Below are 57,671 nucleotides of genomic sequence, written 5' to 3'. Positions count from 1 at the left end.
GAGGAAGGCTCTCTTCTTCGTTATAAACCGGAATTACAACCGATACTTTTTTGATTTTATCAAATGTTGACACTTAGATATGCTCCGAAAGAATTTCATTGATCGCATCTACAACGCGAATAACATCATCATTACTCATATCAGGAAACAATGGCAGCGAGCATAACGTTGCAGAGTTCCACTCTGATTGAGGAAGGGATAAAGCGGGATAGCGCTCACGATAATATTTTTGTGTATGCGCCGCGCGGAAATGAAGCCCTGTGCCAATGTCCTTTTGCTTCAGTTTTTCCATAAAGGTATCTCGATCGATACCACAGATACTCTTATCTACTCTCACCATAAATAGGTGATTTGCATGCAAGTGAGGATATTCAGGAATACTCAACATCTCTAAGGGTGAGTCTTTTAATTTTTCACGATACAGTGTCACTAACTCAGCTCGTTTCGCATTCATTTCCTCTAAACGCCTTAATTGCACCACAGCAATGGCGGCATGAATATCAGATAAATTATATTTATAGCCGGGTTCAACAACTTCTGCTTGAGGTTTTCGTCCTTGAATTTGTCTGTCAAAAGCATCGACACCTAAGCCATGAAATTTTAAGCAACGTACTCGATTGGCTAATTCGTCATTATCAGTAACAACCAACCCACCTTCAGCACACGTGACGTTTTTAATAGCGTGAAAAGAGAAAATAGAGGTTCCTTTTTCACCAATCCATTCATTTTTATAGCGAGTGCCAATCGCATGTGCTGCATCTTCAATAAGAGGAATTCCAGCATCTTGGGCAACTTTTCGTAACGCATCAAGATCGCATGGCGCACCTGCATAATGAACAGGAATGATTGCCTTAGTTCTAGGGGTTATTGCTTTTTTGACGTCTTCTGCATTTACCATCAAGGTATCACGGTCAACATCAATCATTACAGGCTTTGCACCTAGCAACGTAATGATGTTCATGGTTGACACCCATGTTTGTGATGGTGTGATGACTTCATCACCTGCGCCAATTCCCATAGCCATTAAAACAACATGCATACCCGCAGTGGCAGAGCAAATTGCAATCGCATGTTTGCTTCCGAATTTTTCACAAAAATCTTGCTCTAATTGATAGTTCTGAGGGCCTGTTGTGATCCAACCTGAACGCAATACGTCCTCAACGGCTTTGATTTCTTCATCGCCAATCGCAGGGCGAGAGAAAGGAAGGAAATGACTCATAAAAAATGTAGCCTAATTAATGAATGAATAAAAGACAATTATATACAAACTATTGCTCACCGACATCCGTCTTATTAAGAAAATATTAAAAAAACCTTAATAATTACTTTGGGATAAGCTTCACAATAGTCATAATATTAAAAAACCCGCCAATCAATATGATCAACATCATTGATGCATTTGATATTTGTATTAAATGTAGTTGATAATAACTTTTCGTCCAATAAGAGTGCAGATGCTCCAGAATTAACCAAATATCCATTTTTTATGAGCCAAACTCTGTCTGCTTTTTGATAAGAATGATTCAAATTATGTGTGCTCATAATAACGGCACCACCTTGTTGACAAAAAAGATCAAGCCATTTGTCCAAAATCGCCAACTGTACGACATCTAAATTATTCGTAGGTTCATCAAGTAACATTAACTTTCCTTTTAAATCATAACTTGACCATAATTGAATAAATGCGCCAGCGATCCTGATCCGTTGCCATTCTCCTCCGGACAAATGATGAATATTTTTTGACAATAATTTATTAATTTGAAAATCGTTCAACAATACATTTAATTGCCCAACGTCCATTTCCGATACTTTATGATATAAAGCAAGATAATGAAAAACAGGCATAAACGATAAAGCTTCTAATTGTTGTATAACAATGCTTTGCATTCTAGAAAGATCATCATATTTATAATGTCTTATTGAAGTTTCGTTTAGAATAATTCCACCGTTAAACGAAACCGCTCCCGCTATCGCCATTAAAAGTGTGCTTTTTCCAGCACCATTCGCACCAATTAAGTGGATACGTTCACCATAATCCACAAACTCTGTAAATGAGTGAAGTCGATCACCAACACTCAAATTATCAAGCTTCAATAGTGCCATATTACAAACGTCCCATTTCTTTCGTTACTAATAACCAGACAAACAAAGGTGCCCCGAGTGTTGCCGTAATCACACCTATTGGAACTTCAGCACCATTTAGCATTAAGCGAGATAAGAGATCGGCAAACAATAGCAATCCACTCCCCGCAAGTGCACACGCGGGTAACAGTGTTTTATAATGAGTGATGCCACTCAATCTCAATAGATGAGGCACAACTAGCCCTATAAAGCTGATAGCACCTGCTATAGCCACACTTAGTCCAATCAATAATCCAACCGCTAAAATAAACCCATTCCGCCATCGATTAACGGATACACCTAATTGTTTAGCTCTAAACGAACCTAACGATAAATAATTAAGCGTATCTGCGTGTAAAATAAGGATCACAACTATCGGAATAAGAGCACTAAATAGCACTTGGTAACGCCAATCAATACCACTAAAGCTCCCCATCAACCAATACATTAATTGTCGCAAGTCTAAAGCTGAACTGAAATAAACCAACCAAGTCATTACTGCACTCGCCATAACGCCCAATGCCACACCAATTAATAGTAACTGAGCATTAGACAGTTTTTTTATTTGAGCAAAACACATTAATAAAATGGTCATACCTAACGCACCGAATATTGCCGCACAGCTTATTAACCAAGGATTTGAACCGACGTGTAAAACAATCAGCAAGACAATACACACACCAGCCCCACTACTTACACCTAATAATCCTGGCTCTGCCAATGGGTTTTGAAATAAAGCCTGCATAATAGCACCCGCAATCGCTAAGCTTGCACCGACCATCATGACAGCCAGTATTCTTGGTAGTCGAATTTGCCAAACAAATAATTTAGCTTCATCTGTTAACCACTGATGTGGAAATAAGGAAACTTCACCGAGAGAAAGAGAAAAAACAAAAAGGAGACATAATATTGATGCCATCAAAAATAATTTTTTTCTGTCACTAGTACTTTGTTTTTTTTTAAGTTCAATAAGAGGATTATCTTTACTCATTTTATTCCCTATCATCACTACCATTTTTTTCATCGTTTTATTTACAAAATACTTTTAATGCAACATAACATGTTCGTATTCAATGATGAAAAGCTAATTTTAAAACATCTTAATTGGAGGCGAATAATGATTAGAAGATATGTCTGTTATCACAATATTTATATAAATGATAAACAATAAGAAACGAAGGTATCAAAAAATTCTCAATCTAATTACAAACTATCTATTCAGATAATATTGATAAATAAAACACCTTCTAAATTAGAAGTCTCATAATAAAACTACAGATGAAAAACAAAAAAAACGGCCTTCAATAGAAAGCCGTTTTGGGTGTTTTTAATTTTTACTCTTTTGGTGTTGCGCTCTCGACCCGGCTTTTTAACTTTTGTCCAGGACGGAAAGTAACAACACGGCGAGCCGTAATAGGAATGTCTTCCCCTGTTTTCGGATTACGACCTGGACGCTGATTTTTATCACGCAGGTCAAAGTTTCCGAATCCAGACAGCTTCACCTGTTCTCCATTTTCAAGAGAACGACGCACTTCCTCAAAAAAGGCTTCTACAAGGTCTTTTGCATCGCGTTTGCTAACACCAAGTTTTTCAAACAGATTTTCTGCCATTTCAGCTTTTGTAAGCGCCATAGGTCTAGTCCCTCAAGGATGCTTGGAATCGCTGTTTCAATGCTGCGACACAGCTACTCACTGTTGCAGCAATCTCATCTTCTTCCAGTGTATGCTCGATATCCTGCAAGATTATGCTAATAGCGAGGCTTTTATAACCCTCTGCTACTCCCTTACCACAATACACGTCAAATAAGTTTATGCCAACTATTTGATTTCCGCCAACTTTCTTACATTCGGCTAAAACATCTTCTGCAGCAACATCATTCGGAACAACTACAGCGATATCTCTACGATTCGAAGGGTAACGAGAAACTGCTTTTGCTTGTGGTAAACTGCGATTTGCAATTGCATTCCAACGTATTTCGAATACTACCGTACGACCGTTTAAGTCAAGTTTACGTTCAAGCTCTGGATGAACAACGCCAATACAGCCAATGTATTCATTTCTCAGATAAATCCCAGCACTTTGTCCCGGATGAAGTGCTGAATGATTAGCTGCTTTAAATGTAATTTCATCTAGCTGGCCTGTCAATTCCAGAATTGATTCAATATTACCTTTCAAATCAAAGAAATCAACAGTTTGCTTCTCTAAAGTCCAATGTTCTTCATAACGGTTGCCCGCGATCACACCAGCCAACATAAGTTCCTGACGTATTCCGTATTCTGCTTGATTATCAGGAACAAAACGCAGACCTGCTTCAAATAACCTAACTCTAGATTGTTGACGGTTTTGATTGTATACAGTAGTGGTCAATAATCCCGTCAGTAGAGACAGTCTCATTGCTGACATATCAGCTGAAATTGGATTAGGTAGAATTAATGCTTCTTCATCTGGGTGTAATAAAGCCTGGATTTTCGGATCAACAAAGCTATAAGTAATGGCCTCTTGGAAACCGTTGTCTACTAGCATTGTTTTCACACGTTTTAATGACAAGTTAGCTTCACGATGATTCGTCATCACTAAATCAGCACGTAATGGCACATCAGGAATATTATTGTAACCATAAATACGTGCGACTTCTTCAATAAGGTCTTCTTCGATTTGAACATCGAAACGCCATGAAGGAACGCTTGTTAACCAACCATCATTTTCAACAGTAACGGTGAAACCTAAGCGAGTTAATGAATCAAGAACTTGTGCGTCATCAATCACGTGGCCTAATAAACGGTCTAATTTTTTACGTGTTAATTTAACCGGTGCAATATTTGGCAAATGTGCTTTATTGGTTACATCAATCACTTCACCCACTTCACCACCGCAAATTTCTAACAGTAGCTTAGTTGCACGTTCCATTGCCTTGTATTGGAGCTCAGAATCAACACCACGTTCAAAACGATGAGAAGCATCCGTATGTAAACCATAACGGCGTGCACGGCCTGTGATGGATAATGGAGAGAAGAATGCACACTCTAAAAATACATTCTTGGTTTCTTCGTTAACACCTGATGATTCGCCACCAAAAATACCCGCCATACCTAATGCGTGTTTCTCATCAGCAATAACTAAAACATCATCTTTTAATGTAATTTCATTGCCATCAAGTAAAGTTAGTTTTTCACCATCTTTACCCATACGAACAACGACAGCACCCTCAACGCGATCAAGATCGAACGCATGTAACGGTTGTCCCATTTCAAGTAAGATAAAATTTGTAATATCAACAATTGGGTCAATAGAACGAATGCCACCACGGCGCAATTTTTCTTGCATCCATAAAGGTGTTTTTGCCTTCACATTCATATTAGTGAAAACACGACCTAAATATCGAGGACACGCTTCTGGTGCTTCAACACGAACAGGGAATGTCGCTGAAGAAGTTGCCGCAATCGGCGACATATCAGGTACTTGGCACTCCATTTTATTGATAACAGCGATATCACGAGCAACACCTAAAATACCTAAACAATCAGCACGGTTTGGTGTAATACTAATTTCAATCGCATTATCATTTAATTTTAAGTATTCACGAATATCCATGCCAATAGGGGCATCGGCAGGCAATTCAATAATACCTTCATGATTTTCTGAAATAGCTAATTCAGAAAATGAACACAGCATACCTTCTGATGGTTCACCACGCAGTTTAGCTGCTTTGATTTTAAAATCGCCAGGTAATACAGCACCTACAGTCGCTACGGCAACTTTTAAACCTAAGCGACAGTTAGGTGCGCCACAAACGATATCTAATAATCTATCACCACCTACGTTGACTTTTGTCACACGTAATTTGTCAGCGTTTGGATGTTGTCCACATTCAACAACTTCACCAACAAATACACCGTGAAAATCACCGGCAACGGCTTCAACACCATCAACTTCAAGACCAGCCATTGTCAACTGTTCTGAAAGTTCTTCGCTACTAATCGCTGGGTTTACCCACTCACGTAACCAAAGTTCACTGAATTTCATGAGATAATCCCACCTTATTTAAACTGTTTGAGGAAACGAAGATCGTTTTCGAAGAATGAACGTAAATCGGTGACGCCGTAACGTAACATAGTTAGACGTTCCATACCCATACCGAACGCAAAACCGGAATAGACTTCAGGATCGATACCTACATTACGTAATACGTTCGGATGCACCATACCGCAACCCAGTACTTCTAACCATTTACCATTCTTACCCATTACATCCACTTCCGCTGAAGGTTCTGTGAATGGAAAATAGGAAGGTCGGAAACGAATTTCCATATCTTCTTCAAAAAAGTTTTTCAAGAAATCGTGCAATGTTCCTTTTAAATTAGTAAAGCTGATGTCTTTATCAACAATTAAGCCTTCAATCTGATGGAACATTGGTGTGTGAGTCTGGTCGTAGTCATTACGATATACACGGCCTGGCGCAATAATTCGAATAGGAGGCTGTTTATCCTGCATAGTACGGATTTGTACACCCGATGTTTGTGTACGCAGTAAACGTTTCGCATCAAACCAGAAAGTATCGTGATCAGCCCTTGCAGGGTGATGAGCAGGAATATTCAACGCATCAAAATTATGATAATCATCTTCAATTTCAGGGCCTGACTCTACAGAAAACCCTAATTCGCCAAAGAAAGTTTCAATACGTTCAATTGTACGAGTTACTGGGTGTAGACCACCATTTTCAATACGGCGCCCAGGTAAAGAAACATCGATTTTTTCAGCAGATAAACGTTCGTTTAATAATGCTGATTCTAGATATTCTTTACGGGAGTTCAGTGCTTGCTGAACTTCTTGTTTAGCCTGATTAATGACAGCCCCTGCAGCTGGACGATCTTCCGCGGGTAAGTCGCGCAGCGTGGACATCTGAAGCGTTAAATGACCTTTTTTCCCCAAGTATTCAACACGAACCGAATCCAGCGCAGCAACATCCTGTGCCTCTTCGATAGCTGCTTTAGCTTGAGCAACGAGTTCAGCGAGATGTGGCATCGTTTCCTCTTCCTTTGACCTGATGAGGTCTATTAGTTGTTATCAATGATGACGAATAAAATTGCCCTTTTTGGTTTCTAACCCAGTGTTGAGATCTGAAAACAAAAAAGCCTCCATATTGGAGGCTCAGGCGCTACTTTTCGTTTCTTTTCTTACGCGCAAAAGCCCCTTAATTTAGGCGCTAAAGTAAAAAAAGAAACGGAAAAAAGCGATATTTAACATAAGTAATGTCTCTTCAAATATTAACTTATTGAATTTCTATCATTAAGCCACAAATTTAGACAAAATAAAAGAGGGAGAAAACTCCCTCTTCCATTGACTTAATAATTAAGCCAGAGCACCTTTCGCTTTTTCAACTAAAGCAGCAAAAGCTACTTTGTCGAATACAGCGATATCAGCCAGGATCTTACGGTCGATTTCAATGGATGCTTTTTTCAGACCATTGATGAAACGGCTATAAGACATGCCGTTCTGACGAGCTGCTGCGTTGATACGCGCAATCCACAGCTGACGGAACTGACGTTTTTTCTGACGACGGTCACGGTACGCATATTGACCAGCTTTGATAACAGCCTGGAAAGCTACACGATAGACACGTGAACGTGCACCGTAATAACCTTTAGCTTGCTTTAAAATCTTCTTGTGACGAGCACGGGCAACAACGCCGCGTTTAGCACGAGCCATATTAAACTCCTAAATGTCTATATTCTGTTAAAAAAGTAATACTTATGCGTATGGTAAGCAAGCTACGACCAGACCTAAATCTCCTTTAGAGACCATGCCTTTTGGACGTAAATGACGTTTACGCTTAGTTGATTTTTTAGTCAGAATGTGACGGAGGTTAGCATGTTTGCGCTTGAAGCCACCACCAGCAGTTTTTTTAAAGCGCTTAGCTGCGCCGCGTACTGTTTTAATCTTTGGCATTTCTATAATCCACTTCGCATTGTTAATAACATAAAATAATAAGGCGAATAGCAATCAGCCGTTAAGGCTGACGCTATTACTTGAATTGCCTGACTATTTCTTCTTCGGCGCTAACACCATGATCATCTGGCGCCCTTCAATCTTATTAGGGAAAGATTCAACAGCTGCCAGTTCATCCAAATCTTCACGGATACGGTTAAGCATTTCCATACCGATTTGTTGGTGTGCCATTTCACGACCACGGAAACGTAGCGTGACTTTAGCTTTATCGCCATCTTCAAGAAAACGAATCAGGTTGCGTAGTTTGACCTGATAGTCGCCTTCATCTGTACCAGGACGGAATTTAACTTCCTTGACCTGAATAACTTTTTGTTTCTTTTTCTGTTCTTTGAGAGTCTTACTTTTCTCATAGAGGAATTTGCCGTAGTCCATAATACGACAAACTGGCGACTCGGCATTAGGACTAATTTCAACTAAATCAGCACCTGCTTCCTCGGCTTTCTCAAGAGCCTCTTTCAGACTAACAACTCCAATCTGTTCGCCATCCAAACCTGTTAAACGAACTTCATGAGCGCGAATCTCACCATTGATGCGATTCTGACGCGTTGATTGAATTCTTTTTCCGCCTTTAATACCTTATTCCTCCAACTGATGAAGACTTCTGCTTCTAATTTCTTGCAGAAGCTTTTCTTTAAATTCGTTAACGTCAATACTGCCAAGGTCTTTTCCTCGACGAGTACGAACCGCAACTTTGCCTGATTCAACTTCTTTATCACCACAGACAAGCATGTACGGAACACGACGTAGAGTATGTTCACGAATTTTAAAGCCAATCTTCTCATTTCTCAAGTCTGCTTTTGCACGAATTCCGGCATCTTGCAATTCTTTGACGAGTTTTTGTACATAATCAGCCTGTCCATCCGTGATATTCATCACGACAACCTGCTGTGGTGCCAACCAAGTTGGGAAGAATCCTGCGTATTCTTCGGTCAGAATACCAATAAAACGTTCTAAGGATCCTAGCACTGCTCGGTGAAGCATAACAGGTACTTTACGCTCGTTGTTTTCAGCGACATAAGAAGCGCCTAAACGACCTGGTAGTGAGAAGTCTAATTGTACTGTACCACACTGCCATGCACGATCTAAGCAATCGTAAAGTGTAAATTCAATTTTAGGGCCATAAAACGCCCCTTCACCTGGCTGATATTCAAATTCAATATTGTTATCAGACAAGGCTTTTGCTAAGTCTGCTTCAGCAACATCCCATAACGCATCTTCACCGATACGTTTTTCTGGGCGAGTAGACAGCTTAACAACGATTTTTTCAAATCCGAAAGTAGAATATACATCATAAATCAATTTGATGCAGTCATTTACTTCACTTAAAATTTGTTCTTCTGTACAGAAGATATGCGCATCATCTTGTGTAAAGCCACGAACACGCATTAAACCATGTAATGCGCCAGATGGTTCATTACGATGGCAACTACCGAATTCAGCCATACGTAATGGCAAATCACGGTAAGAACGTAAGCCTTGTTTAAATATTTGTACGTGCCCTGGACAGTTCATTGGTTTAATACAATATTCACGGTTTTCTGAAGATGTTGTGAACATGTTTTCTTTGTAGTTTTCCCAGTGACCTGTTTTCTCCCAAAGAACACGATCCATCATAAATGGACCTTTTACTTCTTGGTAATCATATTCTTTTAATTTACAACGTACAAATGTTTCTAACTCACGAAAAATAGTCCAACCATCATTATGCCAGAAAGCCATACCTGGCGCTTCTTCTTGCATATGATATAAATCAAGCTGTTTACCAATTTTGCGATGGTCACGTTTTGCGGCTTCTTCTAAGCGATTTAAGTAAGCTTTTAGCTGTTTTTTATCAGCCCAAGCTGTACCATAAATGCGTTGTAGCATTTTATTATCGCTGTTACCGCGCCAATATGCACCTGCAATTTTCTGTAACTTAAAGTTATGACAGAAACGCATGTTTGGAACATGTGGCCCACGACACATATCAACATATTCTTGATGATGATAAAGACCAGGTTGTGAATCTTGACTGATATTTTCATCAAGAATAGCAACTTTATAATCTTCACCACGGGAAACAAATGTTTCACGAGCTTCAGCCCAGCTTACGCGTTTTTTAATAACATCGTAATCTGTTTTCGCCAACTCTAGCATACGTTTTTCTAGAGTTTCTAAATCTTCCTGCGTGAGAGAATGGTCTAAATCGACATCATAGTAAAAACCATTTTCGATAACAGGACCAATCGCCATTTTGGTTTGTGGCCATAATTGTTTAATGGCATGCCCTAATAAGTGAGCACAAGAGTGACGAATAATGTCAAGACCTTCATCATCTTTTGCGGTAATAATCGCCAGATTTGAATCATGTTCGATCAATTCACAAGCATCTACCAGTTCACCATTTATACGGCCTGCAATACATGCTTTCGCAAGTCCAGGGCCGATATCTGCAGCAACATCCATGACAGAAACTGCATTTTCAAATTGACGTTGGCTTCCATCAGGAAGAGTAATAATTGGCATTTAAAATCCTTATTTACAGTGGTGACCCATACGCAAGATCACTTGTAAGCTTTTTATTTCATCTATATTCAGTACGTTACGACAATTTCTCACTTTACCTCGCGAGGTTTGTACTCAGTTATGTACACAATATTAATTTATCAATATCCATCACATTACTGGGTCTTATCGCAACTCGGAGTGAATATTATCACAGACAGTAAAGATTTATAGCTTTATCTCATAGGTAATTCTCATGTTGTATTCTTAATACACAGAGACAGATAGAATTTTTTATTTAATTTGTCTACCATAATAAACAAGCGGAAACCGTGGCTTTAAAAATAATATTCTCTGGGGCGGACCAGTACCTTCATTGTTAATATAAAGGTGTATAACGTGTTTTATCTGAAGCCCCGTTCTCGTAAATTAATTTATGCCATTACCTTTGAAACTTTCGCTATTTTATTAAGTAGTGTTTTACTTGCCTTTTTAAGTCAAAGTCAATCACATAGCTCACTGCCCGTTGCGATTACAGTTTCTGTTATCGCACTCATTTGGAATTATATTTTTAATTCTTTTTTTGAATTTATTGAGTTTAAATTTCACATTGAAAAACGCACTGTCATAATACGCCTTACTCATGCAGTCAGTTTTGAATTAGGTCTCTTCTTCTTTACTATTCCACTTTATATGTGGTGGTATAATGTAAGCTTCACCAAAGCAATCAGTATGGAATTTACCATATTAGTGTTCTTTTTTATCTACACCTATTTATTTACTCTGGTTTTCGATAAATTATGTCCTCGAATTTATTCCACTGAAAATAAAGTGATGTAATGGCTCAGCGTTGTCGGTACTCTGTAGGGCTTTTATTATAATATTGTCGAAATACTTGGCTAAATGCAGAATGCGAATCATACCCTACAGCTAAAGCAATACTTTCAATATTTGTTGCTGTATATTTTAATAATTCAGCAGCTTTGCTAAGGCGATACTGAGTTACATATTGCATCACAGATATACCTAACTCTGCTTTTATTTTGCGTTGCAAGGTGCTTGCTGATGTATTAAATGCCAACGCAATATCATGTGTTGTTAATGGTGTATGTAATTTATTCGCTAGCCACGCATCAAGATTATCACGCCAATTTTTTTGTATCTCCATTTGAGCCAGCAAAAGTCGAGTGATGGTTGAATACTGCTCAGGAGGTTGAGGATATTGATGCAACCACTCTAATAACCCTATGGTCGCGGGTGATAAAGTAAATTGCCCACCTTTCTCAGTTAGTTGCCATTGCGAAGTTGCAGGTAGTTCTAAAATAAGATTTTTATTATCTATATTACCTGAAAAAGCATGATGAATTGTTGGGGGGATAATAAGGCAATTTTGACTAGAGATCAGAAAATCTTCTCGATTGAAATTAACTTCCATCGAACCAGAAAGCCCAAAGATAATTTGCCATAAATTATCATGCTGATGAGATGCTGTCTCTTGCGCATAACATCGCAAATGCAGTTGAGGTAATAACAAAAGACACTCCTTTATATCCATCCCGCAATTTAATAATTACTATAACAAAACTCAGCAGGACATCACTATCTAAGAGTGTCTTATCTTGAAACTAACTTATGCTAAACGTGAGCCATTAGGTAAAGGCAAATTAAATTCGGCTAAGACTATAGCCCCCGTTTCATCAGGTGCTCCGGTAATTAAAACCTCAGATTTTACACCTGCTATACGTTTAACTGGAAAATTACATACACATAAAATACGACGTCCAACAAGTTCTTCTGGTGTATAATTTACAGTAATTTGAGCACTAGAACGCTTTATGCCAAACTCACCTAAATCAACGTCCATAACATATGCTGGTTTGTTAGCTTTTTTATTTACTTCAGCACTAATAATAGTTCCAACTCTCATTTCTACTCGTAAAAAATCATCCCACTCAATTAAATCAGCCATCTTCTTACCAATATTATTTACTATTTGATTATCATTGAATTATAGATTAGCACGCATACTCACAACTCACCTGTCGCAAGATAGTCATTTTCTGTTTTGAAAAAATCACAGCTTTGACAAAGGACACCCTTTTCTGATTACTCCGAGTTTTCACTATTTTCACTCATGACATTAAATTGCAATATCAATTCGTAAATTTGTTATGTATAAAAAGTATTATTTAGAAAACAGTTTTGATTATTCTATTAATAGTAGCTGGGACATTTTATTATGAAAAAAATCACTGAATGGGTCACTCTTGAAGGAAAGTTAGTCCGCTTAGATCCTTTAAGCATGGATCACTACTCAGATTTACTTGAGCTTATTAAAAAAGATAAACCTAATGAGCTTTGGTATACCACAGTACCATCGCCTAGTGCATTACAGCAAGATATTGACCATAAAATTCAACTACAAAAAAAAGGATTAATGTTACCTTTTACAATTATTTCGAAAATAACTGGCCGAGTTGTTGGTGTAACAACCTTTATGAATATTGATAATCAAACACCACGATTAGAAATCGGTTCAACATGGTACGCAAAAGAAGTTCAAAGAACAGGGACTAATACAGAGGCAAAATATTTACTTCTTAGATATGCACTCGAAGATTTACAGTGTATTGCTGTTGAATTTCGTACACACAGATTAAATCAAATAAGTCGAAAAGCAATTGAACGTCTCGGAGCTAAACTTGATGGTATTTTACGCAATCATCGTTTAACCACCAATGGGCAAAAAAGAGATACCTGTGTGTATAGCATAACAGACTATGACTGGCCTTCAGTAAAGACACACTTAGAGTGGTTAATGAAAAAATACTCGTAAATACTAATAATATTATTAGGAAAGTAACTATTAAGAAGTTTAATTTGTTATCATAATTACTTCTTAATACTGTTCCTTAATTGCCTATTATTAGGAGCCTTTATATTCCATGTATTCTGTTTACCAATTTTTTCAAGCAATCGGTCTTGGTCTTATTTTACTTTTACCTTTAACCAACCCATTAACTACCGTTGCGCTTTGGCTTGGTCTTTCTGGAAATATGACAAAAGAACAGCGTAACCAACAATCGTTAATGGCTTGTATATATATTTTCTTTATTATGACCATCGCATTTTATGCGGGACGCGTCATAATGACAACCTTTGGTATTTCGATCCCCGGTCTTCGTATTGCCGGCGGAATGATAGTTGCCTTTATTGGCTTTAGTATGTTGTTTCCTAATACCCCAAATGTAGACGATCCGATTTCTGACGATAACAATCCACATAAAAATCAAACAGAGTCTAATATTGCTTTCGTCCCTTTAGCTATGCCAAGTACTGCTGGCCCAGGAACTATCGCAATGATCATCAGTACCGCGGCTTCAATTCCATCGCGTACAGATATTGCACAGTGGGTATTGTATATTGCCCCTGTTACAACGTTTTTTTTAATTAGCGTGATTGTTTGGCTATCTTTACGCGGTTCAACTCGTATTATGAAATATTTAGGACACAGCGGTATTGATGCTATTTCTCGCGTAATGGGATTTTTATTAATCTGTATGGGTGTCCAATTTATGATTAACGGTGTTCTTGAAATTATTGCTGACTTGCCTGCTTTATTAAAACAGGCTCAAGCCATCGCTAATTTAGCCGATTAATAATCGACACCATGATAAGCCGCTTTTACTTTAGCTAAATAACGTGGTGCTTGTGATGCAGGGTGATTTTTTTCAACATAACGATAAAAATCATCCGCACTCATCGAATTAATTTTAGCTATCGCATTGTTTCTGTCTTTATCAAATGTTCTTAATAAAGCGCCAGCACCATTTACATAAGCAAGGATAGTGGCATAATAAAGCGTTTCGGGATCGATAATCCCGGCAAGATGACGCTCTCTTAGTAGCCGAATATATGCTGTCCCTAAATCAATATTTGTTGCAGGATCCTTTAATTGTGCTGTTGTTGGCTGACCTGCCTTTCCTCTGTTTTGATACACATCTCTTCCTGCTGTTGATGCTTTAATTTGCATTAAGCCAACGGCATTTGATTTACTAATAACCTCAGGCCTAAAGTTAGATTCAACTTGGATAATCGCTTTAATCAATGTTTCATCAACATTATAACGACTTGAAGCTTGCTGTATATGGCTATCAAAAGGGGTTGCTTTCCATTGCGCCGTTGAAATTGAAGCATTATTAACACGATTATCTGTTGTTTTTTGGTTTAAAAAGCGCGGGCTTTCTCTTTGCGCAGTTTGATGGGTATTATCAGCACAACCAGCAAGAAGCAGCATTCCTAGAGAGAAGATAATTTTTGATTTCACGTTTCACCCTTTTGAATAAAATAATTCTATAAAAAGCACAATGATATTAATAAATTACAATTTTATTGTCAGTGTAATTTATCTCGTCATCCCCTTCTTTAAGTCCGCTTTACACTTTATCAGTTGATAGCAATAATGAACTTATCCGACTAATCTTAAAAAGAAAAGAATAAAGTGATAAGCATAATGAGTATATTTAATCGGCTATCTCTCTTTACCTTCTATGTTCTAATTTATCTCTTGCACAAATAGTTACGAACGATTGTTAATTTTTGTGACAAAACCCGACAATCTACTTAACATTTATTGGAATACATGTTGTTATCTTATTTCTAGTCATTATCAAATGAAGCTTTTTGCATCGAGATAACTTGACTTTTTTGAAATGATATTGATAATCATTATCAATTAAGAAGATAACTCTGCAACTATAAGGCAATAATAATATGGATATATTTCGCTCTGTAAACAAATTTTCACTCACGGCTTTATGTCTTATGGCAACCGTGTTTTTAACCACACCTTCACAAGCAAAAGATAAACTTAAAGTTGTCACTACTTTTACTATTATTCAAGATATCGCACAAAATGTCGCCGGAGATGCCGCAATTGTTGAATCCATTACAAAACCCGGTGCTGAAATTCATGATTATCAACCTACCCCAAAAGATATAGTAAAAGCCCAAAAAGCTGATTTAATCTTATGGAATGGTTTAAACCTTGAACGCTGGTTCGAGCGTTTTTTTAATGAGTTACGTAATGTTCCTGCGGTTGTAGTAACTGAAGGCATCACGCCGATGGCAATCAGTGAAGGTGCTTACAAAAACAATCCAAACCCACACGCCTGGATGTCACCGAATAACGCATTAATTTATATTGAAAATATTCGCAAAGCACTTGTTGAACACGATCCTGATAATGCGGCAATTTATAATCAAAATGCAGCAAATTACGCAGAAAAAATTAAACAACTTGATGCACCATTAAGAGAAAGATTATCTCGTATACCACAAAAAGATCGTTGGTTAGTGACCAGTGAAGGCGCTTTCAGTTATTTAACTAATGATTATGGCTTTAAAGAAGTTTATTTATGGCCAATTAACGCAGAAGAGCAAGGCACACCACAACAAGTTAAATATGTCATTGATACAGTAAGAAAACACAATATCCCTGTTGTCTTTAGTGAGAGTACAATTTCAGATAAACCGGCTAAACAAGTTAGTAAAGAAACTGGCGCAAAATACGGTGGTGTTCTTTATGTTGACTCACTTTCCGCTGAAGACGGTGAAGTTCCTACTTATATTGATTTAATTACTATCACTGTGGATACAATTGCGAAAGGATTTGGTCAATGAGTAAAATAAAAACGAATCCAACATTGACAGTTGATAATGCCACTGTCACCTATAACAACGGTCATACCGCTATCTTTGACGCAAGTTTCTCTATTACGGGAGGCACGATTTGTGCCCTAGTCGGTATCAATGGCAGTGGTAAATCCACTCTATTTAAAACCATTATGGGGCTTGTAAAGCCCTCTAAAGGTAAAGTGACATTAAACGACAACCCTATACAACAAGCGTTAAAGCAAAATATGATTGCCTATGTTCCACAGACAGAAGAAGTTGACTGGAATTTTCCCGTCCTCGTTTCTGATGTCGTAATGATGGGACGTTATGGGAAAATGGGTTTTTTTCGTATTCCTTCAAAACGTGATCATGAAGTTGTTGAGGCATCATTAGAGCGTGTGGGGTTATCAGGCTTAGGTCATCGTCAAATTGGTGAGCTTTCTGGTGGTCAGAAAAAGCGTGTTTTCTTGGCTCGAGCAATGGCTCAAGAAGGTACTGTTTTATTACTTGATGAACCCTTTACGGGTGTCGATGTTAAAACCGAAAATGCCATTATTGAGCTTCTACGTAATTTACGAGAAGAAGGTCATCTCGTTTTAGTCTCTACGCATAACTTAGGAAGTGTGCCTGAGTTTTGTGATCATGTTATTTTGATCAATAGAACTGTATTAGACAGTGGACCAACTGAAACCACCTTTACCCAAAAGAACTTAGAACACGCATTTGGTGGTGTATTGCGTCATATCAGCCTATCGGGTTCTGATCTTCACGATGACGACGATCCACGCTCACTTACCGTAATTACTGATGATGAACGCGCGGCCGTTTTTTATGGTCATCAAAAAGAACATACTCCAGCGCACCAAAGTCAGCGCAAACAAGGAGATTAGCCATGCTAGATTTACTCCTACAACCTTTTGAATATAACTATATGGTGAAAGCTATTTGGGTTAGTGCCTTAGTAGGTGCTGTCTGTGCGTTTCTTTCATCCTATCTTATTTTAAAAGGTTGGTCATTAATGGGAGATGCCCTTTCCCACTCCGTTGTTCCTGGTGTTGCGGGGGCTTATATATTAGGTTTACCTTATGCGGTCGGTGCTTTTTTTACGGGTTTGCTCGCCGCATTATCAATGACATTTATTCGCCATATCACACGCCTTCGTGAAGATGCCGTTATTGGCTTTATTTTCTCCACTTTTTTTGCCTTTGGTCTGTTGCTGGTTTCGCTTAAACCGACAGCCGTCAACGTTCAGACCATCATCCTCGGAAATATTTTAGGTATTGCTGATGAAGATGTATGGCAAGTTGTGATTATTACTGGTGTCTCTTTCTTCGTATTATTCTGTATTTGGAAAGACTTGCTGGTCGTTTTCTTTGATGAAGTTCATGCCAAATCAATTGGCTTATCACCTCTAAAATTAAAAATTATCTTTTTTACTTTATTAAGTGCATGTACTGTTGCAGCACTTCAAACGGTTGGTGCCATTCTTGTGATTGCTATGGTTGTCACACCCGGTGCAACCGCTTATTTACTCACAGACCAATTTAAGCGACTTGCAATTATGGCTATCTGTATTGGTACAATAACCAGTGCTGTAGGCGCTTATCTTAGCTATTTCTTTAATGGTGCAACGGGTGGCGTCATTGTCACAATGCAAACACTCCTCTTTTTATTAGCTTTCTTATTTGCGCCTAAACACGGCATGTTAGCGGCTCGTCGTCGTGCTCGCCAAAGCTCACAACAGTTAATCTCACAATCTCATCAGCACCAAGAAGCCCCAAAACAAGAAGAGGTGAAACTATGAATGAGCTAATTGAATTTTTCATTGAACCATTTCAATATCCCTTTATGCAACGGGCTATTATTGCCGCTATTATTATTGGGATCGCCTGCGCTATTTTATCTTGTTATATGGTTTTAAAAGGCTGGTCATTGATGGGAGATGCCATCTCTCACGCGGTGTTACCCGGAGTGGTACTCGCTTATGTCACTGCAATTCCATTAACAGTTGGTGCCTTTCTCTCTGGTTTGTTTTGCTCGTTTGCCACTGGTTATTTAAAAGAACACAGTCGCATTAAAGAAGATACTGTGATGGGAATAGTATTCTCAGGTATGTTTGCTGTAGGTTTGGTGATTTTTGCCAGTGTCGATACAGACCAACATTTAATGCATATTTTATTTGGTAATATTTTAGGTATAACACCAGATGTATTAACTCAAATTAGTATTATTTGTTTAATTACCATCACGATCATGCTAGTTAAGCAAAAAGACTTTATGCTCTATTGCTTCGATCCTAATCAAGCAAGGATCGTCGGTTTACCTGTTACCTTATTGCACTATGGCTTACTGTCTATTTTGGCATTAACTATCGTTGCTTCAATGCAGGCCGTTGGGATTATTTTAGTCGTCGCCATGCTTATTTCACCAGGGATCACTGCGTATTTATTAACACGTAGTTTCTCTCGTATGATAATGCTGGCTATTATATTTTCTGTCGCATCCAGTGTTATTGGTACATTTATTAGTTTCCATATTGATGGTGCAACAGGTCCATGTATTGTGCTAACTCAAGCTATATTCTTTATTATTGCGTTATTCTGTAATCAGATTAAATTAGCAAAAATAAAGCGACAAACAAAACCCGCGAACGCCTGATAATCTCCTTTATCTTCGCAAAAACGGGATAATCATCCCGTTTTTTAGCTTTATACTTTATTGATTTAATTAAAGTGTTATTGTCATAAGATAAACATCGCTCGTTATTATTTTATTTGGGTCTACTAAGTAAACAACTTTGCGAGGTGTAAGTATGTGGCAGAATATAGGTCGTTTACTGGAATCAAACTTAGGATTTTCAGCAAAGATAAACGAAAAAACTCACCTTTCTAGTGGCGATATTCATCATACATGGAAAATTTATTATGGTGATACTCCCATCTTTGTAAAATCTAACTTGCGTGAGTTTCTGCCTAATTTTAAAAATGAAGCAGAACAACTTGACATGTTGGCAAAAAGCCAAACAATTCGTACTCCTCGCGTTCTTGGCATTGGTAATAGTAAAGATGCCAGCTTCTTACTCCTTGAATTTTTACCCGTCCAATCTTTTACGCCTCATAGCGCTTATTGTTTTGGTCAACAATTAGCAAGGCTACATCAATGGGAAGATCAACCTAGTTATGGTTTTGATTTTGATACTCAAATCGACACAACCCCTCAACTAAATGGCTGGGAAAAGCGCTGGAACCACTTTTATTCTGAAAAACGTATTGGCTTTCAACTGCAACTTGCGTCAGAAAAAGGGATGGTTTTTGGCGATATCGATGAGATAACCCAAATTATTCACCATCGTCTTGCTGATCATAATCCCCAACCTTCATTACTTCATGGCAACTTATGGCCCAAAAATTGTGCTGCAATTGGTCAATCTGAAGGTACGGTCTTTGATCCTGCGTGTTATTGGGGAGATAGAGAATGTGATATAGCAATGTTACCGCTTTGTACTGCTGTACCTGCTAATATTTTTGATGGTTATCAGAGTGTCTGGCCATTATCTGAAAAATTTTTATTACGTCAGCCTATTTATCAACTCTATTTTTTCCTCAACCGGTGTAATCTATTTGGCGGTGAAGGCGATTATCTAGAAGTCCGAAAAATCATTGATGATTTATTAGCGACCCCCTAATAAAAAGATAAAAATAGTTCAAAACAGATAACACGCAAAAAAATATAACCTCGCCAGCTCACATTGTGCGAGGTTTATTTTTCCCTTCAGTTAGATAAATGAACTATCCTCGTTCATTATAAATGCCCTATTACCATCCTAAAAATTTCAGTAAGAAATATCCAATTGCAATGACAATAATCGGCGATAGATAAAGCACCATAATTTGAGTAAAAATAGTATGTCGTGGTAATTTGATATTTTGTTGCAATTCTTCTGCAGTAACACCACTTTTCATGGCTCGTTCAATAATAAGCTGATCTTGTATATTTTCTTTTAAATACTTAACTTGGCGATAGATTCGTAATCCCGATGCACTAAACGCCAATCCAACAAACATAAAAAGAAAAATAACAAAGAAAGTGATATTTTCTTGGCTAAACCCCATTTGTGTATTAGGGATAGGTGAGTTTTGCCAAAAGAAATCTAAAAACGGTGTATTAAATTGCGCCATTTCAGCGAGTACACGAAAAAAATCATTGATCACTGCATTAACGCCATCACCACTTGGACGTTGTATTGTAGCCAATCCTATCAACGATACAGCTGTAGAAATAAAAGCAGGAATAAAAATAAGCCAGCCAAGAACGCGCTTTAAAATGGCATATAATCCTGCATATTGATAACTCATCACATCCTCACTAGTAGAATTCGTCAATATTTATCTGTTTATCGTAGTCTAATTAACGGCTAATACGACAATATATTAATAGTAGCCATTCTCTCTATTTATTTTACTAAATAAATAAGAAACTGATTAAAAAGATTTTCTTTGTAACTCTTGCTACAATCGCCATTCGACAACATAGACCTTATTTATGGAGAGTAACATGTCTTTTAAATTCCCTATTGAAGCTGCTATTTTTGATATGGATGGTTTATTAATCGACTCTGAACCATTTTGGCAGCAAGCAGAACATGAGGTCTTTGCTGAATTAGGCGTCGATTTATCCCTTTCATCGGCAATGCCCGATATGGTTGGATTAAGAATAAACGAAGTCATTGATTTATGGTATAAAGCCTCACCATGGCAAGGCGTTTCAAAACAAGAAGCTAAACAAAAAATGGTTTCTCGTGTTGTCAAACTGGTTGAAGAGACCAAGCCACTATTACCCGGTGTCGAGTATGCTTTAGAACTTTGTAAATCATCAGGGTTAAAAATTGCATTAGCATCAGCTTCTCCTGATTTCATGCTTGAGCGAGTATTGGAATTATTTAATATTCGCCATTATTTCTCAGCTGTCGTTTCTGCTGATGAATTACCACACAGTAAACCACATCCAGAAGTCTACCTAAATGCAGCCAAAGCACTTGATCTCGATCCCATTCATTGTGTTTCATTAGAAGATTCTCGTAATGGTATGATTGCCTGTAAAGGTGCGAGAATGCGTTCTATCGTTGTACCCGCTACAACACAATTTAATGATAAGCAGTGGGGTTTAGCGGATGTGAAAATTGCCTCTCTTAATGAGTTAACACAACGACATTTATTAGGCTAGCTTTTATCAATAAAAGGGATATTTTGCTTTATTAGATATCCCTTTTATTTTGCTTTTAACATTTTCCTCATCAATTCTATTCTTTAAGTTTTCTCACTTATTTGACTTAATGTCATTAGTACTAATTTTACTTTTAGCTTTTTATCCTAAATTCGATCATTTTTAAATCAATCAAATAAAATATTTCCGTTATTGCTTAATATTTAAGGCAATTTTTATCTTTTTTGTCTGTTAGTTATCATCAAAACCTTTTATACTTTATCACTGTATAAATGAACAGCAAAAGAACAGACAAGGAATGACTGCAGAAGGACATTTACTTTTTTCTGTTGCAACACTTGTGTTAGCACAGAAACTTGAAATAACGCCAGCTCTTGCTCATGGTGATTGGTTTCACATGATCCCTGCTGTCTTATTAGGCTCACTTTTACCAGACTTAGATCATCCCGGCTCTATCCTTGGACGATTGTTCCGTATTATTTCGTTGCCCTTATCAAAACTTTGTGGTCACCGAGGTTTCACTCATAGCCTACTCGCATTTTGTGGTTTAGCCATTTTATGGGAAACCCAAGTTTCACCACGTTGGGAAATTTCAGTAGATATCTTTCATGCGCTTTTACTTGGTTATCTTAGCCATCTCATTGCCGATATGTTAACCCCTGCTGGTGTTCCTTTCCTATGGCCTTTAAAAATGCGCTTTGCGCTACCCATTTTAGGCAAAAAAAATAATAAAAAAGGTGAACGTTTTATCTCTGTGCTTATTCTTGTAGGTGCACTTTTTTTGCCACCACACCTTACTGTTACATTGCCTTCGCAAGTCAATAGCTGGTTACAGATGTACCACGACAAGCGCACTAATTTTTAACACCCTCTGACAAAACCCTACGATTCTCTATTTATTTATAAATTTTTACACCTTTTTATACCTATTTTCTTGTCTTTATAACTAAACGATTATATAAAAGAATAATTAATTATAAAAAGTTATTAACAATCCTGTTACCCTATAACGAGTTGATGCTGTTATATCCTTTCTTACTATTTAAGAACTCATATCGCATACAATCGTCTAAATTATATAAATAAAGATCTCGTTGGAGAGTTAAGATGAATTTTCCGTTAATCATTAACGTACTCGTCTTTGTTGTGTTATTACTCGTCTTGGCTAAATTAAGTCAACGTCAGTGGAGCCTTTCAAAGAAAGTCCTTGTTGGTTTAGTTTTTGGTGTTGCTTTTGGATTAGCGCTACACGCATTCTATGACTCACATGATCCTATCATTAAAGAATCTATTCTTTGGTTTAATATCGTGGGTAATGGTTATGTCCAGCTATTACAAATGATCATTATGCCATTAGTTTTTGCCTCTATTCTTAGTGCCGTTGCTCGTTTACACCAGGCATCATCGCTAGGTAAAATCAGTGGCTTAACTATTGGTACTTTATTATTTACCACTGCTATTTCTGCATTAATTGGTATTGTCATAGCCAATTTATTTGGATTAACCGCAGAAGGCTTAGTGCAAGGTGAACAAGAAGCACAACGCTTAATTGCACTTGAGCAAAATTACATGGGTAAAGTTTCTGACTTAACCATGCCTCAACTTATCTTGTCATTTATTCCTAAAAATCCATTTGCTGATTTAACAGGTGCAAGTTCAACATCCATTATTAGTGTTGTTATCTTTGCCACTTTCTTAGGTATGGCGGCGCTGAAATTACTCAAAGAAGATCAGCCTCGTGGTGAAAAAGTATTAGTTGCGATTGATTGCTTACAGTCATGGATCATGAAACTGGTTCGCATTGTTATGATGTTAACCCCTTATGGTGTTATGGCGCTGATGACTAAAGTTGTTGCCAGCTCAAATATGCACGACATTATTCAATTAGGAAGCTTTGTTGTTGCCTCTTATGTTGCTATTGGCTTAATGTTTGTGGTTCATGGATTACTGGTCAGTTTTACAGGTTTAAACCCAGTTAAATTCTTCAAAAAAGCGGGACCTTTATTAGCATTTGCCTTTACTAGCCGTTCAAGTGCAGCAAGTATCCCGTTAAATATTGAAACACAAATCAAACGTGTGGGTGTGCCAGAATCTATCGCTAGCTTCTCATCCTCTTTTGGTACAACGATTGGCCAAAATGGTTGTGCAGGTATCTACCCTGCAATGCTCGCTGTCATGGTTGCACCAACCGTAGGTATTAATCCATTAGATCCAATGTGGATTGCTACTTTAGTTGCTATCGTAACCGTTAGCTCTGCCGGTGTTGCGGGCGTTGGTGGTGGTGCCACATTTGCAGCCCTTATCGTTTTACCTGCAATGGGCTTGCCAGTAACATTAGTTGCACTGTTAATCTCTGTAGAGCCATTAATTGATATGGGACGTACCGCGTTAAACGTCAGTGGCTCAATGACAGCAGGTACAATCACCAGCCAAATTATGGGACAAACGGATAAAGCTATCTTCAACCAAGATGAAGAAACAGAACTTACAGTAAAATAAACTTTATCCACCTCTAATGATAAAGCCAGTTCATTTGAACTGGCTTTTTTTGTATCTATATTAAGTGACATATCTTCTATCTATGGTATTTACCAATATCAATAAAAAAAAACCTATAAATATAACAAGGTGAAATCGTGCAAAAAATTATGCGAGTTTTGCGAAAGCTCTATAAGTATGAAAACAGTCAGTATGATCCTGAACGACAAGTTTCTCTTTATCATCTTGATGCCCTTTCAGAAAAGGAAAAAAGTATATTATTAGTAGCCAACTGGCAACCTAATGTTATTGAAAAATTTGCGGATCACTCTGATGTTATTAATCAATTAAATACTTTAAAAAACAATCCGTTACTCACTCAAAAGCGTTGTTTAGATGCCTTTGTGGCTGGTGTGGGTGGCAGTTATCTTAGAGGGCGCTCTGTTTTAGGCGCTTTCCATAAATTACAAAATTTGCCATTACATGATTATGATGAAAAGCCGCAATATGCCTGTTGTTGGATTTGTAGTGATAGCAACCAACAAAAGCATATTAATGAGAGTTATTTTCAATATTGCCTCTATTACGGTAATTCTTATACTGGCAATCCCTCTTATGCTTATCTGAATTTAAAGCACTTGCTAACAGTCCCTCCCGTTAACCCAACTCAGGCAGACAAAGAGACCTTTAAGCAATTACTTCATTTATTACGTAACGCCCCTGAAGATGAAACTCCGGGTAAGTTTGAAAAACGATTAAATGAAGCTAAATTAATTTCTGGTGATAAATACACCAAGCGGGGTATTTTACACTCACTTGCTTTAGTGGGTATTATTCCCAATACCTTTATTTCATTATCTTTAAATAGCTGGGCCAATTTCGGTGATATTACCATTGCAGAAAATCAGCTTAATAACACCAAAGGGCGTTCGGATATGGAGATGCCGTGGGCAGGATGGAAAGGTAATCTCAAGATTGATGAAGAAAAAACTGTAGCTTATTTTGGGGAATATTTAGATTAACTATATACGCCATAAAAAACGCCCAATACTGTTCATATTGAGCGTTTAAGTGTTGGCGTTAATTCATCGCCTTTAATACTTTATTTTAGATACTCACCATTACGTAGAGCTTCAATACGCTTGTCTAATGGTGGATGAGATAAAAATAATTCACTGAATGACTTATTACGGCCATTAATGCAGAAAGCCATCATACTGCTCTCTTCTTGTGGCTCATAGCTCGTTTTTAAACGTTGTAATGCAGCAATCATCTTCTCACGACCAACAAGTTTTGCAGATCCCGCATCCGCATGAAATTCACGGTAACGAGAAAACCACATGGTAATAATGCTCGCCAGAATACCAAACACAATCTCCAATACCATTGACACCCCCATATAGACCCAAGGGTTACCATTGCTATTTTCGCTCTCTTCATCGCTAGAAATAAAATTAGCAACAAATTGTGCAATAATGCGCGAAATAAAGATAACGAAGGTATTCACAACACCTTGTAATAAGGTCATGGTAATCATATCACCATTAGCAACGTGGCTAATTTCGTGGGCAATAACAGCTTCTGCCTCATCACGACTCATATTGGCTAATAGTCCTGTACTTACAGCCACCAGCGAAGCATCACGACGAGCGCCTGTCGCAAACGCATTAATATCAGGTGCATCATAAATAGCGACTTGCGGCATTTTAATACCGACTTGTTCAGATTGGCGTCTTACCGTATCTAATAACCAGCGCTCTACTTCTGATGTTGGGTTTTCGATAACTTGACCACCCACTGAACGTAATGCCATCCACTTTGACATTAACAGTGAAATAAATGCACCACCAAAACCAAACAAACCCGCCATGATCATCAAACCTTGAACACTGCGACCTTGTACACCAGTTAAAGATAAGATGATCCCAAAAACAAACATTACAGCTAAGTTTGTTAAAAGGAATAACGCAATTCTCATCATATTGATACTGTTCCTATTTTATCTAATTATCACATTGCAAAAGCTATCTTATAAATAAGGCTTTTTTGAATTTTATCAAGTCTTTTAACGTATTTAATACTAAAAACAGTATAACTTTACATTTTGATAAAAAAATAGGATTTAATTACCCACTATTGGCATTATTTAAAACTGAAGAGAGATGAGTGCTCCAAAATAGGCGGGACAACTTTTCGTATTACTTATTTAAAGAGAAGGTTTTGTAACGTTTAATCTAACAATAATAAATTCATCATAAAAGACTGTCCTATTATCGACCCGTTGTATTATCAGCCCCGTTAATTGTATCAGAGATCTTTGTGCACGACTTGTAAGTAATACAAACCGTGCACATGTGATAAGCAATAGCGTGATTAACGCTATAAACTAATTACATTTTAAAACGATATGTGGTTGTCATAGAGCCTGATAATGAATGTGCACGTTGTGAATGACCATCATACAATTTCGGTGTGGTGTAATCATTTTCTTGCTGATGGTGCCAACCGATACCACCACTTAAGGAAACAGAAAGATTTGCTGTTGGTTTCCAATAACTAAATAAACCAAATTGTCCTTGTTTTAATCTTTCACCTGAATAACTGAATTCACTATAGTTAGTGCGCGCACCAACAGACAATTCTTCGTTAACTTTATATGCAGCTTCTAATGCCCCCATAACTTCACCATCACGCACATAGTCAATATCTGCGTAAGCGGGTGAGTTAAAGCGTCCACGAGTATTGCCAATAGGATTACGCGCAAATTGACCAACACCATTCGCTTTTTTCGCATCGGTATAAGTCACACCTGTACGTATCGTCCAAGGTGACTCAGGAATGCGCCATTCCATCGTACCCGCAAAATGCCATGCATCATTATCGAAGTTACGTTTACCTTTATTGGCATCACTTAATGTACGTTTACCATCACTACCATAATCGTGATAATAAACAACACCACCAATAGTCACATCTGAGGTTAATTTATATTTTGCTTCTAAACCTTGTTGGCGGAATACATCATCCGCTTGACCGTAGAAATAAAATACTTTTAACGGTTTGGAGTTGTAATTAATTCCACCGGTCAACACATGATCAATATTGTGTCTAACTCCATTACCATCACTGAAATACATTCTATCAATATTTGGGCTATCACGACGCATTACTTTACCGTCAAGAAACAGTAAATCTAAGCTCCAATCACCTATTGCCGTTTTAGTGGCATAACCATTATAACTGTTTAATGATAAGCGCTGTGAGTTAGTAAAAATACCCGTATTTTTCAGCGTAAACCAACCTGCTTTACCATTAATTAAAACAGGATCTAAATCAAACTTCACTTTTGCGAAACGTTGACCAATTTTGTTATAACCTTTTGCATCACCATCATCATTGTATAGGATTGCACGAGAGGCGAAGTCTTTACTTGCACCTAATTTGATACCACCATAATAAGAGACATCAAACCCGAGAATGCCACCTAAATAACCTGATCTGAAATCTGCTTGGAAGTTTTGCCCCCAAGCATTAGCAACTTGCTTTCTGTAACGTTGCGCTTCTTTATCAAAACGGTTTTCGGTCTTTAGGTATTTCCACATATTGATTGTAGAAAGCTCTAGTTCAGAATCAGAAACAAATGCACTCTCTTTAATTGAGTTTTCCCAATTTCCAGCATTGGCAGCGCTAACAGCTAAAAAGCAAGGGGACAACATAAATAATACTATTCTTTTTACTTTCATTTTAAGTCAACCTGGTTAACAAATATTTGAGTTGATTTATATTGGCTTATATTCAACAAGTTCAACAAAGCACCATTCTTATATTTAGCTAAAAAAACAACTTTTGATTAAACTTCTAGTTACATCAATTCAAATACTAAAGTTATTTTTTGGCATAAAAAATCCAATATGGCTATTTCACCATATTTGTATTTACTCATTTTTTAGCAATGAAAATGCTTTAAGCAAATTATAGGCAATTTGCTATTTAATGATTATTCCTTACTTAGAACATCTACTTCTGAAAATATAATATTTCAGTTTTACATACGACTCTAATAATAGATTTTGAACTAATAGAATAGAAACAACTCATCATTTAGATAAGTTTTCAGCTGTTGCGTCGATGTCTCAAAATGACACTAAATATTTATGTTCTGTATATTATAGTAATTTTATGTCAATTTAAGCGATCATTGTCACAACCTGTTACATTTATTGCAATCAACAACCCTCTAAATGTGATAATAATCACAATAAACGGCTTATTTATCTTTTTATTTTACTTACCAAACAAAAAACAATCCCATCTCATTATTTGAGAATTTTTTATCTAAACATTAACTTAATATACTTTTACATCTCATAAAACTTATTTGAAATATATTTCAGATTAAAAATCAAGCAACGTAAAGTTAAAATTTAATATTCATATATTAATAATTATTTATATTACAGATGACTTGATAGAGTAAATATTTAAGAAAATAAAAACTCTCAGCCCCCAATCTTGTCCATTGCTTTAAAAAATATCTAGTAACTCACTTTATAAATATTGGTTGGTAATAATAATTTTTATATCTTGATATGTTTAAATATAAAAAAACCCAGTAATTGGCTATCCAACTACTGGGAATAATTTTAAGTATCCGTTTTTGTAACTGATAACTTAATTTAATAGTTTTTTCGGCTTAAGTACCTTTGAAAGATCAACTGCAATTTTTGCAGTTTCATCTAAATAAGGATCAGGACCTTCATAATCCTTAGGTAAATCGTCGAGTGATTTTAATAAAGGTTTACCTTCTAATTTAAAACGCTCATTAATACGATTTAATTTAATAGTTTCTAACTCTTTATTTTCTTTTTCTCTTTCAGCAAAATTCAGAATAACAAATTTATCTTCACCTTTTGCTTTAGCATCATTGTAACGTTTAATATCATCAAAGATGTATGAGAATTCTCTATCATTTGCAATACGTTTAGTATGCAACTCCGTTAATGGCGCTAATGCTGTTTTCAATTTATCTGAATATTCAGATAACTTATAACTTGCTGGAGAAATACTATCCCAAGGTAATGCATTATCTTCAAAGCTTTCGCCCATTTCAGCACTATCAAAACTTGGTAATAATAAATCAGGTGTTACACCTTTAAGCTGAGTACTACCACCATTAATGCGATAGAATTTTTGAATAGTGTATTGTACTGAACCTAAACCAGGCCAATCTGGGCTAAGCATTTGATCGTAAACACGCGTTAGAGGACGATATTGTTGAACAGTTCCTTTACCAAAGGTTTGTTCACCCACAATCAATGCACGTCCGTAGTCTTGCATTGCGGCTGCAAAAATTTCAGAAGCAGAAGCGCTGAAGCGATTTACAATAACAACCAATGGGCCTTTATAGTAAACAACATCATCTCTATCAAAATCTTGTCGCACACGGCCATTATTGTCTCTAACTTGAACCACGGGGCCACTTGGAATAAATAATCCTGATAGTGAAATGGCCTCAGTTAAAGCACCGCCGCCGTTACCTCGTAAATCAATGACTAATGACGAAACATTATTTTTTGCCACTTTCTGTAATTGTGTTTTCACATCATTAGTTAAACCAACATAGAAGCTTGGAATATCCAAAATAGCAACTTTATCACCATTGATAACTTTTTCTGTCAACTTAACCGCTCTGTCTTCTAAGCGGATCTGCTCTCTGACTATCGTGATAGTTCTCGGTTTTGCCCCTTTCTCATCGGAGATAACTTCCAACTTAACTTGGCTACCTTTCGGGCCTTTAATCAAAGCAACAATATCATCAAGTCGCCAGCCAACAACATCTACCATTGGTTTATTTTGTTGACCCACTGCAATAATTTTATCTCCAACTTTCAACTCTTTGCTTTTTGCAGCCGGTCCACCGGTCACCATGGAGTTGATCATAGGATAATCATCATCCATTTGTAATACAGCACCAATACCTTCTAAAGAAAGGCTCATTTCAGAGTCGAATGCTTCTGTATTTCTAGGTGAAAGGTAACTAGTATGAGGATCAATTTCACGGGCAAACGCCGACATAATAATTTGGAAAACGTCTTCACTTTGGCTTTGTGTTTGACGACGTAAAGCGGCTTTATAGCGCTTAGTCAACGTTTCTTTAATTTCACTGTCTGTTTTTTCAGATAATTTCAATGTTAACCAATCGTATTTAACTTTTTCATCCCAAAGCTTATCTAATTCAGCTTGAGTTTGAGGCCATGGCGCTTTCGTCCTATCTACCTCAAACTTATCCTGGCCGGTTAAATCTATTGGCTTATTGATACGATCTAACGCGTACTGAAAACGCTCGAAACGTCTTTTTTGCGCTAAATTGAAAAGATCATAAAGAGGTTGAAGCTCACCTTTTTTTAGGTATTCACCCACTTTGTTTTTTTCTTTATCAAATTGGGCAATGTCAGACGCTAGCAATACATTATGGCTATAGTCTAATAAATTGAGATAGCGATTAAATATCTTTTCAGAAAAGTTCGCATCTAGCGAAAACTGGCGGTAATGAGAGCGTTCAAAACGAGAAGTGACTCGCTCGCTCACAGTAGAGTGCTGTGGCTCTTGCTTTAATTTGGGTAACTGATCAATAGTCACCATTGCTGGAGTGGCTGGTTTCTCAGCCATCACAACAGAAGTGCCTGTTAATACTAATCCGATTGCAAAAGCCACATTTAAAAGTTTGTTCATGCTCTGGTTGGCCTCCGTATCAGAACTTTAAATGTTCCGTGCGTACATTCATTGCCAAACCGTTAGGCAATTGTACACGTACACCCTCTTTTGCTATCTCTAGCACTGTCGCATTCATCACGCTACTACCAACGTTAACTTTCAGCGATTGACCAACAGTAAGAACTGATGTATCTGTGACTGGAATTAACTTTTCAGTATTTTGACGTGGTGCTTTACGAGGTGCTTGAGTTGCTTTCTGAGGACGAGGCTGTCGTTTTTCACCCTCTTTAGGTGGCTGACGACGCGTATTATTTGGCTTTTTCGCTGCCGGACGTTTACTGGTCTCCTTATCACCTTCAGCTTCGCGCTTTTTAGCACGTTGTTCAGCTCTTTGGGCTTGAACGCGTGCCTTGGCTTCTGCTAATTGTGTACGAGCATGTTCAATATGCTCAGCTTCCAGCTCGCCGCAGTCATTACCATCCAAATCGACACGTTTTGCCCCTTCTTTAACTCCATAAAGGTAGCGCCAACTTGAGGTATATAAGCGTAATGCGGAACGTAACTGTGTTTTGCTTAATTCAGCATCATCTTTTAGAGCTTCAACAAGATCTTGAAAAATGCCAACTTTTAAAGGGCGAGCTTCGCCCTCAGCAATAAAACACTTAGGGAAACGTTCAGCTAAAAAAGCGATGATTTCTTTACTACTATTCAACTTAGGTTGATTTTCCATGAAATTTCCTGATTACAACGGTTTTGCCAACCAGCGCAGGCATGAACAAGCGACATTATAATAGTGTTGCCAACAATTTCTATGGCAAACGCCTGTTAACTTACACAAAATTCACAATATTTTGCTGTATGACAAGTTTTTAAATGCTCGCAGAGCACGTCACACAACGCTTTAAGCCCATTTTCATCTTTTTTATCGAAACGATTAAAAATAGGGCTATCAATATCGAGAACGCCGATAATTTGTCCATTCACCTCTAGAGGTAGAACAATTTCAGACTGACTTGCACTGTCACAAGCAATATGTCCACTAAATTGATGAACGTCATCCACTCTTAAAATTCTGTTTTCAGAGTATGCAGTGCCGCAAACTCCTTTTCCAAAACCTATCCTGACACAAGCTATTTTACCTTGAAATGGACCAAGAACTAATGAATCGCCATCATTTAGATAAAACCCAACCCAATTTATCGTATCTAACTTCTCGAAAAGAAGAGCACTGGTATTAGCAAGTGATGCGATAAGATCATTTTCACCAGACAACAAGGCTGACAAATTATCAGTGAGTTCCTGATAAAAAAGCGATTTTGGCATCATTAAACCCTATATACATAACTAAAATAGATAACATACTTGTAATTTAGCCTATTTTATCTTGAGGTTGAATACTCCATTTTCAAGAATTAGGTAAAAAAACGATAATACGCTCTTAACATCTACAAAAAAAATCAGACACTTATTATTGTAAAATGAAAGGCATAAATATAATAAAAATGATAACTTGTGAACCATTGAGTATAGGTACTTTTTTTTAGCTTAATCAAACGATAACTATTAAGAAAGTTAACGTAGGCAAATAATGAGCAACTCTGAGAACGATATCGCAACTAAAGAAATAAAATCAATACGCTGCCAAGAATGTGACCATCTTGTGGCACTACCTCTTTCGCTTAAGCGTGGAGAAGATGCGTATTGTCCACGTTGCCAAGCTAAACTCGCCTCTTATCGAGATTGGTCATTGACTCGTTTATTAATTTTATCGATTACAATGCTTATCTTGGCATCTATTGCATTTACTCAACCATTAATCAAAATTCATCTATTAGGTACAATGATAACAGCCAATGTACTTGATGGTATTCGTATGATGTCAGAGCAAGGCTCTCCACTTACTGCAACGATGGTAGTCTTTTGTGCTGTAGCTGCCCCTCTTAGCCTTCCGATTGCTATTTTATATCTCCACTTAGGCGCACGTTTACGTTTTAATCTACGCCCAGTGCTATTAATGCTTGGAAAATTAAAAGAATGGGTAATGCTAGATGTTTATTTGATTGGACTTGGTGTGGCTACAATAAAATTAGATGACTACGCTACGGTTTATATTGGCAATGGTTTAATTGCTTTTATTTCTCTAATGCTACTCAGCTTATTGATGCTGATTAATCTTAATATGGACCAACTTTGGCAACGATTTTACCCACAAAAAACAATCCACCAAAGCCCTGCTACATGCCATGCTTGTCATTATCATTTTAAAAAAATGCCTTCAACACATTGCCCTCGTTGTAAATCTTGTTATACCCGAAGACAACCAATGAGTTTACAAAAAACATGGGCTGCATTAATTACAGCAATTATTTTATTATTACCTGCAAATTTATTGCCTATTTCTATTTTTTATTTAAACGGTCAACGTACCGAAGATACCATTTTTTCAGGTGTCATAGCCTTAGTAAATTCGGGTAATACCCCTATTGCCATTATCGTTTTTATTGCCAGTATTTTTGTACCTTTTTTCAAAATTATTATCATGCTGGGATTATTATTGAGTATTCACTTTAATTCCCATCTTGATCCTCTATTTCGTATGAAGCTATACCGTTTTGTCTCTTGGATAGGACGCTGGTCAATGCTTGACCTCTTTGTGATCGCACTGATGATGTCATTAATTAATCGAGATCAACTGATGACGTTCACAATGGGCCCAGCGGCTTTTTATTTTGGTACTGCGGTTATTCTTACTATCCTTGCCGTTGAATGGTTGGATAGTCGTTTACTATGGGATACTTATGCAACACGAAGAAAACGACGTTCAGGAAATACAAGCCCAAATACGCCGCAAGCGTAGAATTTCAACATTTTGGCTACTCCCTGTTATCGCCATTTTTATTGCAAGTTGGTTGCTTTTCCAACATTGGCAAGATAAAGGCATACAAATTACGATTGATTTTCAATCTGCTTCAGGGATTGTTTCTGACAGAACACCTATTCGCTATCAAGGCGTTGACATAGGAATAGTTAAAGATATCACCCTAAGCGATGACTTACGTCGAGTTATTGTTACTGCTGATATACGAAAAGATCTCGCCACCGCATTGCGAAAGAATACACAATTTTGGCTTGTCACACCTAAAGCGAGCTTATCTGGTGTATCAGGGTTAGATGCGTTAGTGGGGGGGAACTACATCAGTATGTTACCCGGTGACGGCGAAAAGCAGTTTAAATTTATTGCTCAAGAAATTCGCCCCCAAGCAAATATTGATAAAAATCAGCAATTAATTACTTTGACAGCAGATAAATTAGGATCACTCAATGTTGATTCTCAAGTTTATTACCGTCAAGTTCCCGTAGGGAAAGTTTATAGTTACGCAATTCGCCCTGACAACCAAGGTATTTTTATTGAATTAAGTATTGATAAACAATATGCACACTTAATTCGCCAAGATAGCCATTTTTGGAATGTCTCTGGGTTTCAAGGTAATTTTAATCTAAAGAGTGGCGTATCGGTTAAAATGGAAAGTGTTTCTGCTTTAATTAACGGTGCAATAGCCTTTGATTCTCCAGAAAATAGCCTCCCCGCACAAGAGAATCAACAATTTGTTTTACAATCAGCAACATCTGTCGAAGCAGGTAAAGCAATCTATGGTGAAGATGGGTTAATTCTTTCTCTAACTAGTGAAGAAAGTTGGGGAGTCGATGCAGGACAACCTATTCTTTTTAGAGGTATTACTATTGGCCAAGTTATTCAACGTAATATCAGTGATGATGGTGTTATCTTCGATGCGATTATCGCTCCTGAATATAAACATTATATTTATGAAAATAGTAAGTTTGTTGCTAATAGCCGAATAAACGTCAATATGGGCCTGAATGGTATTGATATTCAAGGTGCCTCTCCTCAAGAATGGCTTGAAGGCGGTATTCATCTTATTCAAGGTAATCAAGGCACGCCCAAAGAGCAGTACCGCCTTTATCGCAATGATTTTTTTGCTAAAGCAAGTATCAATGGTAATGAATTACCAGTGACATTAACGCTAAAAGCCTCAAGCCTTCCTGGTATTCAAAAAGGCTCTGTCGTGCTTTATCACCAATTTCAGGTTGGTGAGATCACGGATGTCAGACCGTTGATGGATGAGTTTGATATTGATGTTTATATTTCTAAGCAATACCGCCATCTTCTCACTGAAAAGAGTGTTTTCTGGACTGAAGGTGCTGCAAAAGTTTCTGTCAATGGTTCAGGATTAACCGTTGAAGCCACACCATTAAATCGGGCATTAAAAGGTGCTATCAGCTTCGATAACTTTGAAAATATTAATAATAACGTTTCACGTTATAAACTCTATTCTTCAGAAACCAGTGCTCGTGCTATTGGTGCTCAAATAACTTTAAAAACTTATGATGCCAGTAAACTTTCTGAAGGTATGCCTATTCGTTATTTAGGCATTGATATTGGTCAGGTCGAATCTCTGATCCTCTCACCGGATAGAAAAGCGGTAACTGTCTCAGCAGTCCTCTACCCTGATTATGTGAAAACATTTGCAAGATCAGGTAGTCGATTTGCCGTTGTCACGCCAGAATTAACGGCGTCCGGACTAGATAATCTCGATTCCCTTATTCAACCTTATATTAAAGCTGAGCCTGGTAATGGTGGTGTTTATCGTCAATTTGAGCTTCAAACATCTAACATTACAGACTCACGCTACCTTGATGGATTAAACCTTGTCTTAAATGCCACAGAAGCTGGCTCAGTACAAATTGGTACACCTATTTATTATCGAGGTCTTGAAGTTGGTGCCGTGACTGGTCTTGAGTTAGGAAACATGTCCGATAGAGTCTTAATCCACATTCGAATTAGTAAAAAATATCAATATCTTGTTAGAAATAATACCGAATTCTGGCTCTCTTCTGGCTATAACTTCTCATTTGGTTTAACGGGTGGCGTTATAAGAAGTGGAACCTTTAAACAATTTATACGCGGAGGTATTACATTTGCGACCCCACCTTCCACACCATTACAAGCAAAAGCGAAACAGGAACAGAATTTCATTTTAAATGCAAAAGAACCTAAAGATTGGAACGAATGGGGAACTGCAATACCCAAACCATAAAATAAGATAATTCCTCCTTGTTCCACGCTAGTTATTTAGAACGGATCACAAAAAATGATCCGTTTTTTTTATTTTCAAAATATATTTTGGAAATAGATTCCATTTATACTATGCTTAATTCTGTTTGGTTAAAAAGCATTATTTACAATAAATGCCCCCCCAAAACACAACGGAACACAACGGAACACAACAGAACATCGCCTACACTGGAGTGATAACATGAAGAAAATAACGTTAAAAATTGCTTGCTATGAAATTGAAGATATTACGTTGAAACACTCTTCCGATAATCAATTAGCTTATATTCATATTCCATGTGATTATGATACAGAGTTTTGTATGCAACTGGATGGATGGGATGAAAACACGAGCATTCCAGCTCAATTGAAAGATAAAAATATTCTGCTTTATCGTCATGCTTATGACAAAGAAAATCATCATTGGATTCTAAAAGTGGCATAAGAGATGCTAAAGCGAAATAAAAAAAGCCAGATAAATCATTTATCTGGCTTAGGGAAAAGGCTCATTACGAGCCGTGCGCTAAAAAGTCATTACTGATTACTACGTAAACAAAAAAATTGTGGACTAACTCAGATCTTTCTATTTCACAACCTACTGTTAAATATTAGCTAATAATATGTGAAAATCTAGTGAATAACTTAATAGCACACTCTTATCTATTCAAAAAAACAGCACCAATAAAATTTTTTATTTAAATCAATGCAATAAAAAATAAAAATACCATCTTTAATAATTAATCATTTGATTAATTACTCTCGCAAAGTTGTTTAAATGCCTCTTGAATGGCTTCGATTGATTTTTTCTTTTCAGGAGAATTAGGATCGGGAAGCAAAATAATATCAATTAATTGCGCCTTAACTTTCCCACTTTCCATCTGTTTCATTGCAATTTCATTAAGTGGATACTGGACTAATGTTGCTGGATTAATCACAAACCAAGCGCCATCCGCACGACAATTAAGCATCACTTCCTCTCGTGTAAACGGCCAGTCATCACCAAATTGAAGCTTGCTCACAGTCGAAATTGGTGCGGAGAATGCTTGAAAAGAGAAAAGCATTAACATTCCCGCTAATACAAAACGTTTCATGTTTATATCTCACTTAATAAATTAGATTTTTACGATTATATAACAATCTATACTGGTGAGTTAATCGCAAAGATAGCAACAGTAAAAATAACCATAGTTCCAAGTAATAATTCAAACCAGCTATTAATTAACAACCATTGAAAGTTATTTTTCTTACGAATACGAGGCACCAAAACATAACGATTAATTACCGCTAGGCTTAGCATTAACATAACTAAGCTAATTTTAAGCCATAACATGCTTTGATATTCTGATAATTGGTGAATTGTAGGCCAGCCCGGAATTAGCATAACCGCACTAATAATACCAGTGATGGTAACTAATAAAACAGCAATATGACCAAATAGTGAAAACCGCTTCATTGTGCCAATGATAGGCTTGATCATCCCTTCTGCAAGCTCATCTTTATTACGTAGAAATTGTAAGCAAGCAACAAATGGCCATAAACCGCCAAACCAATATGCGGCACTGATGAGATGAATACTTTGATTAATCTTATAAAAAGTTGCATCTGAACCTGTAAACATAGCACCATGACCAATAGAGGCATGTAAGATCAACATAATTGAAGCAACAATTAATAAAGAGAAATTACGAATATAACGTTGGTGTATAAATAATACAGCTAAAGCAAAAGTTGCTAATACCAATTGCCATTGCCAAATCTGACCAAATGAAGTACCTAATACCGCTTTCCATATTTCCAGTGACCAAGCATCCTCCCATCCGTCCCCCATAATACCAGATTGTAAAGCCATCCATAAATAAGTCGTAATAAAGACCGTAATAGTGCTGATGGCTAATGCTGGGCGCAAACGAACTTGAATGAGAGGAATAAACTTATCTTTTGCCAGAATGGCAGCCGAGAAGCTCAGTCCAAACATAAACATGACTGCCACAAAATGAAAGAAACGGCATAAAATATAAACGTCTTCAGGTGTCATTATTTTACACTAAATTGATAAGAACCTTTTGTCTTGTGCCCATCAACAGAAACCACATTCCAATCAACTAAATAATTACCTTCAGCTAAATCACTTTCTAACGGTAGTAATAATTTAGTATTGTTTACAGGATCTAAGCTCAATTTCCCTACAGTAATCTCTTTGCCGTCGGTATTCGTCACTTTGATTTTACTAAATGCAAGTTCAATACCTTCAGAAAAATCTAATGTGATAACTTTAGGTGCTTGAGACTGCTCAATAGCCGCACCTTCAGCTGGTAACTGAGATTTTAGTTGCGCGTGTGCTAATGCTTGTTGATACGACATACCTAGGAATAAAACCGCAATAGCAGATAATTTACCCCAAGATGTCTTAAGTGTATTTAATGACATAATAACCTCTTAAATTACAGGTGATTTTTTTATTTATGAAAATATTTTATAGCAAATTCACGTCAAGATCTCCGCTTCTTCCTATTAGAAATAAAAGGTTGTGAACTAGCACTCAAAATATATGTTATTTAGCGCAGATTCTGTTTCAAATATCACTCATTTTTACACTTCAAAAAAATATAATACCCACATTGACAGTCTAAACAGTTCAATACATAACCAAATTAAGTTAAATGTAAAATAAACATCCTGTTTAAATAACATCCAAAAGATATATCCAGGATAAAAAACATACAATTAATAGAGAAAGAAATAAGGCTGTGAACTAATGCTGAGTAATAAAAAACGCCCTACTGTTTATTTCCAGCAGAGCGTTATCATTATATTTATGTATTTTATTAACTTAAGCCTATCTTAACGTAGTGCTTTGCTAATTATTAAACATGTGCAGATGTTGATAATGTGTTCAGATCTTTATCTAATAAGAATAAAGCCTTACCGCTATCACCAACCATCGCCAATTTATCCAAAATTGATTTAAATAATTTCTCTTCTTCATGTTGCTCAGCAACATACCATTGTAAAAAATTAAACGTTGAATAATCCTGAGTGGTCATTGCAACATGAGCTAATTTATTAATTTCAGCTGTAATCTGTTTTTCATGCTCGTAAGTTTTCTCAAACAACTCAGCGAGTGATGAGAATTCTGAAGGTGGTGCTTCAATCGCACCGAGTAAAGGCATCGCCCCTGTATCACTCAAATAATCAAATAGGCGATGCATATGTTCCATTTCTTCACGAGAATGGGCTTTTAAAAATTTAGCTGCACCATCAAATCCTTTATCGTCGCACCAAGCACTCATTTGCAAATAAAGATTTGCTGAATAAAACTCTAAATTTAGCTGTTCATTCAATTTATTGATCATATCTTGATGTAACATATTTTACGTTCCTTACGATGAAAATTAACATTACAGATATTATGCACACTTAAAAATAAAAATATAGTTATTTAAATAGAGTTTTTTTATTTTTTTCAATCAATTAGTTCGTAATAAAAATAAAAACCAATCTCATTTGTAATATAATTTTATTATTTTATTAAAAGCTAAATGCTACTTGTTATCATTAAGATAAAACCATCAGACAAATTCCCAAAAACCCCATAACATATTGCAATAAATAGATATTATCTTTACTCCCAATAACTAATATGTACTTTTTATATTATGGATATTTTTAAATTTTATAAAGTAAAAACTTAAACAGTTATATTAAATATTATTTTTTAAGAGTTTAGTTTATTTATATAATAGCATTTCAATTTGCATGCACGCTCATTTTGGTTAGATAGCAAAACATTTTCTTACCTAGTAACCAACCTACTTTTTAATAACTATTTCTATTTGACTCTATTACACAATTATTCACTTAAATTGCTACATTTTTCCATGTAAAAAAATACATAACTCTCAAAAAATAAAAATATTTCTAATTTTTGTACAGTTTTTGCTTTTGACTGATAAGATTAGTAGGTAACTCACATGTGTATGTACAAGTAATTAGTATTAAAGCCCTAATCATAATAAAGGTTAATTAGGAGCCACTATGACAAAAACAGTGTTAGTACCCGTTGATTTTACAGAGCTTGGTTTATTGGACAAGGTTGTTTCTCATCTAAAAGCATTGTCTGTCGCCGATAAACTCAATATTCATTTTTTATCCGTGATCCCAAGTTATGAGTCTTTTGTTGGATTCGCATTTGCAGGGCAAGACCGACTCGCAAGTGATAAACAACGTATTGAAATTGCATTATCTACATTAAAAGAAAATTTATCGCATATCGACATTCCTAACAGTACCTCTCAGTTTTATATTTCCATTGGGAATCCTCGCGATAAAATTTTAGAGACGGCGAAAAAAATTCAAGCAGAACTCATTGTTATTGGTTCTCGTAACCCTGGCATGAAAACGTATCTTCTCGGCTCTACGGCATCTTCTGTCGTTAGCTACGCTGAATCATCAGTGCTAGTTGTGCGTTAGTTGCTTACTTTATTCCTTCATAAGAAATCTGGTACAAGCCATCAACCAGATTTCTTATTCTTTCTTCCGTCAAGCAAACTCAAGTTAATATTTTATTTTATCATTTATATTTTCAAGACCGGTTATTAACAATATATTCTTAAACAATAAGATTATTATTAAAAAATAAAAAACATCTTGCATTAATGGTTATTATATAAATGTCTATAATTTCTTAAAAATTTTATATTGTTCATCTTGTGAATTTATGTAAAGATACATTTTTTCTATAAGACTAAATGTAATCAATACAGGTAAAAGGAATTAACATGAATAAAGAGTATTCTGAAAAATGGCAAGAACGTTTTTCATTTTTTGATAAATATGGTTCACCTAAAACACCTGAATTTAAAGTCGCTTATAAAGAACTTTCCTTTGGTAAACGTATTCTTATTGGAATGAATATCTGGGCCTTTTTCTTTGGTTTTATTTATTTTCTTATTTTAGGTTTATGGCGTAAGGCATTAACATTATTTGCTATTAATATTGCTGTTTTTACTATTATCGGCTTCTTACCTGTAAATAATGGTGTAATCAATGCTGTCGGTATTGCTATTAATATTTTATGGGCAATAACGGCTAACTACGCGTACTATTTGAAAGAAACCAAGAATGACCAAAGCTGGAACCCTTTTGAAGGTATCCTATAATAATATTTCTATAATAATCTCACAGGGATACCCCTCTCTGTGAGGTTTTATCCCTCCTCTATTTCTTTCTTGACGGACAACCCTCTATTACCTTCTTTTCTTTCATAAAGATTCTATTTTAACTCGACTAATATGATTTATATAAATGGCACTAATGCTTTAATATTAATATCCTTGATATTATAGATATTGAAATCACATGAAAAATTCATTTTTCTAATCAAAGAAAATTCAAATCAATGCTATAATATGTTAACTAAAATTAGGAAAAAATTATGTCAGAACACTTTCAAGGTAAGTTTGAAGTAGAACTAAAATATCATCTTCAACATCCCGAAGAGTTTATTACAGCATTAAAAAAAGCGGGTGCAACATTATTTACACCTAATAATCAAGAAACAGATTGGTATATGGAACATACTCACACCAAGTTCCCGGCCTCAAGCATAAGTTTGTGTGTGAGAAAAATGTTGCCTTCAGGCATAAATCTTCTTATCGTTAAAGGCCCTGATTTATCACAATGTGAAGCTGTACGTATAGAAAATGCAGAGAAAACGGTCTCCATGTTCACCACTCTTGGCTATCACTGCCTTCTCAATTATACAAAATCAAGAGAAATCTATTTTTTAGGTGAGTTTCATATCACTATTGATAAATTAGATAATATAGGGTCATTTGCGGAGTTTGCTATTATGACAGACGATAAAAATAAACTTCCTTTATACGCGACACAATTACAAAATTTAGCAACACAGTTTGGATTTACAGAAAAAAATCTTGAAAAAAATAACTATAAAACACTTATGCTAAATTATCTCAAATCGTAAACAAGTTTATTCAATCTGTAACCAGATCATTTTTTATTAAATATACATTTTTAATTTGAATGGAAAAATATTCAATAATTAATGGTAATAACTCCTTATATTTTGTCCATTCAACATTATTTCCATACAAATAAGCGTCTCTTGCAACTGTCATCACTTCAATAAATTTATTAGGCATTCTATTGATCGCCCAATCCGCTGCAGTATCCTTTGATATAAACTGCCCCGTACTCATCGTAAACCACATTCTTGCAAGCGTTAAAAGAACATTGCGCTCATCACCTTCAATAGAAGAAATTATATTAGGCAGAGAATCTAATAGTGCTTTTCTTATTTGCTGGTTATTAATTTTAGGTAATATAACATACTCCCCCCAAAGAAGTTTTACCTCTTTCTGAGCTTGTGCCAACATCAATGTATATTCAGGATCCTCTGAGCTATTATCACTCAGTCCTTGTTCCAATGTATCTCGTAACCACTCTCCATAAATAAACTCACACCTAGCAGGATATTGTAAGTTATGTAATAGATGGCTAACAAACATCACGATCTCTAAAGGCTTACGCCCAAACTTATCATAAGGATAGTGTCCTGAAATAGATAATAGATCGGTGTTCAGTAAATTTTTTTCTTCTTTAGTCAAAGGGGATTTAATGATCACAAGAAGGTCAATATCACTGTTTGGCCTAAGTCCTCCAGAAACAGATGAACCATGCAAATAAATTGTATTCAATTTAGTTCTAAGAATTTTTTTTAATACATTAACAACCTGTTGAATTTGAAATGGTGCATCCACAGAGAACTGTCCTCTCAACTATCTTATGCAGAAAAGATATACATTAATAATTATGAGTTATGAATAACCTTATCTAACCCCAAAAGTACAGTATATATAAATAACATCTTTAATCAAAAGATAACGTTAACTCCATTTTTATAATATTTTTGTACGAATTATCTACTATTTTTCAGGTATTTAACTTTAAGAAATAAGTTAGCATCACTTAATTCAAATTTTTATATATCATTAATGTTATTGGTAAAATAACACTCAATATAAATGGAAGACGCATACCTTCTATTTATAGTATTTTTTATTTTATTAATAGAAATACTGACATAATTAAAACCTAATTGTTTAAATTACAAATATTTAAATCACATTAAATTAATAACAAATCAACAAGTTATCAATAATTAATTAAAAAAGACTTTTTACAGCCTCCTTATGCTTTTTTAAATTTCCAACCATTAAATTAAATTTAATAAAAATCAACATGTTATAAGCCCCATTAACCCATTTGAAAAATTTATCAATAAGGGTAATAAATAACCATAAAGAATATTTATAAAATGCCGATACTCTTCTTTAGTATTTGAAAAAATCAAAAGGATATATGGCATTAAATCAAAGAGTGTTCTAAATACTTATTTTCACTCATTCTTAGCCATTCTTTGTCGATACCAATTACAGGAAGTAAAAATAAAACTTAAAAATCAATAAATTGTACAGTTATATTTTTATCAAAAAGGAAATAACTATTCATGTTTAAGAACTTCAAACAACGTTATTTGCCAAACGTCTCTTTTAATATGTCGAGTTTAAAAACAACCACCCTAGTTTGGCTTATTACAGGATCCTTAATTTTACTTCTTGGTTTAGCCTGTGTTTTATTTCTTTCGTCAGTAAATGATTACAGAAGAAATTTAAACACACTGAACAATATCTATAGCGAACAATCACTATTAAATAACACTTGGGAAAATCTTCTACAAACACGCAATACTTTAAATAGAGCAAGCTCCCGCCATTTATTGATTATTAATAAAATGGCTACTGCAAATACTGATATTTCATCTTTATTACAACAAACCAAAGAAAAACTACAACATGTTGAAAATTCATGGAAAAGTTTCAAAAATGCCCCCCATAACATTAATAATGAAAGCGATATTCAACAATTAGAACAAAAATATATTGAGCTTAATGCTGCACTCATTGAATTTTTAGCCTTTTTAGAACAAGGAAAAACATATGAATATTTAAATCAACCTACACAAACTTACCAAGATAATTTTGAAAAAGCATACACCAACTATCATCAACAACTACAAAGCCATTACACTGCATCATTGAATGAAGGTGAATTGCTGTACGATAAAATTATTTATAGCTTAATTGTCATCACAATTCTTATTGTGATCTTCTCTTTTTTAGTGCAATTCGTATTACGAAAAAATTTTATTTCACCTTTAAATGCTATTGTGAAGAATATTGAAGATATCAGTAATGGTGAGTTAGCAACCAAGATCACGACAAAAGGTTTGTTTGAAATAAATATTCTCACTGTAAATATTGAAAAAATGCGAGATCAAATAAAACAGATAGTTAATGATATTAATCACAGTTCTGGCCTTATCAATTCTGAATTAAATGATATTTCTGTTATGAACAATAATCTTGCTATTCGTGTTGAACAACAATCAGCCGCAGTACTTGAAACGTCAGCAGGAATAAGACAGTTAAGTGTGACGTCAAAACAGCATGCAGAAAATACCCAAGCATCATGTGAGCTTGTGACAAAAGCAGATTCTATGATCCATCAAAGTAATGAGATGCTGGCTAATGTGGTTGAAAATATGCATGAAGTTGTCACATTCTCTGAGCAAATTAATGATATTACATCAACAATTGACAACATTGCCTTTCAAACTAATTTATTAGCGTTAAATGCTGCTGTAGAAGCTGCAAGAGTAGGTGAGCATGGAAAAGGTTTTGCAGTGGTTGCAAAAGAGGTTCGCGAATTATCTATTAGCTGTAATTTAGCATCAAAAGAGATAAAAGTGCTTGTTGCTAATTCAAGTAAAAAGATAAATCAGTGTTTTCAATTGGCGGCTGACGCAAACGATAATATGGTGGATATTTCTAAACATACCGAAAATATCAATGAAATGATCCACGATATTTCTATTTCAACCAATGAACAAAGTAATGGTATTGCTCAAATTGAAGATGCGATCAATCAATTAGACCAAACAACACAAGCTAACGCCACAATGACAAGGGAGTTAGTAAGTTCATTAGATTCCTTACAGACACAATCAGATCAATTAAAACAAGCGTTAACCGTTTTTCATCAATAAAAAAACGTAGCTTATTCAATAGAAAGTTATCCTAAGATAGCTTTCTATTGCTAATATAAATAAAGGCATTAAAAATGACTAAATTCAGGAATTTCTTTCTTGCCATGTGATTTTAAAAAATCCAGCACTCTTCTTGGGGTTATGTTTAATATACGTTCTTCAGGAAAATCTATTTGAGTTAATACTTCTAATACTCTGTCAAATTTCCCTAATGAAGAAGCAATATGAGAATCAGATCCTAGAGCAATCAATCCACCGGCATCACGAACTTCTTTAGCTATTTCTATGCAGTTTTTCTCACTTCCTACCCTAGAATGAATAAATGATGAATTATTCATTTCTAAAGCAACATGACAAGCAGCTGCTACTTTTGCAACTTCAGCAAAATCAATTGGATATTTCGGGTTTCCTGGGTGAGTTATCATTTGAACAGCACCACTTGTTATTGTCGCGATCAAAGCCTTTGTATTATCCACAATACCTAATGAACCCATCACCGGCTCGTGAAAACCAGCAAGCACAATATCTAATTTCTTACTCATTTTCTCACTGCAATCTGTTTCACCTTTAATATTTTTAATATTTGCTTCTATACCATAAAGAATACCCACACCATCAATCATTCGAGGGATCACTGGTAAGTTAGAAAAATGCCATTCATGGGGAGCATCGTCCATATCAGGACCATGATCCGTTATTGCAAATAATTTAATTCCCTGCTTTTTTGCTTGCTGAAAATATTCACTCACCGTACTGTAAGCGTGTGTACTAGCAATAGTATGAGCATGTAAATCAACGGGATACATAAATAATTCCTTCCTAAAAAATACCCTAAGATCATTTATAAGAGGGGTCTTCTTAAAAAATAGGATCTACCCAAAATCAATAGACTAAAATAATAAAAATGTGAGATAGCTCATAAGGTGCTATTTTTACGTTTATCTTACACAAGCAAGAAATGAAGATAAACTTTGATAAGTCTGTTTTTAATCTCTAACATGTTATTTAATATCAATTAGATAATTAATATTTCACTTTAATACTATACACAATAATTTTGAAAATACATTGTATAATGCTTTTTCATTTTAACTTCACAAAGGTAAATTATGTTCAGCTATCCCGCAGTCGCTCATTATGATGACGAAAGTGAAACCTACGAAATTACTTACCGTGATTTTGATAATATACATGCTGTTGCTTATACGGAAGATGATATTGAACTGGAAGCCTCTGATATTTTGCATGTCGGCCTTGAGGAATTTATTTCAAGTAAAATACCCATTCCTGCCCCCTCAAAAGCACAGTCTGGTGATTTTATTGTTTACTTACCTGTAATCAGCTGTTTGAAAATTGCATTGCATAATGCGATGTTGGAAACCAAGACAAAAAAATCCGATCTTGCAAGAAAAATGAATTTAACTAGCGCACAAATAGAGCGTTTACTCGAAATTAATCAATCATCAAAAGTAGATAGCTTAGAGCAAGCTCTTTATTTATTAGGTTATGATATTTCTATTAGCGTTAATAAAAACACAAATTAATAATGTTAGAAATAAAAATGGCTCTAATAAAATTAGAGCCATAGTTTATGTTATTTCATATTCCACAAGCGTTGTTATTGGAAATTATAATTTTTTACTTGCTAAGAATTTCGCATGATTAGTATAAATCGCAATAATATCTTCACCACGCCCCACTAACCCAGCAACTTGATTGACCATATCTAGGTGATCTTCAGCATAATCATCTTTAACTAATTTACCTAATCGCATACTCGTTCGACCAACTAAACCATCATTTTGACGCTCTATGAAAAAAGCACTTAATACACGCATTGCAGCATGTGTCGGATCCAATAAATTACTTTTTTCACCAGCAATCAATCCTTGAATATAACTGCCAAATGAGTAGTAATGCACGCCATTAACGACCTCTTTACCTTCGCCTCCACGAAGCTCAGGTAGCCCTTGTGGATATTTTTTATTAAATTCCGTTACATTCTCAGTCGTTAATGCTTCTAATGCAGCGATAGCATCTTGTGGATTGCCACGATTTCCAGAGAATGTAGAAATAATTGTACCAATAGCTTTCATAACAGCATCTACAATATATTCTGGCACACTGTCTTTGCGCATAATACGTCGTACTAAATCAGCAATTTCTGATCCATGGTTTACGCCGTTCACAGAGGTCACAGAGGCGATATTTTTGGCATATTTCGCTGCAACATAACGACAAGCTAATGGCCCTTGGCTATGGCCAATTAAATTGACTTTTCTCACTTTTGTTTCTTTTAGAATTTTTTGCACAAATTCCCAAAGTTGCTCACCACGAACTTCGTTAGAATTAAATGCAGAAAGAGAGGCGGTAAAGACTTTATTCCCTTCTTTTTCTAATGCATCTGCGATGCCATAAAAATAAGGATAACCGACGATATCATCAAAACCAGATAATCCATGAACTAAAATAATTGGATATGTAGTTGACATATTTTCCACTCCTTGGGTTTAAGTTAATTTATTTGCTAAACATCCTGTTAGCAATACTTATAACAATCAGTAGAATACAAAATTCACAATATGAAATTATATTTTTACTCTTTATTTTTATAAGTGTTTATTAGAATAAACTATAATTTACGATCGTAAAGTCTTATTTTAATCGTTTTATATTTTCAATTTTCATATAAAAAATCAACATCCCTTCAACCAAACCTTCTGCTTTTTTCAATTTTTTTCCAATATATGTATCTGAACATTTTTCATATTTCGCAAGCTCTATAAAAGTTTTTCCAAAAACGTAATAATTAATAAGTAGCTGATAATCCTCTTTATTATATATCATCAACATTTTCATTAAATCGTTTATTATATTTGCTTTATGATGAGTACATTGTTTTCTTAGTTTTATTTTTTCTGGGATAGTTTTCTTTTTATTTAATAAACAAAAAATAATGGGATCATTAGCAACCCACGCTCCCCACTCTTCAAGTATTTTTGAAATATTTTTCATCTCAACATCCTTATTCTTTCAAAAAATGATAATTGCATCCTGCAACCATTAAAAAACACAAGCTAACATCAAATCATTATGATAAATATAATAGCAAGAATTTAATTTACAACTATGTTTAATAAAGATATGAGATTAAATATTGAATCTATCAAAAGATGTGAAAAAATATCATACGGCTATTTAAATTAAAAATAGGATTATCTTTAAATTATAAAGAATATTATTCTGCTTTTCCCTTTAAATAGCCAAAAAAATAAAATATTAGCGATTATGGTAACGATTCTTCAGGACGTAAAGTCAGCACTTCATACCCATTTGCTGTAACTAAAATTGTATGTTCTGACTGAGCTGATAATTTTTTATCTCTCGTCACCACAGTCCAACCATCCTTTTTAGTTTTTATTTTAGCGCCACCTTGATTAATCATTGGTTCAATCGTAAAAGTCATGCCTTCTTTTAATTCCACACCTTGTCCTTTAATACCGTAATGTAAAACTTGTGGCGCTTCATGCATTTCTCTACCAATTCCATGCCCACAATACTCTCTTACAACACTATATCCATGGCTTTGTGCAAAGCTTTGAATAGCATGACCAATATCACCTAATGTTGCACCTGGCTTAACTTCTTTAATCCCTTCCCACATAGCTTGATACGTTGTTTTAGCTAGTTTACGCGCTATAGGAGATGCCTCTGGCATAATATACATTTTACTAGAATCGGCAATAAACCCATTTTTTTCTAATGTAATATCAACATTAATAATATCTTTACTTTTTAGGCGCTCATCTGATTTGGGTACACCGTGACAAACAACTTCATTAATTGACGTGTTTAACACATATTCATAACCATACTGGCCTTTACTTGCCGGTCTTGAATGAAGTTCGTTAATAATAAAATCTTCCACCTTGTCATTAATTTCCAGTGTAGAAACACCTGGTACAATAAAGGTATCAAGCATCGTAAAGACTTGCGCTAACAAACGTCCAGATTCACGCATTAGTTCAATTTCATCAGACGTTTTGATTGTTATTTTATCCATTTTTGTTTCCTCTTATTCTGCTTGTTGCTTGATAGCTTCTTTTTCCAGCATTTCATTAATAATCATCGGGAACGTTTTATCTGGATTTAACTCTGCTTGGATACCTATTTTTATCCAAAATTCCGCCTGAGCATTAACTGAGCGAGACATGACATTACTTGCCTTCCTCAAATACTCATGTAATTCATCAGAAATTTTTACAATCCCCATGCCAATCCTTATATACAAATCATTATAAAACATATATGTTCTATCATAGAATCAATTATCCATGCTTTCAATTGCTATTTAGTGCAGTCATGGGCATAAAATGCTCAAATAAGATGATAAGAAAAATATTGGCATAATTGGTATTTTTCTTTTTGAATCAAAAGAAGGAGTTCAAAAAACAATAAGAAAATGTAGTTATTTACCAGATCTTTTCCCTAATAGTCACTATACGCCTGAGGTTTGTATTCCTTAATATTTATTCACCAGATTTTTTCTTCTAAGAATTATGTAATTTATTATCCTATTCTTAAGAATTCCCACGAAATAAACTTACTTAAGATTTTCATTAACATTTAATGCTAGTACACTTTTTCTAGTTCTATTTTTTAGGTATTATTATTTCTACTACCTCTAAGGTTAATTCCCCCTACATCTTCCCCATTTTTCTCTATTAACTATATAAACTTATTAGGAGTTATTATGCCTAAAGAATTACATCGTATTGTATTAACTGGAGGCCCTGGGTCTGGGAAAACAACGCTAATAAATGAACTTAAGAATAGAGGTTATCCCTGTTCTTTAGAGGCAGGAAGAGCTATCATACAAGATCAAATTCTTATCGAAGGTAATGCATTGCCATGGACAGATCCAGAAGCGTTCTCACAATTAATGCTAAGTTGGGAATTGTATTCATGGCATAAAGCAACTGACATTAAAACACCGTATTTCTATGATAGGGGCCTTCCTGATATTGCAGGATATTTGTTATTATGCGGATTACCTATCCCAAAACATCTTAATAATGCAATAATACTATTTCGTTATTCTACAAATGTATTTATTGCTCCACCTTGGCCTGAAATCTATGCACAAGATAAAGAAAGAAAACAAACGATAAAAGAATCAGAGGAAACGTATTTAGCAATGCTAGAAGTTTATAAAAAATATAATTATAAATTAATCGAACTGCCGAAAGTGGCAATTGATAGTAGAGCTAATTTTATTATTAATAATATTTAATATCAGCCAGTAATATATTACTGGCATAGATAAATTAAATTCTTAATAAGAAGCCATAATTTTTAAATCTGGTTTTTCCCCTCGCATTATAGCCCGCTGTTGTTCATGAACTGCCTCATTAATGGCTTTTTGCTCTCCCGGTGTGCGTGTGTTTTTACCACAAACAAAGGTAGAACACACCGGGCTACCTATTCTATGCTCCCCTGAATCACCTGCACTAAAAGTAATGTTATCAGTAGTACAACCCAATAATAAAAAAGATAATAATAAAGTAATGATTATGCGCATAATTTTTCCATATAAATTAAGTTTTAAACCTATATTAAAGTATTAATAAGCATCAAAAGTATAATGTGGTCTTTGTGTCCATTTAAACTCAACGGTTTGTTTTTTTTCATTCCAAATAGGCTCAGGAACTGGCATGGTAAAACTTATTTTTTGAATCGGCTTTATTGTTGAATTTTCATTATTTACATATTGATTATGTACTGATGTTTTTGACTCATTTAAACCCGCTTTAAAAAGTTGTCCAAATTTACGGTTCTCTTCTTGTGCCTCTATTTCAAAACGCGACGGTTTTCCCAACATAAAGACTAAATTATTATTAACCTCATGATTATCAATATGGGTATTATCATCATGAGAACTATCAACTTTGGGGTTATCAATATGCGGTCCAGAAACAGCAGTTTGAGTTACTTTACCTGAGCTACATCCAACACTAATAAATATAGAAAATAATAAAAATAAAGAGTAATGCATAATGTAAATATCAATAAGAAATAGGAATAAATAATTATTCCATAAAAAATATTTACCAACAAAATAATTTTTATTATTTCTATAAAAAAAGAAAAATAGTCTTATAAAATAAAAACTCACAAATAATAAAACTATAAATAAAGATGGAAATGGAGTAACGGAATATCCTAAGTAAAATTAACAAGCATTAATATTTCATCTGTTTTTTATATGGATTAATTTAATCCATATAAATTATATATACCTTTGAGTAATATAACCATCTAAGCTTGTTGCTATATAGACTAAAAAATTCATTATTTATACTCTTTCTTAGAAAAGAAATTTTAAATTAATATAAAAGGAGTAAAGTTAAAAATAAATAAGGTGATAAAAATAGGTATAATGAAAATAAAGATGTCTTTAATTATTTAACTAAAAAAGCCTTATAGATATTAGAGAATATAAGGCTTATACATGCAGCCTACTTTATTAGCCCGCTGACATTTTTTTCATTTGCTCTAAAGAATCTAATGCTTGTTTACAAGTACTTTCTTGAACATCTTTAGGTAATGCTGCAAATTGTTCCTTAGCTTGAGCATACTGCGCTTTCATTGCTTCAGCTTGAGCTTTAGTTGCGTCATTTTTTGCCATTAATTCAACATAAGAGTCAGTTTCTTTAAAATAATCTTCGCATGCTTGAGATAAATCAGCAGAAACCGCAACAAAAGAGATTGATAATAAACCCAATGCTAAAATAAGTTTTTTCATAAATATCCTTTAAGTATTATTAATAGTTAGAAAGTCACTTCCATTATTTATCTTAAGTCAGCATTATCTCAAAAGAAGATAAAATAGGGATAAGCATTATCTTAATTAAAAAATAAAATCTCATCTAATAATGATGAGAATAACCAATAAATCAAAATATGATAATTGAATTTAGTCTTTGACTTTCAGTGTGAGTTATACATATTGATTCATTCTTTTTTAAATTAACATGATATTCTCATACATTAATAACTTATTTAATATTAATATAGTTCATCATCAATGCTCGAGACAATAAAATAATCTTCACAAAATAATATAAGCATAAAAATGATAATTGATAACATCAACTAGCACACTTATGGTGATTTTCCTAATAATCTTTCATCTGAAAATGAAAGTAAGCATATAGAATTTTATTTAAATTGAATTATTAAAAACAATTTAGAGGGTGAAACTTTATAATAAGATACAACTGAAGAGTTAAAAATAGCACAAAAAATAAAAATGGGTGGCCTTATTTTTCACCCAAGATTATGATGTGAAGAAAATTTATTAGTGATGATTTAAGTAATAAAGAAGAAATTTTATACCATATTATTACTGACCAGAAAACAATGGATCTATCAAAACTTATAACATCTTTTAGCTCAATAATTTCATTCTTCTTACTATATCAAAAATTTATTAAATAATTATATATAATATATTATTTAATTTATCATTAACTTATTACCAATTAAATTAACATCTATAATATTTAGCTTTATTTAAATATAATTTATTACTTTTGCCGTGATCTATATAAAAGAATCACACTTCATTCTTATATATAGTTGCCCGTACTTAATAGGTTCTATTAGTCAGGGGGCTCCCCCGTCAACGGAGGCATTTAATGTCTATAAAATGGGTTTTAGTCATATCTGGAATTGTTATTGGTGCTATCGCTTTACTTCTAGGTGTTAATGGGAATCCCCCTAATATGGGTGTTTGTGTTGCTTGCTTTATTCGTGACAGTGCAGGCAGTATGGGATTACATAATACTGAAACCGTACAATATCTTCGTCCTGAAATATTCGGTTTTATTCTCGGTTCATTTGTGGCAGCCTTACTTTTCAAAGAGTTTCAATCAAAAGCCGGATCAGCGCCAATCATTCGCTTTATGTTGGGCTTTTTAATGATGGCCGGTTGCTTAGTTTTCTTAGGTTGCCCATTAAGAATGGTACTTCGTATTGGTGCGGGAGATTTAAACGCAATAATAGGATTAGTTGGATTAATCATTGGAATTGGTGTTGGAAGCCTATTCATAAAAAAAGGATTTTCTCTTCCAAGAAATTATCGTCAGTCGCCTGTAGAAGGCTTTATTTTGCCAATTATATGCATATTTCTATTCGCTTTATTCTTATGGAATAGTGGTATTTTTAACGCTAGTGTAAAAGGCCCTGGCGCAAGTCATGCTCCAATATGGATGTCTATTATTGCAGGACTTATTATTGGTTTTATTATTCAACGAACTCGATTTTGTTTCATAGGAATGGCAAAACATGTCTTTTTATCACGTAACTATAATATGGCCCTTGGCGTAGTCGCACTAACACTTATTATTCTCTTAGGTAATCTCTATTTAGGCAAATTTAACCTTGGATTTGAAAATCAACCTATTGCTCATAATGATGGTTTATGGAATTTTCTCTCTATGATGCTTGTCGGGCTTTGTGGTGTATTTATCACTGGTTGTCCATTACGCCAACTTGCCAATGCAGGGCAAGGCAATTCCGATGCTGCAATCAGTGTACTAGGCATGTTAGTTGGTGCCGCTTTTGCTCATAATTTCTCTTACGCCTCTAGCCCAGCTGGTGTTACAGATAATGGCAAACTCGTTGTCATTATTGGTCTATTAGTTACATCCATTATCGGTGTTATTTATACTTATGCTACAAATAAAATAAACCATCATGAGACTAATAAAAATGACGCATAATTATTTATTTCTTTTTCATGAACAATATGCGGTCAAAAAACTTCACCATCAACTCCAAAAGGATAATTTTTTCTCAAGCGTAATTGATGCACCAAGAAAATTATCTTCTGAGTGTGAATTAGCAGTGTCTGTTTATTTTTCTAATAATGAAACTTATAAATATTATATTAATGATAATATTAGAGTTGTTTATAAAGTAGATTTAGATAGATTTAATGTACTTTGGCAAGATAATAATTGAAGTAATATATGATTGAAATAATCTATTTTTAGATCCTAAACTAAAAAAGGCTACATGAGTGGCCTTTCTATAATCACATAAACCAAGTGATTATATTTATTGATATAACTAGAAGATAAGAAACCATCCGAATTTACATAAGATGGTTTCAATATATTAACTATTTATAAAATAATTTTCTGTTATTCTTCTTCTGGCGGATTTTTAAGGATCTGATGAATTTCTTCTTTTAGTCTTAATTTCTGTTTTTTTAACTCTACAACTTCTTCACCATATCCTCTTCTGTCCTTATGTTCTAACCTTACTATTTTATGGTCAAGTTCATTATGTTGTTCAAAAAGAGCACGAAAATGAGGATCTGTTTGGCGAAGCTTTGAAATTAAATCACGATATTCTGGAAACATAAATAACTACCTTCCTTATTAATTGTGAATTAAGTACTCTTTTAAGTCTTACTCAAACTGATTAACCTGTCATTGTCTTTATGTTAAAAATAAGACTAACATCAATTAATATTTCTAATTTAAAAATTACCAAGTATTTTTATCTTAAATACTTATTTATAATTATTACATGTAATACATTGAATTATCTAGCTTTATAAAGCTAGCAGCCATAGAACAAATAAAATAGGATTAATACTTATATTAACTTTTCCCATTCTGACTAAACATCTTCATAGCCATCTCTATCAATAATAAAGTGATATCCTTCAAAAAGATAAGGATATTTCATTACCTCTGGCAACAGAGCATTTAAATGTTTTGTATGCAATGATTGATAAAAATCGACTTTTTCACAATATTCGCCACAATAAAAAAACCAACTTATCACACCAACTTTAGATTTTTTTACACGAATACCATAAATAGGAGTTAAATTTAAGGTATTTAAAGCCATTGTCCTCCTATCGTCTGGCGCTTCAAGTAAGACACTCTATTTTTTACATATACTTTTTTGTTATTCTACAATATTTAACACCCTGTTTTTATTTATTATTATATTTACTAAGTTAAAAAATGAGTTTAGTTAGGGCTCTTTATCCATACTGGATTATAATGAGTTCACCAGTATCTACCAAACATCATAAGATCCAATCTATTTACGCAACAAAAATGTAAAGAATAGATAAATCGATAAAAAAAGAATAAAAAAACACCAATTCTCCTTAAAACTAGACAAAAAATAGCACTAACGCATTTTTTGTTGAGAAAAAAGCACTTATTGTTAACTCATAAAATATAAATTCTCTATATTTATAGCGATCTCCAATAGTATTTATACCCATCTATTCGAGTCACTAAGCCCAATGCCGCCACATTGGGCTTTTTTATGGAAAAAGAGTTGATATGATTTCTCACTACGATAAGCTCAAATCTATTTAGCTTTTTTTATTATAGATTTTATAATTGCCTTCTTTTTTTCATTAACCATTTCATCAGATAATCTTCCCTAGGTTAATCCTTATGAGACAGACTTTTTATCAATATTCCGCTTTAGCCTTACACTAAAATGAATTAACATTATCAATCCAATGACAGTTTACTTATTCATTTCTCTCTTAATTTATTCTGTTTAAGTTAATATCACCTAAATAACAATGGTAAGAAAATTAATCCTATAACGATGGAAACAGAACCATGCAGTATCAATGCTATTTTAACTCTCACTACATTGGCGTGTTTATTCTTACGATTATCTAGCCATACATTTAAGGCAATAAAAAAACAAATTAAACAATAAAATCCCGCCCCCAAAATAATAAAAGCTGTAGTTATAGCTCTAGATAAACTTGACCAACCACCTGAATTAGAATGTGGGCTTAATTCATTGTAGATAAGTAATCCGGCAACAAGAAATGCTCCTATCCAAAATGCCATTAATATGCCCTTACCTACTACTTTATATTTACTATTATTCGTATCCATACCCATTACCTTGAATTTAATATAAAACCTATTATTGTTGCCACTTAAATTTACAGTACAATAATAGAATAATTATTTGCCGACCAAACTCCTTTTTTGTCGGCATCGATAGTTATTTATTAGGTAAATATTCTTGCTCTTTTAATTTAGAAAGTGCTAGTTCTTTCATCCAATCTGCAAGTAGTGGTGCGGTTTTTATTGAATCCAATAATGCTCGCTCTTTCTTTGTTAAACGAATAACAATAACTTCTGTTTTCATTGTAGACATAATAATTCCCCATTTATTAAAGAGAAAATATTGGCACAAAAAAGTAACAGAAAGGTCTGACTTACACGGTTTTACAAATTCATCATTTAAAGATGATTTACTGCATACTATCTATAGAATATTTGCGATATCGTTCATTGTTTATTTTTAAGAAAGAACATTAACATATTCATGATAGACGAGAATAAATAGGCTAAAGCCATAAAACAATTAAGGCTACACACCACGTGTAGCCTTAATCTTATTTACATTACCTAACTCAATTAGCTTTTATCTTTATTTTCTATCGCTATTGTTTGCCGTTTTTCTTCTTCGGGTAATTCATACTCAATAGCAATGGTCAGAAGTCCACTTGATAAATCGGCTTTGTCTATTTTAACATTTTTACCGAGGTCAAACTGCAACGTAAATTGTCCTTGAGATATGCCTCGATGGATCCATTTATCATTGTCTTCTTCTGATTTTTCTTCTTTTTTCCCTTCAATCAATAAACGACTTCCTTTTAATGAAACCGATAAGTCATCTTCTTGATATCCAGGCACACTCACTGTCAGTTCATAATGGTTATCATCAATCTGTTTCAGGTTATAGGTCTGAATTGGTGATGCAATAGGCTTACTACCTGTTAACTGACTAAACAGGCGATCTATCTGATCAAAGCGGTTTGACAGTAGGTTGTCAGATAATGCTGGGAATAATGAAAAAGGTTTAATGTTAGGCATATAACTCCTCCTTCAGTATTTAGTGAATTATGGGCGGTATCTTATTTACCCAAAATATAAATATGAACGAGCAAGTATTTTTCAAGCCCTAAAATCTAAATTTTTTATCTTTAACCAACATGGGATTGTAGATAGCAAAAAACCCCGCCGAAGCGAGGTTTTGTATATTCAACTATTTAATGCTCAACTCATTTGAGCTGTCATCACACTTTTGCAAAAGATGCATTTTGCGCCGTGTGGATTGTTCACTGTGACATCAAATTGTGATGTTCTATATTGTGAACTGCTACAACAAGGGCATTTAAAATAGAGGCGAATAGTAATAGCGCCTTTAGAGAGCCACCACGTTGCCTGCTGCTGGGCCTTTCATACCATTTTCCATGGTGAATGAAACTTGTTGGCCTTCCGCTAATGTTTTGAAACTATCACTTTGGATTGCAGAGAAATGTACGAATACATCTTTGCTGCCATCAGCTGGAGTAATAAAACCAAAACCTTTACCTTCATCGAACCATTTTACTGTACCAGTCATTGTATTAGACATAGAATTTCCTTTAATTTATTTAATTTGCCATAAGGCATATGCGGTTTGTTTTGTATTTTTACTTATGGGAATTAATTAGAAGGAATTCACAATGAAGAGGTATCGAGGATAACGCTAAACGGGAACAACTTTAAACTTACTAACATAAATAGGTCTGTACTTCCAAACCAGTGACGCTATTAAGCCATAGAAAAATTCAGATAGCAAACTTTATTTT

General features: G+C 34.9%; 63 protein-coding genes and 1 other annotated feature (1 of these 64 running past the window's edge). Of the genes, 23 read left to right on the top strand and 40 right to left on the bottom strand.

The window, feature by feature from the left end; genetic code table 11:
- The 11 genes from arnC to thrS all read right to left on the bottom strand — a co-directional run.
- Positions 1–73 carry the beginning of an undecaprenyl-phosphate 4-deoxy-4-formamido-L-arabinose transferase gene (gene arnC / locus GWJ05_RS12790; RefSeq protein WP_087802542.1) on the bottom strand. It extends 908 nt beyond the left edge of the window, so only the first 73 of its 981 coding nucleotides appear in the window; its start codon is at positions 71–73; its stop codon lies beyond the left edge, outside the window.
- The gene (gene arnB / locus GWJ05_RS12785; protein WP_036937385.1) at positions 74–1,219 is read right to left on the bottom strand and encodes a UDP-4-amino-4-deoxy-L-arabinose aminotransferase; all 1,146 of its coding nucleotides are present in this window, start codon (positions 1,217–1,219) and stop codon (positions 74–76) included. It lies immediately after the preceding gene.
- Positions 1,220–1,356: 137 nt separating this feature from the next.
- Complete coding sequence (locus GWJ05_RS12780; RefSeq protein WP_036937389.1) at positions 1,357–2,103, bottom strand: vitamin B12 ABC transporter ATP-binding protein BtuD; 747 nt, start codon at positions 2,101–2,103, stop codon at positions 1,357–1,359.
- A gap of 1 nt (position 2,104) precedes the next feature.
- Positions 2,105–3,112 carry a vitamin B12 ABC transporter permease BtuC gene (gene btuC, locus GWJ05_RS12775; protein WP_373364686.1) on the bottom strand — a complete coding sequence of 336 codons (1,008 nt, stop codon included), beginning with the start codon at positions 3,110–3,112 and terminating at the stop codon, positions 2,105–2,107.
- Positions 3,113–3,455: 343 nt separating this feature from the next.
- Positions 3,456–3,752, bottom strand: coding sequence for an integration host factor subunit alpha (ihfA, locus tag GWJ05_RS12770; RefSeq protein ID WP_036937394.1), 297 nt, complete (start codon positions 3,750–3,752; stop codon positions 3,456–3,458).
- A 4-nt stretch (positions 3,753–3,756) separates the two neighbouring features.
- Complete coding sequence (pheT, locus tag GWJ05_RS12765; RefSeq protein ID WP_087802545.1) at positions 3,757–6,144, bottom strand: phenylalanine--tRNA ligase subunit beta; 2,388 nt, start codon at positions 6,142–6,144, stop codon at positions 3,757–3,759.
- 14 nt (positions 6,145–6,158) lie between these two features.
- Complete coding sequence (gene pheS, locus GWJ05_RS12760; RefSeq protein ID WP_036937404.1) at positions 6,159–7,142, bottom strand: phenylalanine--tRNA ligase subunit alpha; 984 nt, start codon at positions 7,140–7,142, stop codon at positions 6,159–6,161.
- A gap of 100 nt (positions 7,143–7,242) precedes the next feature.
- Positions 7,243–7,365, bottom strand: a sequence feature (Phe leader region).
- Between the two features lie 104 nt (positions 7,366–7,469).
- A complete protein-coding gene (gene rplT / locus GWJ05_RS12755; RefSeq protein ID WP_036937406.1) occupies positions 7,470–7,826 on the bottom strand; it encodes a 50S ribosomal protein L20 in 357 nt (118 codons plus the stop codon).
- A gap of 42 nt (positions 7,827–7,868) precedes the next feature.
- Positions 7,869–8,066, bottom strand: a complete 198-nt coding sequence (gene rpmI, locus GWJ05_RS12750) for a 50S ribosomal protein L35 (RefSeq protein WP_004263702.1) — start codon at positions 8,064–8,066, stop codon at positions 7,869–7,871.
- A 93-nt stretch (positions 8,067–8,159) separates the two neighbouring features.
- Entirely contained in the window at positions 8,160–8,699 is a 540-nt protein-coding gene (infC, locus tag GWJ05_RS12745) for a translation initiation factor IF-3 (protein ID WP_161681500.1), read from the bottom strand.
- A gap of 3 nt (positions 8,700–8,702) precedes the next feature.
- The gene (gene thrS, locus GWJ05_RS12740) at positions 8,703–10,631 is read right to left on the bottom strand and encodes a threonine--tRNA ligase (RefSeq protein ID WP_036937413.1); all 1,929 of its coding nucleotides are present in this window, start codon (positions 10,629–10,631) and stop codon (positions 8,703–8,705) included.
- Between the two features lie 378 nt (positions 10,632–11,009).
- Between thrS and GWJ05_RS12735 the strand changes: the two genes are divergently transcribed.
- Positions 11,010–11,450, top strand: coding sequence for a PACE efflux transporter (locus tag GWJ05_RS12735; protein ID WP_036937416.1), 441 nt, complete (start codon positions 11,010–11,012; stop codon positions 11,448–11,450).
- Between the two features lie 4 nt (positions 11,451–11,454).
- On the opposite strand, the gene GWJ05_RS12730 is transcribed toward GWJ05_RS12735, so the two are convergent.
- Positions 11,455–12,144, bottom strand: coding sequence for an AraC family transcriptional regulator (locus tag GWJ05_RS12730; RefSeq protein WP_036937421.1), 690 nt, complete (start codon positions 12,142–12,144; stop codon positions 11,455–11,457).
- Positions 12,145–12,240: 96 nt separating this feature from the next.
- Entirely contained in the window at positions 12,241–12,579 is a 339-nt protein-coding gene (locus GWJ05_RS12725; RefSeq protein ID WP_036937424.1) for a tRNA-binding protein, read from the bottom strand.
- A 270-nt stretch (positions 12,580–12,849) separates the two neighbouring features.
- Here GWJ05_RS12725 and GWJ05_RS12720 point away from each other — a divergent pair, with 270 nt between their 5' ends.
- Both GWJ05_RS12720 and GWJ05_RS12715 read left to right on the top strand, forming a co-directional pair.
- On the top strand, positions 12,850–13,446 hold the full coding sequence (locus GWJ05_RS12720; RefSeq protein ID WP_036937427.1) for a GNAT family N-acetyltransferase: 597 nt from the start codon (positions 12,850–12,852) through the stop codon (positions 13,444–13,446).
- Positions 13,447–13,555: 109 nt separating this feature from the next.
- On the top strand, positions 13,556–14,269 hold the full coding sequence (locus tag GWJ05_RS12715; RefSeq protein WP_036937430.1) for a MarC family NAAT transporter: 714 nt from the start codon (positions 13,556–13,558) through the stop codon (positions 14,267–14,269).
- Here the strand turns inward: GWJ05_RS12715 and GWJ05_RS12710 are convergent.
- Entirely contained in the window at positions 14,266–14,937 is a 672-nt protein-coding gene (locus GWJ05_RS12710) for a transglycosylase SLT domain-containing protein (protein ID WP_036937433.1), read from the bottom strand. The two genes, GWJ05_RS12715 and GWJ05_RS12710, sit on opposite strands and share 4 nt — an antisense overlap.
- A 497-nt stretch (positions 14,938–15,434) precedes the next feature.
- Here GWJ05_RS12710 and GWJ05_RS12705 point away from each other — a divergent pair, with 497 nt between their 5' ends.
- From GWJ05_RS12705 to GWJ05_RS12685, 5 genes are all read left to right on the top strand, one after another.
- Positions 15,435–16,292, top strand: coding sequence for a metal ABC transporter substrate-binding protein (locus GWJ05_RS12705; protein ID WP_224215486.1), 858 nt, complete (start codon positions 15,435–15,437; stop codon positions 16,290–16,292).
- Positions 16,289–17,176: a manganese/iron ABC transporter ATP-binding protein gene (locus GWJ05_RS12700; RefSeq protein WP_036937438.1), complete on the top strand. Its 888-nt coding sequence runs from the start codon at positions 16,289–16,291 to the stop codon at positions 17,174–17,176. Before GWJ05_RS12705 ends, GWJ05_RS12700 begins: the two co-directional genes overlap by 4 nt.
- Positions 17,177–17,178: 2 nt before the next feature.
- Positions 17,179–18,090 carry a metal ABC transporter permease gene (locus tag GWJ05_RS12695; RefSeq protein WP_036937441.1) on the top strand — a complete coding sequence of 304 codons (912 nt, stop codon included), beginning with the start codon at positions 17,179–17,181 and terminating at the stop codon, positions 18,088–18,090.
- Positions 18,087–18,944: a metal ABC transporter permease gene (locus GWJ05_RS12690; RefSeq protein WP_036937443.1), complete on the top strand. Its 858-nt coding sequence runs from the start codon at positions 18,087–18,089 to the stop codon at positions 18,942–18,944. The genes GWJ05_RS12695 and GWJ05_RS12690 overlap by 4 nt, the downstream gene beginning before the upstream one ends.
- Positions 18,945–19,098: 154 nt before the next feature.
- The gene (locus GWJ05_RS12685; RefSeq protein ID WP_036937446.1) at positions 19,099–19,971 is read left to right on the top strand and encodes a fructosamine kinase family protein; all 873 of its coding nucleotides are present in this window, start codon (positions 19,099–19,101) and stop codon (positions 19,969–19,971) included.
- Between the two features lie 130 nt (positions 19,972–20,101).
- Here GWJ05_RS12685 and GWJ05_RS12680 read toward each other — a convergent pair whose 3' ends face one another.
- On the bottom strand, positions 20,102–20,641 hold the full coding sequence (locus GWJ05_RS12680) for a YniB family protein (protein ID WP_161681435.1): 540 nt from the start codon (positions 20,639–20,641) through the stop codon (positions 20,102–20,104).
- A gap of 199 nt (positions 20,642–20,840) precedes the next feature.
- Here GWJ05_RS12680 and hxpB point away from each other — a divergent pair, with 199 nt between their 5' ends.
- From hxpB to GWJ05_RS12660, 4 genes are all read left to right on the top strand, one after another.
- Positions 20,841–21,509 (top strand): hexitol phosphatase HxpB, encoded by a 669-nt coding sequence (gene hxpB / locus GWJ05_RS12675; protein WP_036937450.1) that lies wholly within the window; start codon positions 20,841–20,843, stop codon positions 21,507–21,509.
- A 298-nt stretch (positions 21,510–21,807) separates the two neighbouring features.
- On the top strand, positions 21,808–22,374 hold the full coding sequence (locus GWJ05_RS12670) for a metal-dependent hydrolase (RefSeq protein ID WP_036937451.1): 567 nt from the start codon (positions 21,808–21,810) through the stop codon (positions 22,372–22,374).
- Between the two features lie 242 nt (positions 22,375–22,616).
- On the top strand, positions 22,617–24,008 hold the full coding sequence (locus GWJ05_RS12665; RefSeq protein ID WP_036937452.1) for an L-cystine transporter: 1,392 nt from the start codon (positions 22,617–22,619) through the stop codon (positions 24,006–24,008).
- 137 nt (positions 24,009–24,145) lie between these two features.
- Positions 24,146–25,009 carry a hypothetical protein gene (locus GWJ05_RS12660; RefSeq protein WP_258868610.1) on the top strand — a complete coding sequence of 288 codons (864 nt, stop codon included), beginning with the start codon at positions 24,146–24,148 and terminating at the stop codon, positions 25,007–25,009.
- Positions 25,010–25,089: 80 nt separating this feature from the next.
- On the opposite strand, the gene htpX is transcribed toward GWJ05_RS12660, so the two are convergent.
- The 5 genes from htpX to GWJ05_RS12635 form a co-directional block, all read right to left on the bottom strand.
- On the bottom strand, positions 25,090–25,968 hold the full coding sequence (gene htpX / locus GWJ05_RS12655; RefSeq protein ID WP_036937453.1) for a protease HtpX: 879 nt from the start codon (positions 25,966–25,968) through the stop codon (positions 25,090–25,092).
- Between the two features lie 409 nt (positions 25,969–26,377).
- A complete protein-coding gene (locus GWJ05_RS12650) occupies positions 26,378–27,730 on the bottom strand; it encodes an OprD family outer membrane porin (protein ID WP_036937454.1) in 1,353 nt (450 codons plus the stop codon).
- Between the two features lie 928 nt (positions 27,731–28,658).
- Entirely contained in the window at positions 28,659–30,719 is a 2,061-nt protein-coding gene (gene prc, locus GWJ05_RS12645; protein WP_036937456.1) for a carboxy terminal-processing peptidase, read from the bottom strand.
- A gap of 19 nt (positions 30,720–30,738) precedes the next feature.
- On the bottom strand, positions 30,739–31,431 hold the full coding sequence (gene proQ, locus GWJ05_RS12640) for an RNA chaperone ProQ (RefSeq protein ID WP_036937458.1): 693 nt from the start codon (positions 31,429–31,431) through the stop codon (positions 30,739–30,741).
- A 95-nt stretch (positions 31,432–31,526) separates the two neighbouring features.
- Positions 31,527–32,024 carry a GAF domain-containing protein gene (locus tag GWJ05_RS12635; RefSeq protein WP_087802548.1) on the bottom strand — a complete coding sequence of 166 codons (498 nt, stop codon included), beginning with the start codon at positions 32,022–32,024 and terminating at the stop codon, positions 31,527–31,529.
- A gap of 265 nt (positions 32,025–32,289) precedes the next feature.
- Between GWJ05_RS12635 and yebS the strand changes: the two genes are divergently transcribed.
- The 3 genes from yebS to GWJ05_RS12620 all read left to right on the top strand — a co-directional run bounded on the left by yebS (position 32,290) and on the right by GWJ05_RS12620 (position 36,280).
- Positions 32,290–33,558, top strand: a complete 1,269-nt coding sequence (yebS, locus tag GWJ05_RS12630; protein ID WP_161681434.1) for a membrane integrity lipid transport subunit YebS — start codon at positions 32,290–32,292, stop codon at positions 33,556–33,558.
- Entirely contained in the window at positions 33,500–35,818 is a 2,319-nt protein-coding gene (locus tag GWJ05_RS12625) for a PqiB family protein (RefSeq protein WP_036937466.1), read from the top strand. The genes yebS and GWJ05_RS12625 overlap by 59 nt, the downstream gene beginning before the upstream one ends.
- 219 nt (positions 35,819–36,037) lie before the next feature.
- Positions 36,038–36,280, top strand: a complete 243-nt coding sequence (locus GWJ05_RS12620; RefSeq protein ID WP_036937469.1) for a DUF1480 family protein — start codon at positions 36,038–36,040, stop codon at positions 36,278–36,280.
- 304 nt (positions 36,281–36,584) lie between these two features.
- Here GWJ05_RS12620 and GWJ05_RS12615 read toward each other — a convergent pair whose 3' ends face one another.
- The 4 genes from GWJ05_RS12615 to ftnA form a co-directional block, all read right to left on the bottom strand.
- A complete protein-coding gene (locus tag GWJ05_RS12615) occupies positions 36,585–36,926 on the bottom strand; it encodes a YebY family protein (RefSeq protein ID WP_036937472.1) in 342 nt (113 codons plus the stop codon).
- A 47-nt stretch (positions 36,927–36,973) separates the two neighbouring features.
- Entirely contained in the window at positions 36,974–37,870 is an 897-nt protein-coding gene (gene copD / locus GWJ05_RS12610) for a copper homeostasis membrane protein CopD (protein WP_161681433.1), read from the bottom strand.
- Positions 37,870–38,262 carry a copper homeostasis periplasmic binding protein CopC gene (copC, locus tag GWJ05_RS12605; protein WP_036937475.1) on the bottom strand — a complete coding sequence of 131 codons (393 nt, stop codon included), beginning with the start codon at positions 38,260–38,262 and terminating at the stop codon, positions 37,870–37,872. The genes copD and copC overlap by 1 nt, the downstream gene beginning before the upstream one ends.
- Before the next feature lie 437 nt (positions 38,263–38,699).
- Entirely contained in the window at positions 38,700–39,203 is a 504-nt protein-coding gene (gene ftnA, locus GWJ05_RS12600) for a non-heme ferritin (protein WP_036937479.1), read from the bottom strand.
- Between the two features lie 667 nt (positions 39,204–39,870).
- Between ftnA and GWJ05_RS12595 the strand changes: the two genes are divergently transcribed.
- The 3 genes from GWJ05_RS12595 (at position 39,871) to cyaB (ending at position 41,821) form a co-directional block, all read left to right on the top strand.
- Positions 39,871–40,305 carry a universal stress protein gene (locus tag GWJ05_RS12595; protein WP_036937482.1) on the top strand — a complete coding sequence of 145 codons (435 nt, stop codon included), beginning with the start codon at positions 39,871–39,873 and terminating at the stop codon, positions 40,303–40,305.
- A 308-nt stretch (positions 40,306–40,613) separates the two neighbouring features.
- Positions 40,614–40,994 carry a DUF2628 domain-containing protein gene (locus GWJ05_RS12590; protein WP_036937486.1) on the top strand — a complete coding sequence of 127 codons (381 nt, stop codon included), beginning with the start codon at positions 40,614–40,616 and terminating at the stop codon, positions 40,992–40,994.
- 275 nt (positions 40,995–41,269) lie between these two features.
- Entirely contained in the window at positions 41,270–41,821 is a 552-nt protein-coding gene (cyaB, locus tag GWJ05_RS12585) for a class IV adenylate cyclase (RefSeq protein WP_036937489.1), read from the top strand.
- A gap of 10 nt (positions 41,822–41,831) precedes the next feature.
- Here the strand turns inward: cyaB and GWJ05_RS12580 are convergent, their stop codons facing one another.
- Entirely contained in the window at positions 41,832–42,617 is a 786-nt protein-coding gene (locus tag GWJ05_RS12580) for an aminoglycoside nucleotidyltransferase ANT9 (protein WP_036937492.1), read from the bottom strand.
- Between the two features lie 749 nt (positions 42,618–43,366).
- On the opposite strand from GWJ05_RS12580, the gene GWJ05_RS12575 reads away from it, so the two are divergent.
- Entirely contained in the window at positions 43,367–44,965 is a 1,599-nt protein-coding gene (locus GWJ05_RS12575; protein ID WP_180978767.1) for a methyl-accepting chemotaxis protein, read from the top strand.
- Between the two features lie 68 nt (positions 44,966–45,033).
- Here GWJ05_RS12575 and GWJ05_RS12570 read toward each other — a convergent pair whose 3' ends face one another.
- Positions 45,034–45,771, bottom strand: coding sequence for a phosphatase (locus GWJ05_RS12570; RefSeq protein WP_036937494.1), 738 nt, complete (start codon positions 45,769–45,771; stop codon positions 45,034–45,036).
- Between the two features lie 303 nt (positions 45,772–46,074).
- On the opposite strand from GWJ05_RS12570, the gene GWJ05_RS12565 reads away from it, so the two are divergent.
- The gene (locus GWJ05_RS12565; protein ID WP_036937495.1) at positions 46,075–46,509 is read left to right on the top strand and encodes a hypothetical protein; all 435 of its coding nucleotides are present in this window, start codon (positions 46,075–46,077) and stop codon (positions 46,507–46,509) included.
- A gap of 84 nt (positions 46,510–46,593) precedes the next feature.
- Here the strand turns inward: GWJ05_RS12565 and GWJ05_RS12560 are convergent, their stop codons facing one another.
- The 4 genes from GWJ05_RS12560 to GWJ05_RS12545 all read right to left on the bottom strand — a co-directional run bounded on the left by GWJ05_RS12560 (position 46,594) and on the right by GWJ05_RS12545 (position 49,238).
- Positions 46,594–47,457, bottom strand: coding sequence for a lipase family alpha/beta hydrolase (locus GWJ05_RS12560; RefSeq protein WP_036937497.1), 864 nt, complete (start codon positions 47,455–47,457; stop codon positions 46,594–46,596).
- Between the two features lie 163 nt (positions 47,458–47,620).
- Complete coding sequence (locus GWJ05_RS12555) at positions 47,621–47,980, bottom strand: antiterminator Q family protein (RefSeq protein WP_036937498.1); 360 nt, start codon at positions 47,978–47,980, stop codon at positions 47,621–47,623.
- 271 nt (positions 47,981–48,251) lie between these two features.
- The gene (gene map / locus GWJ05_RS12550; RefSeq protein WP_036937500.1) at positions 48,252–49,028 is read right to left on the bottom strand and encodes a type I methionyl aminopeptidase; all 777 of its coding nucleotides are present in this window, start codon (positions 49,026–49,028) and stop codon (positions 48,252–48,254) included.
- Between the two features lie 12 nt (positions 49,029–49,040).
- Entirely contained in the window at positions 49,041–49,238 is a 198-nt protein-coding gene (locus GWJ05_RS12545) for a ParD-like family protein (RefSeq protein WP_036937502.1), read from the bottom strand.
- Between the two features lie 480 nt (positions 49,239–49,718).
- Here GWJ05_RS12545 and GWJ05_RS12540 point away from each other — a divergent pair, with 480 nt between their 5' ends.
- The gene (locus GWJ05_RS12540; RefSeq protein ID WP_036937504.1) at positions 49,719–50,258 is read left to right on the top strand and encodes an AAA family ATPase; all 540 of its coding nucleotides are present in this window, start codon (positions 49,719–49,721) and stop codon (positions 50,256–50,258) included.
- A gap of 42 nt (positions 50,259–50,300) precedes the next feature.
- Here GWJ05_RS12540 and GWJ05_RS12535 read toward each other — a convergent pair whose 3' ends face one another.
- From GWJ05_RS12535 to GWJ05_RS12525, 3 genes are all read right to left on the bottom strand, one after another.
- A complete protein-coding gene (locus tag GWJ05_RS12535; RefSeq protein WP_036937506.1) occupies positions 50,301–50,546 on the bottom strand; it encodes a hypothetical protein in 246 nt (81 codons plus the stop codon).
- Positions 50,547–50,588: 42 nt separating this feature from the next.
- A complete protein-coding gene (locus GWJ05_RS12530) occupies positions 50,589–51,020 on the bottom strand; it encodes a hypothetical protein (RefSeq protein ID WP_161681432.1) in 432 nt (143 codons plus the stop codon).
- 471 nt (positions 51,021–51,491) lie between these two features.
- The gene (locus GWJ05_RS12525) at positions 51,492–51,770 is read right to left on the bottom strand and encodes a DUF5339 domain-containing protein (protein WP_036937512.1); all 279 of its coding nucleotides are present in this window, start codon (positions 51,768–51,770) and stop codon (positions 51,492–51,494) included.
- An 895-nt stretch (positions 51,771–52,665) separates the two neighbouring features.
- Between GWJ05_RS12525 and yedE the strand changes: the two genes are divergently transcribed.
- Positions 52,666–53,751, top strand: a complete 1,086-nt coding sequence (gene yedE / locus GWJ05_RS12520) for a YedE family putative selenium transporter (RefSeq protein ID WP_087802557.1) — start codon at positions 52,666–52,668, stop codon at positions 53,749–53,751.
- Entirely contained in the window at positions 53,741–53,992 is a 252-nt protein-coding gene (locus GWJ05_RS12515; protein ID WP_052038514.1) for a putative Se/S carrier-like protein, read from the top strand. Before yedE ends, GWJ05_RS12515 begins: the two co-directional genes overlap by 11 nt.
- A 182-nt stretch (positions 53,993–54,174) precedes the next feature.
- On the opposite strand, the gene GWJ05_RS12510 is transcribed toward GWJ05_RS12515, so the two are convergent.
- The 7 genes from GWJ05_RS12510 to cspE form a co-directional block, all read right to left on the bottom strand.
- On the bottom strand, positions 54,175–54,396 hold the full coding sequence (locus GWJ05_RS12510) for a YdcH family protein (protein WP_036937520.1): 222 nt from the start codon (positions 54,394–54,396) through the stop codon (positions 54,175–54,177).
- A 262-nt stretch (positions 54,397–54,658) separates the two neighbouring features.
- A complete protein-coding gene (locus tag GWJ05_RS12505; protein WP_082239472.1) occupies positions 54,659–54,892 on the bottom strand; it encodes an immunity protein Imm33 domain-containing protein in 234 nt (77 codons plus the stop codon).
- Positions 54,893–55,578: 686 nt separating this feature from the next.
- Complete coding sequence (locus tag GWJ05_RS12500) at positions 55,579–55,920, bottom strand: hypothetical protein (protein WP_036937525.1); 342 nt, start codon at positions 55,918–55,920, stop codon at positions 55,579–55,581.
- 112 nt (positions 55,921–56,032) lie between these two features.
- Complete coding sequence (locus GWJ05_RS18445; protein WP_173807696.1) at positions 56,033–56,188, bottom strand: hypothetical protein; 156 nt, start codon at positions 56,186–56,188, stop codon at positions 56,033–56,035.
- 263 nt (positions 56,189–56,451) lie between these two features.
- Positions 56,452–56,910: an Hsp20 family protein gene (locus GWJ05_RS12495; protein WP_036937526.1), complete on the bottom strand. Its 459-nt coding sequence runs from the start codon at positions 56,908–56,910 to the stop codon at positions 56,452–56,454.
- Between the two features lie 183 nt (positions 56,911–57,093).
- Positions 57,094–57,234, bottom strand: coding sequence for a cold shock small protein YmcF (gene ymcF, locus GWJ05_RS18600; RefSeq protein WP_419894627.1), 141 nt, complete (start codon positions 57,232–57,234; stop codon positions 57,094–57,096).
- Between the two features lie 7 nt (positions 57,235–57,241).
- Complete coding sequence (cspE, locus tag GWJ05_RS12490) at positions 57,242–57,454, bottom strand: transcription antiterminator/RNA stability regulator CspE (RefSeq protein WP_004244726.1); 213 nt, start codon at positions 57,452–57,454, stop codon at positions 57,242–57,244.
- Between the last annotated feature and the right edge of the window lie 217 nt (positions 57,455–57,671).

The sequence above is a fragment of the Proteus sp. G2626 genome (assembly GCF_009915985.1).
GTDB lineage: Bacteria > Pseudomonadota > Gammaproteobacteria > Enterobacterales > Enterobacteriaceae > Proteus > Proteus vulgaris.
Note: the sequence above shows the minus strand (reverse complement) of the source record. Positions and strands in the feature narration are given on the sequence as shown.

What these genes read in the sequence shown, in the direction of transcription:
- arnB (WP_036937385.1), bottom strand. Translation starts at nt 1,219, where the DNA reads ATGAGTCATTTCCTTCCTTTCTCTCGCCCTGCGATTGGCGATGAAGAA.
- GWJ05_RS12780 (WP_036937389.1), bottom strand. Translation starts at nt 2,103, where the DNA reads ATGGCACTATTGAAGCTTGATAATTTGAGTGTTGGTGATCGACTTCAC.
- btuC (WP_373364686.1), bottom strand. Translation starts at nt 3,112, where the DNA reads ATGAGTAAAGATAATCCTCTTATTGAACTTAAAAAAAAACAAAGTACT.
- ihfA (WP_036937394.1), bottom strand. Translation starts at nt 3,752, where the DNA reads ATGGCGCTTACAAAAGCTGAAATGGCAGAAAATCTGTTTGAAAAACTT.
- pheT (WP_087802545.1), bottom strand. Translation starts at nt 6,144, where the DNA reads ATGAAATTCAGTGAACTTTGGTTACGTGAGTGGGTAAACCCAGCGATT.
- pheS (WP_036937404.1), bottom strand. Translation starts at nt 7,142, where the DNA reads ATGCCACATCTCGCTGAACTCGTTGCTCAAGCTAAAGCAGCTATCGAA.
- rplT (WP_036937406.1), bottom strand. Translation starts at nt 7,826, where the DNA reads ATGGCTCGTGCTAAACGCGGCGTTGTTGCCCGTGCTCGTCACAAGAAG.
- rpmI (WP_004263702.1), bottom strand. Translation starts at nt 8,066, where the DNA reads ATGCCAAAGATTAAAACAGTACGCGGCGCAGCTAAGCGCTTTAAAAAA.
- thrS (WP_036937413.1), bottom strand. Translation starts at nt 10,631, where the DNA reads ATGCCAATTATTACTCTTCCTGATGGAAGCCAACGTCAATTTGAAAAT.
- GWJ05_RS12725 (WP_036937424.1), bottom strand. Translation starts at nt 12,579, where the DNA reads ATGGCTGATTTAATTGAGTGGGATGATTTTTTACGAGTAGAAATGAGA.
- GWJ05_RS12720 (WP_036937427.1), top strand. Translation starts at nt 12,850, where the DNA reads ATGAAAAAAATCACTGAATGGGTCACTCTTGAAGGAAAGTTAGTCCGC.
- GWJ05_RS12715 (WP_036937430.1), top strand. Translation starts at nt 13,556, where the DNA reads ATGTATTCTGTTTACCAATTTTTTCAAGCAATCGGTCTTGGTCTTATT.
- GWJ05_RS12705 (WP_224215486.1), top strand. Translation starts at nt 15,435, where the DNA reads ATGGCAACCGTGTTTTTAACCACACCTTCACAAGCAAAAGATAAACTT.
- GWJ05_RS12700 (WP_036937438.1), top strand. Translation starts at nt 16,289, where the DNA reads ATGAGTAAAATAAAAACGAATCCAACATTGACAGTTGATAATGCCACT.
- GWJ05_RS12695 (WP_036937441.1), top strand. Translation starts at nt 17,179, where the DNA reads ATGCTAGATTTACTCCTACAACCTTTTGAATATAACTATATGGTGAAA.
- GWJ05_RS12690 (WP_036937443.1), top strand. Translation starts at nt 18,087, where the DNA reads ATGAATGAGCTAATTGAATTTTTCATTGAACCATTTCAATATCCCTTT.
- GWJ05_RS12685 (WP_036937446.1), top strand. Translation starts at nt 19,099, where the DNA reads ATGTGGCAGAATATAGGTCGTTTACTGGAATCAAACTTAGGATTTTCA.
- GWJ05_RS12680 (WP_161681435.1), bottom strand. Translation starts at nt 20,641, where the DNA reads ATGAGTTATCAATATGCAGGATTATATGCCATTTTAAAGCGCGTTCTT.
- hxpB (WP_036937450.1), top strand. Translation starts at nt 20,841, where the DNA reads ATGTCTTTTAAATTCCCTATTGAAGCTGCTATTTTTGATATGGATGGT.
- GWJ05_RS12670 (WP_036937451.1), top strand. Translation starts at nt 21,808, where the DNA reads ATGACTGCAGAAGGACATTTACTTTTTTCTGTTGCAACACTTGTGTTA.
- GWJ05_RS12665 (WP_036937452.1), top strand. Translation starts at nt 22,617, where the DNA reads ATGAATTTTCCGTTAATCATTAACGTACTCGTCTTTGTTGTGTTATTA.
- htpX (WP_036937453.1), bottom strand. Translation starts at nt 25,968, where the DNA reads ATGATGAGAATTGCGTTATTCCTTTTAACAAACTTAGCTGTAATGTTT.
- GWJ05_RS12650 (WP_036937454.1), bottom strand. Translation starts at nt 27,730, where the DNA reads ATGAAAGTAAAAAGAATAGTATTATTTATGTTGTCCCCTTGCTTTTTA.
- prc (WP_036937456.1), bottom strand. Translation starts at nt 30,719, where the DNA reads ATGAACAAACTTTTAAATGTGGCTTTTGCAATCGGATTAGTATTAACA.
- proQ (WP_036937458.1), bottom strand. Translation starts at nt 31,431, where the DNA reads ATGGAAAATCAACCTAAGTTGAATAGTAGTAAAGAAATCATCGCTTTT.
- GWJ05_RS12635 (WP_087802548.1), bottom strand. Translation starts at nt 32,024, where the DNA reads ATGCCAAAATCGCTTTTTTATCAGGAACTCACTGATAATTTGTCAGCC.
- yebS (WP_161681434.1), top strand. Translation starts at nt 32,290, where the DNA reads ATGAGCAACTCTGAGAACGATATCGCAACTAAAGAAATAAAATCAATA.
- GWJ05_RS12625 (WP_036937466.1), top strand. Translation starts at nt 33,500, where the DNA reads ATGCAACACGAAGAAAACGACGTTCAGGAAATACAAGCCCAAATACGC.
- GWJ05_RS12620 (WP_036937469.1), top strand. Translation starts at nt 36,038, where the DNA reads ATGAAGAAAATAACGTTAAAAATTGCTTGCTATGAAATTGAAGATATT.
- GWJ05_RS12615 (WP_036937472.1), bottom strand. Translation starts at nt 36,926, where the DNA reads ATGAAACGTTTTGTATTAGCGGGAATGTTAATGCTTTTCTCTTTTCAA.
- copD (WP_161681433.1), bottom strand. Translation starts at nt 37,870, where the DNA reads ATGACACCTGAAGACGTTTATATTTTATGCCGTTTCTTTCATTTTGTG.
- copC (WP_036937475.1), bottom strand. Translation starts at nt 38,262, where the DNA reads ATGTCATTAAATACACTTAAGACATCTTGGGGTAAATTATCTGCTATT.
- ftnA (WP_036937479.1), bottom strand. Translation starts at nt 39,203, where the DNA reads ATGTTACATCAAGATATGATCAATAAATTGAATGAACAGCTAAATTTA.
- GWJ05_RS12595 (WP_036937482.1), top strand. Translation starts at nt 39,871, where the DNA reads ATGACAAAAACAGTGTTAGTACCCGTTGATTTTACAGAGCTTGGTTTA.
- GWJ05_RS12590 (WP_036937486.1), top strand. Translation starts at nt 40,614, where the DNA reads ATGAATAAAGAGTATTCTGAAAAATGGCAAGAACGTTTTTCATTTTTT.
- cyaB (WP_036937489.1), top strand. Translation starts at nt 41,270, where the DNA reads ATGTCAGAACACTTTCAAGGTAAGTTTGAAGTAGAACTAAAATATCAT.
- GWJ05_RS12575 (WP_180978767.1), top strand. Translation starts at nt 43,367, where the DNA reads ATGTTTAAGAACTTCAAACAACGTTATTTGCCAAACGTCTCTTTTAAT.
- GWJ05_RS12570 (WP_036937494.1), bottom strand. Translation starts at nt 45,771, where the DNA reads ATGTATCCCGTTGATTTACATGCTCATACTATTGCTAGTACACACGCT.
- GWJ05_RS12565 (WP_036937495.1), top strand. Translation starts at nt 46,075, where the DNA reads ATGTTCAGCTATCCCGCAGTCGCTCATTATGATGACGAAAGTGAAACC.
- GWJ05_RS12560 (WP_036937497.1), bottom strand. Translation starts at nt 47,457, where the DNA reads ATGTCAACTACATATCCAATTATTTTAGTTCATGGATTATCTGGTTTT.
- GWJ05_RS12555 (WP_036937498.1), bottom strand. Translation starts at nt 47,980, where the DNA reads ATGAAAAATATTTCAAAAATACTTGAAGAGTGGGGAGCGTGGGTTGCT.
- map (WP_036937500.1), bottom strand. Translation starts at nt 49,028, where the DNA reads ATGGATAAAATAACAATCAAAACGTCTGATGAAATTGAACTAATGCGT.
- GWJ05_RS12545 (WP_036937502.1), bottom strand. Translation starts at nt 49,238, where the DNA reads ATGGGGATTGTAAAAATTTCTGATGAATTACATGAGTATTTGAGGAAG.
- GWJ05_RS12540 (WP_036937504.1), top strand. Translation starts at nt 49,719, where the DNA reads ATGCCTAAAGAATTACATCGTATTGTATTAACTGGAGGCCCTGGGTCT.
- GWJ05_RS12535 (WP_036937506.1), bottom strand. Translation starts at nt 50,546, where the DNA reads ATGCGCATAATCATTACTTTATTATTATCTTTTTTATTATTGGGTTGT.
- GWJ05_RS12530 (WP_161681432.1), bottom strand. Translation starts at nt 51,020, where the DNA reads ATGCATTACTCTTTATTTTTATTATTTTCTATATTTATTAGTGTTGGA.
- GWJ05_RS12525 (WP_036937512.1), bottom strand. Translation starts at nt 51,770, where the DNA reads ATGAAAAAACTTATTTTAGCATTGGGTTTATTATCAATCTCTTTTGTT.
- yedE (WP_087802557.1), top strand. Translation starts at nt 52,666, where the DNA reads ATGTCTATAAAATGGGTTTTAGTCATATCTGGAATTGTTATTGGTGCT.
- GWJ05_RS12515 (WP_052038514.1), top strand. Translation starts at nt 53,741, where the DNA reads ATGACGCATAATTATTTATTTCTTTTTCATGAACAATATGCGGTCAAA.
- GWJ05_RS12510 (WP_036937520.1), bottom strand. Translation starts at nt 54,396, where the DNA reads ATGTTTCCAGAATATCGTGATTTAATTTCAAAGCTTCGCCAAACAGAT.
- GWJ05_RS12505 (WP_082239472.1), bottom strand. Translation starts at nt 54,892, where the DNA reads ATGGCTTTAAATACCTTAAATTTAACTCCTATTTATGGTATTCGTGTA.
- GWJ05_RS12500 (WP_036937525.1), bottom strand. Translation starts at nt 55,920, where the DNA reads ATGGATACGAATAATAGTAAATATAAAGTAGTAGGTAAGGGCATATTA.
- GWJ05_RS18445 (WP_173807696.1), bottom strand. Translation starts at nt 56,188, where the DNA reads ATGTCTACAATGAAAACAGAAGTTATTGTTATTCGTTTAACAAAGAAA.
- GWJ05_RS12495 (WP_036937526.1), bottom strand. Translation starts at nt 56,910, where the DNA reads ATGCCTAACATTAAACCTTTTTCATTATTCCCAGCATTATCTGACAAC.
- cspE (WP_004244726.1), bottom strand. Translation starts at nt 57,454, where the DNA reads ATGTCTAATACAATGACTGGTACAGTAAAATGGTTCGATGAAGGTAAA.